62 protein-coding genes and 3 pseudogenes (1 of these 65 running past the window's edge) are annotated in these 54,788 nt (G+C 52.4%); 40 read left to right on the top strand and 25 right to left on the bottom strand.

The window, feature by feature from the left end; genetic code table 11:
* On the bottom strand, window positions 1-851 hold the 5' portion of the coding sequence (locus tag E0L35_RS21810; RefSeq protein ID WP_138801417.1) for an aldo/keto reductase. 133 nt of this gene lie to the left of the window's left edge; only the first 851 of its 984 coding nucleotides appear in the window; it begins with the start codon at window positions 849-851; its stop codon lies off the left edge, out of view.
* A gap of 106 nt (window positions 852-957) precedes the next feature.
* Between E0L35_RS21810 and E0L35_RS21805 the strand changes: the two genes are divergently transcribed.
* Together E0L35_RS21805 and E0L35_RS21800 are read left to right on the top strand one after the other, a co-directional pair.
* Complete coding sequence (locus E0L35_RS21805) at window positions 958-1,899, top strand: LysR family transcriptional regulator (protein WP_022522592.1); 942 nt, start codon at window positions 958-960, stop codon at window positions 1,897-1,899.
* Between the two features lie 41 nt (window positions 1,900-1,940).
* Window positions 1,941-2,540: a class I SAM-dependent methyltransferase gene (locus E0L35_RS21800; RefSeq protein WP_009287594.1), complete on the top strand. Its 600-nt coding sequence runs from the start codon at window positions 1,941-1,943 to the stop codon at window positions 2,538-2,540.
* A 28-nt stretch (window positions 2,541-2,568) separates the two neighbouring features.
* On the opposite strand, the gene E0L35_RS21795 is transcribed toward E0L35_RS21800, so the two are convergent.
* From E0L35_RS21795 to E0L35_RS21785, 3 genes are all read right to left on the bottom strand, one after another.
* A complete protein-coding gene (locus E0L35_RS21795; RefSeq protein ID WP_022522593.1) occupies window positions 2,569-2,841 on the bottom strand; it encodes a Txe/YoeB family addiction module toxin in 273 nt (90 codons plus the stop codon).
* Window positions 2,822-3,094 carry a type II toxin-antitoxin system Phd/YefM family antitoxin gene (locus tag E0L35_RS21790; protein WP_035584465.1) on the bottom strand — a complete coding sequence of 91 codons (273 nt, stop codon included), beginning with the start codon at window positions 3,092-3,094 and terminating at the stop codon, window positions 2,822-2,824. Before E0L35_RS21790 ends, E0L35_RS21795 begins: the two co-directional genes overlap by 20 nt.
* 183 nt (window positions 3,095-3,277) lie before the next feature.
* Window positions 3,278-4,048, bottom strand: coding sequence for an NAD(P)H-dependent oxidoreductase (locus E0L35_RS21785; RefSeq protein WP_022522595.1), 771 nt, complete (start codon window positions 4,046-4,048; stop codon window positions 3,278-3,280).
* 104 nt (window positions 4,049-4,152) lie between these two features.
* Here E0L35_RS21785 and E0L35_RS21780 point away from each other — a divergent pair, with 104 nt between their 5' ends.
* On the top strand, window positions 4,153-5,043 hold the full coding sequence (locus E0L35_RS21780; protein WP_138801416.1) for a LysR family transcriptional regulator: 891 nt from the start codon (window positions 4,153-4,155) through the stop codon (window positions 5,041-5,043).
* 7 nt (window positions 5,044-5,050) lie between these two features.
* On the opposite strand, the gene E0L35_RS21775 is transcribed toward E0L35_RS21780, so the two are convergent.
* The gene (locus tag E0L35_RS21775; protein ID WP_022522597.1) at window positions 5,051-5,689 is read right to left on the bottom strand and encodes a TetR/AcrR family transcriptional regulator; all 639 of its coding nucleotides are present in this window, start codon (window positions 5,687-5,689) and stop codon (window positions 5,051-5,053) included.
* Window positions 5,690-5,763: 74 nt separating this feature from the next.
* Between E0L35_RS21775 and E0L35_RS21770 the strand changes: the two genes are divergently transcribed.
* On the top strand, window positions 5,764-6,987 hold the full coding sequence (locus tag E0L35_RS21770) for a serine hydrolase domain-containing protein (protein ID WP_082116870.1): 1,224 nt from the start codon (window positions 5,764-5,766) through the stop codon (window positions 6,985-6,987).
* A gap of 62 nt (window positions 6,988-7,049) precedes the next feature.
* Here the strand turns inward: E0L35_RS21770 and E0L35_RS21765 are convergent, their stop codons facing one another.
* Window positions 7,050-7,952, bottom strand: a complete 903-nt coding sequence (locus E0L35_RS21765) for a LysR family transcriptional regulator (RefSeq protein ID WP_022522601.1) — start codon at window positions 7,950-7,952, stop codon at window positions 7,050-7,052.
* 146 nt (window positions 7,953-8,098) lie between these two features.
* Here E0L35_RS21765 and trpB point away from each other — a divergent pair, with 146 nt between their 5' ends.
* The 7 genes and pseudogenes from trpB (at window position 8,099) to E0L35_RS21730 (ending at window position 12,970) form a co-directional block, all read left to right on the top strand.
* Window positions 8,099-9,328: a tryptophan synthase subunit beta gene (trpB, locus tag E0L35_RS21760; protein WP_022522602.1), complete on the top strand. Its 1,230-nt coding sequence runs from the start codon at window positions 8,099-8,101 to the stop codon at window positions 9,326-9,328.
* 20 nt (window positions 9,329-9,348) lie between these two features.
* Window positions 9,349-10,188, top strand: coding sequence for a tryptophan synthase subunit alpha (gene trpA / locus E0L35_RS21755; protein ID WP_022522603.1), 840 nt, complete (start codon window positions 9,349-9,351; stop codon window positions 10,186-10,188).
* A 173-nt stretch (window positions 10,189-10,361) separates the two neighbouring features.
* A pseudogene (locus tag E0L35_RS21750) lies at window positions 10,362-10,933 on the top strand (LysE family translocator).
* Between the two features lie 117 nt (window positions 10,934-11,050).
* A complete protein-coding gene (locus tag E0L35_RS21745) occupies window positions 11,051-11,395 on the top strand; it encodes a hypothetical protein (protein ID WP_138801415.1) in 345 nt (114 codons plus the stop codon).
* A gap of 56 nt (window positions 11,396-11,451) precedes the next feature.
* The gene (locus E0L35_RS21740) at window positions 11,452-11,688 is read left to right on the top strand and encodes a helix-hairpin-helix domain-containing protein (protein WP_138801414.1); all 237 of its coding nucleotides are present in this window, start codon (window positions 11,452-11,454) and stop codon (window positions 11,686-11,688) included.
* Window positions 11,689-11,809: 121 nt separating this feature from the next.
* Window positions 11,810-12,058 carry an addiction module protein gene (locus E0L35_RS21735; RefSeq protein WP_027965502.1) on the top strand — a complete coding sequence of 83 codons (249 nt, stop codon included), beginning with the start codon at window positions 11,810-11,812 and terminating at the stop codon, window positions 12,056-12,058.
* Window positions 12,059-12,178: 120 nt separating this feature from the next.
* Window positions 12,179-12,970: a carbon-nitrogen hydrolase family protein gene (locus E0L35_RS21730; protein WP_027960088.1), complete on the top strand. Its 792-nt coding sequence runs from the start codon at window positions 12,179-12,181 to the stop codon at window positions 12,968-12,970.
* Window positions 12,971-12,980: 10 nt separating this feature from the next.
* On the opposite strand, the gene E0L35_RS21725 is transcribed toward E0L35_RS21730, so the two are convergent.
* Both E0L35_RS21725 and E0L35_RS21720 read right to left on the bottom strand, forming a co-directional pair.
* On the bottom strand, window positions 12,981-13,328 hold the full coding sequence (locus E0L35_RS21725) for an antibiotic biosynthesis monooxygenase (protein ID WP_138801413.1): 348 nt from the start codon (window positions 13,326-13,328) through the stop codon (window positions 12,981-12,983).
* Window positions 13,325-13,672 carry an NIPSNAP family protein gene (locus E0L35_RS21720; protein WP_041158224.1) on the bottom strand — a complete coding sequence of 116 codons (348 nt, stop codon included), beginning with the start codon at window positions 13,670-13,672 and terminating at the stop codon, window positions 13,325-13,327. The genes E0L35_RS21725 and E0L35_RS21720 overlap by 4 nt, the downstream gene beginning before the upstream one ends.
* A 75-nt stretch (window positions 13,673-13,747) precedes the next feature.
* On the opposite strand from E0L35_RS21720, the gene E0L35_RS21715 reads away from it, so the two are divergent.
* Entirely contained in the window at window positions 13,748-14,473 is a 726-nt protein-coding gene (locus tag E0L35_RS21715; RefSeq protein WP_138801412.1) for a winged helix-turn-helix domain-containing protein, read from the top strand.
* 24 nt (window positions 14,474-14,497) lie between these two features.
* On the top strand, window positions 14,498-14,818 hold the full coding sequence (locus tag E0L35_RS21710; RefSeq protein ID WP_138801411.1) for a DUF945 domain-containing protein: 321 nt from the start codon (window positions 14,498-14,500) through the stop codon (window positions 14,816-14,818).
* On the opposite strand, the gene E0L35_RS21705 is transcribed toward E0L35_RS21710, so the two are convergent.
* From E0L35_RS21705 to E0L35_RS21695, 3 genes are all read right to left on the bottom strand, one after another.
* Window positions 14,802-15,413, bottom strand: coding sequence for a LysE family transporter (locus E0L35_RS21705; protein ID WP_138801410.1), 612 nt, complete (start codon window positions 15,411-15,413; stop codon window positions 14,802-14,804). The two genes, E0L35_RS21710 and E0L35_RS21705, sit on opposite strands and share 17 nt — an antisense overlap.
* 78 nt (window positions 15,414-15,491) lie before the next feature.
* On the bottom strand, window positions 15,492-16,322 hold the full coding sequence (locus E0L35_RS21700) for an AraC family transcriptional regulator (protein WP_022522615.1): 831 nt from the start codon (window positions 16,320-16,322) through the stop codon (window positions 15,492-15,494).
* A gap of 175 nt (window positions 16,323-16,497) precedes the next feature.
* Entirely contained in the window at window positions 16,498-17,331 is an 834-nt protein-coding gene (locus tag E0L35_RS21695) for an oxidoreductase (protein ID WP_138801409.1), read from the bottom strand.
* Between the two features lie 113 nt (window positions 17,332-17,444).
* Between E0L35_RS21695 and E0L35_RS21690 the strand changes: the two genes are divergently transcribed.
* Together E0L35_RS21690 and E0L35_RS21685 are read left to right on the top strand one after the other, a co-directional pair.
* Window positions 17,445-18,401, top strand: a complete 957-nt coding sequence (locus E0L35_RS21690; RefSeq protein WP_249362174.1) for an AraC family transcriptional regulator — start codon at window positions 17,445-17,447, stop codon at window positions 18,399-18,401.
* A gap of 331 nt (window positions 18,402-18,732) precedes the next feature.
* On the top strand, window positions 18,733-19,191 hold the full coding sequence (locus tag E0L35_RS21685) for a hypothetical protein (RefSeq protein ID WP_138801408.1): 459 nt from the start codon (window positions 18,733-18,735) through the stop codon (window positions 19,189-19,191).
* A 24-nt stretch (window positions 19,192-19,215) separates the two neighbouring features.
* On the opposite strand, the gene E0L35_RS21680 is transcribed toward E0L35_RS21685, so the two are convergent.
* Both E0L35_RS21680 and E0L35_RS21675 read right to left on the bottom strand, forming a co-directional pair.
* Window positions 19,216-19,989 carry an SDR family oxidoreductase gene (locus E0L35_RS21680; RefSeq protein WP_138801407.1) on the bottom strand — a complete coding sequence of 258 codons (774 nt, stop codon included), beginning with the start codon at window positions 19,987-19,989 and terminating at the stop codon, window positions 19,216-19,218.
* Entirely contained in the window at window positions 19,989-20,315 is a 327-nt protein-coding gene (locus tag E0L35_RS21675; protein ID WP_138801406.1) for a nuclear transport factor 2 family protein, read from the bottom strand. Before E0L35_RS21675 ends, E0L35_RS21680 begins: the two co-directional genes overlap by 1 nt.
* A gap of 92 nt (window positions 20,316-20,407) precedes the next feature.
* Between E0L35_RS21675 and E0L35_RS21670 the strand changes: the two genes are divergently transcribed.
* From E0L35_RS21670 to E0L35_RS21655, 4 genes are all read left to right on the top strand, one after another.
* Window positions 20,408-20,782 carry a helix-turn-helix domain-containing protein gene (locus E0L35_RS21670; RefSeq protein ID WP_138801405.1) on the top strand — a complete coding sequence of 125 codons (375 nt, stop codon included), beginning with the start codon at window positions 20,408-20,410 and terminating at the stop codon, window positions 20,780-20,782.
* On the top strand, window positions 20,766-21,224 hold the full coding sequence (locus E0L35_RS21665; protein ID WP_249362173.1) for a GNAT family N-acetyltransferase: 459 nt from the start codon (window positions 20,766-20,768) through the stop codon (window positions 21,222-21,224). The genes E0L35_RS21670 and E0L35_RS21665 overlap by 17 nt, the downstream gene beginning before the upstream one ends.
* A 243-nt stretch (window positions 21,225-21,467) precedes the next feature.
* Window positions 21,468-23,144 carry a methyl-accepting chemotaxis protein gene (locus tag E0L35_RS21660; protein WP_138801404.1) on the top strand — a complete coding sequence of 559 codons (1,677 nt, stop codon included), beginning with the start codon at window positions 21,468-21,470 and terminating at the stop codon, window positions 23,142-23,144.
* A gap of 308 nt (window positions 23,145-23,452) precedes the next feature.
* Entirely contained in the window at window positions 23,453-25,072 is a 1,620-nt protein-coding gene (locus tag E0L35_RS21655; protein WP_138801403.1) for an ABC-F family ATP-binding cassette domain-containing protein, read from the top strand.
* On the opposite strand, the gene E0L35_RS21650 is transcribed toward E0L35_RS21655, so the two are convergent.
* Window positions 25,060-25,449, bottom strand: a complete 390-nt coding sequence (locus tag E0L35_RS21650) for an ester cyclase (RefSeq protein WP_138801402.1) — start codon at window positions 25,447-25,449, stop codon at window positions 25,060-25,062. The two genes, E0L35_RS21655 and E0L35_RS21650, sit on opposite strands and share 13 nt — an antisense overlap.
* Window positions 25,450-25,548: 99 nt before the next feature.
* On the opposite strand from E0L35_RS21650, the gene E0L35_RS21645 reads away from it, so the two are divergent.
* The 5 genes from E0L35_RS21645 to E0L35_RS21625 all read left to right on the top strand — a co-directional run bounded on the left by E0L35_RS21645 (window position 25,549) and on the right by E0L35_RS21625 (window position 28,533).
* The gene (locus tag E0L35_RS21645) at window positions 25,549-25,884 is read left to right on the top strand and encodes a zinc ribbon domain-containing protein YjdM (RefSeq protein WP_138801401.1); all 336 of its coding nucleotides are present in this window, start codon (window positions 25,549-25,551) and stop codon (window positions 25,882-25,884) included.
* Between the two features lie 17 nt (window positions 25,885-25,901).
* Entirely contained in the window at window positions 25,902-27,137 is a 1,236-nt protein-coding gene (locus E0L35_RS21640; RefSeq protein WP_138801400.1) for an MFS transporter, read from the top strand.
* Window positions 27,118-27,813 (top strand): haloacid dehalogenase type II, encoded by a 696-nt coding sequence (locus tag E0L35_RS21635; RefSeq protein WP_138801399.1) that lies wholly within the window; start codon window positions 27,118-27,120, stop codon window positions 27,811-27,813. Before E0L35_RS21640 ends, E0L35_RS21635 begins: the two co-directional genes overlap by 20 nt.
* Before the next feature lie 247 nt (window positions 27,814-28,060).
* The gene (locus tag E0L35_RS21630; RefSeq protein WP_008959973.1) at window positions 28,061-28,249 is read left to right on the top strand and encodes a hypothetical protein; all 189 of its coding nucleotides are present in this window, start codon (window positions 28,061-28,063) and stop codon (window positions 28,247-28,249) included.
* Entirely contained in the window at window positions 28,246-28,533 is a 288-nt protein-coding gene (locus E0L35_RS21625) for a type II toxin-antitoxin system RelE/ParE family toxin (RefSeq protein ID WP_008959972.1), read from the top strand. The genes E0L35_RS21630 and E0L35_RS21625 overlap by 4 nt, the downstream gene beginning before the upstream one ends.
* A 331-nt stretch (window positions 28,534-28,864) precedes the next feature.
* Here the strand turns inward: E0L35_RS21625 and gstA are convergent, their stop codons facing one another.
* Window positions 28,865-29,470: a glutathione transferase GstA gene (gene gstA / locus E0L35_RS21615; protein WP_138801398.1), complete on the bottom strand. Its 606-nt coding sequence runs from the start codon at window positions 29,468-29,470 to the stop codon at window positions 28,865-28,867.
* A gap of 121 nt (window positions 29,471-29,591) precedes the next feature.
* On the opposite strand from gstA, the gene E0L35_RS21610 reads away from it, so the two are divergent.
* Window positions 29,592-30,476, top strand: coding sequence for a LysR family transcriptional regulator (locus E0L35_RS21610; protein WP_138801397.1), 885 nt, complete (start codon window positions 29,592-29,594; stop codon window positions 30,474-30,476).
* 10 nt (window positions 30,477-30,486) lie between these two features.
* On the opposite strand, the gene E0L35_RS21605 is transcribed toward E0L35_RS21610, so the two are convergent.
* Entirely contained in the window at window positions 30,487-31,380 is an 894-nt protein-coding gene (locus E0L35_RS21605) for a LysR family transcriptional regulator (protein WP_138801396.1), read from the bottom strand.
* Window positions 31,381-31,525: 145 nt separating this feature from the next.
* On the opposite strand from E0L35_RS21605, the gene E0L35_RS21600 reads away from it, so the two are divergent.
* Both E0L35_RS21600 and E0L35_RS21595 read left to right on the top strand, forming a co-directional pair.
* Entirely contained in the window at window positions 31,526-32,779 is a 1,254-nt protein-coding gene (locus tag E0L35_RS21600; protein ID WP_249362172.1) for a YbfB/YjiJ family MFS transporter, read from the top strand.
* A complete protein-coding gene (locus tag E0L35_RS21595; RefSeq protein WP_138801394.1) occupies window positions 32,779-33,381 on the top strand; it encodes a glutathione S-transferase N-terminal domain-containing protein in 603 nt (200 codons plus the stop codon). The genes E0L35_RS21600 and E0L35_RS21595 overlap by 1 nt, the downstream gene beginning before the upstream one ends.
* A 36-nt stretch (window positions 33,382-33,417) precedes the next feature.
* Here E0L35_RS21595 and E0L35_RS21590 read toward each other — a convergent pair whose 3' ends face one another.
* Both E0L35_RS21590 and ltaE read right to left on the bottom strand, forming a co-directional pair.
* Window positions 33,418-33,639, bottom strand: coding sequence for a hypothetical protein (locus E0L35_RS21590; protein ID WP_138801393.1), 222 nt, complete (start codon window positions 33,637-33,639; stop codon window positions 33,418-33,420).
* A gap of 198 nt (window positions 33,640-33,837) precedes the next feature.
* A complete protein-coding gene (ltaE, locus tag E0L35_RS21585; RefSeq protein WP_138801392.1) occupies window positions 33,838-34,845 on the bottom strand; it encodes a low-specificity L-threonine aldolase in 1,008 nt (335 codons plus the stop codon).
* A gap of 132 nt (window positions 34,846-34,977) precedes the next feature.
* Here ltaE and E0L35_RS21580 point away from each other — a divergent pair, with 132 nt between their 5' ends.
* The 3 genes from E0L35_RS21580 (at window position 34,978) to mmuM (ending at window position 38,761) form a co-directional block, all read left to right on the top strand.
* A complete protein-coding gene (locus E0L35_RS21580; RefSeq protein ID WP_138801391.1) occupies window positions 34,978-35,847 on the top strand; it encodes a LysR substrate-binding domain-containing protein in 870 nt (289 codons plus the stop codon).
* Window positions 35,848-36,353: 506 nt separating this feature from the next.
* Window positions 36,354-37,796, top strand: coding sequence for an amino acid permease (locus tag E0L35_RS21570; protein ID WP_138801389.1), 1,443 nt, complete (start codon window positions 36,354-36,356; stop codon window positions 37,794-37,796).
* Window positions 37,793-38,761 carry a homocysteine S-methyltransferase gene (gene mmuM / locus E0L35_RS21565; protein WP_138801388.1) on the top strand — a complete coding sequence of 323 codons (969 nt, stop codon included), beginning with the start codon at window positions 37,793-37,795 and terminating at the stop codon, window positions 38,759-38,761. Before E0L35_RS21570 ends, mmuM begins: the two co-directional genes overlap by 4 nt.
* 3 nt (window positions 38,762-38,764) lie before the next feature.
* Here mmuM and E0L35_RS21560 read toward each other — a convergent pair whose 3' ends face one another.
* Together E0L35_RS21560 and E0L35_RS21555 are read right to left on the bottom strand one after the other, a co-directional pair.
* Window positions 38,765-39,757, bottom strand: a complete 993-nt coding sequence (locus tag E0L35_RS21560; protein WP_138801387.1) for an Rpn family recombination-promoting nuclease/putative transposase — start codon at window positions 39,755-39,757, stop codon at window positions 38,765-38,767.
* A gap of 145 nt (window positions 39,758-39,902) precedes the next feature.
* Entirely contained in the window at window positions 39,903-40,793 is an 891-nt protein-coding gene (locus E0L35_RS21555) for a LysR family transcriptional regulator (protein ID WP_138801386.1), read from the bottom strand.
* Between the two features lie 143 nt (window positions 40,794-40,936).
* Here E0L35_RS21555 and E0L35_RS21550 point away from each other — a divergent pair, with 143 nt between their 5' ends.
* From E0L35_RS21550 to E0L35_RS21530, 5 genes are all read left to right on the top strand, one after another.
* Window positions 40,937-41,803 (top strand): SDR family NAD(P)-dependent oxidoreductase, encoded by an 867-nt coding sequence (locus E0L35_RS21550; protein ID WP_138801385.1) that lies wholly within the window; start codon window positions 40,937-40,939, stop codon window positions 41,801-41,803.
* 242 nt (window positions 41,804-42,045) lie between these two features.
* Entirely contained in the window at window positions 42,046-43,095 is a 1,050-nt protein-coding gene (locus E0L35_RS21545) for a DUF2235 domain-containing protein (protein ID WP_138801384.1), read from the top strand.
* A gap of 68 nt (window positions 43,096-43,163) precedes the next feature.
* Window positions 43,164-43,568, top strand: a complete 405-nt coding sequence (locus tag E0L35_RS26730; RefSeq protein ID WP_236557315.1) for a nitrilase-related carbon-nitrogen hydrolase — start codon at window positions 43,164-43,166, stop codon at window positions 43,566-43,568.
* A gap of 135 nt (window positions 43,569-43,703) precedes the next feature.
* Complete coding sequence (locus E0L35_RS21535) at window positions 43,704-44,114, top strand: hypothetical protein (protein ID WP_138801383.1); 411 nt, start codon at window positions 43,704-43,706, stop codon at window positions 44,112-44,114.
* A gap of 643 nt (window positions 44,115-44,757) precedes the next feature.
* On the top strand, window positions 44,758-45,219 hold the full coding sequence (locus E0L35_RS21530; RefSeq protein ID WP_138801382.1) for a hypothetical protein: 462 nt from the start codon (window positions 44,758-44,760) through the stop codon (window positions 45,217-45,219).
* A 323-nt stretch (window positions 45,220-45,542) separates the two neighbouring features.
* Here the strand turns inward: E0L35_RS21530 and E0L35_RS21525 are convergent, their stop codons facing one another.
* From E0L35_RS21525 to E0L35_RS21515, 3 genes are all read right to left on the bottom strand, one after another.
* Complete coding sequence (locus E0L35_RS21525; protein WP_138801381.1) at window positions 45,543-45,755, bottom strand: helix-turn-helix transcriptional regulator; 213 nt, start codon at window positions 45,753-45,755, stop codon at window positions 45,543-45,545.
* Window positions 45,752-46,123 (bottom strand): hypothetical protein, encoded by a 372-nt coding sequence (locus E0L35_RS21520; protein WP_138801380.1) that lies wholly within the window; start codon window positions 46,121-46,123, stop codon window positions 45,752-45,754. The genes E0L35_RS21525 and E0L35_RS21520 overlap by 4 nt, the downstream gene beginning before the upstream one ends.
* Window positions 46,124-46,534: 411 nt before the next feature.
* Window positions 46,535-47,455, bottom strand: a complete 921-nt coding sequence (locus E0L35_RS21515; protein ID WP_138801379.1) for a LysR family transcriptional regulator — start codon at window positions 47,453-47,455, stop codon at window positions 46,535-46,537.
* Between the two features lie 135 nt (window positions 47,456-47,590).
* On the opposite strand from E0L35_RS21515, the gene E0L35_RS21510 reads away from it, so the two are divergent.
* The 3 genes from E0L35_RS21510 (at window position 47,591) to E0L35_RS21500 (ending at window position 52,269) form a co-directional block, all read left to right on the top strand.
* Window positions 47,591-48,472, top strand: a complete 882-nt coding sequence (locus E0L35_RS21510; protein WP_138801378.1) for a DMT family transporter — start codon at window positions 47,591-47,593, stop codon at window positions 48,470-48,472.
* Window positions 48,473-49,125: 653 nt separating this feature from the next.
* Window positions 49,126-51,324, top strand: a complete 2,199-nt coding sequence (locus E0L35_RS21505; RefSeq protein ID WP_138801377.1) for an AAA family ATPase — start codon at window positions 49,126-49,128, stop codon at window positions 51,322-51,324.
* A gap of 123 nt (window positions 51,325-51,447) precedes the next feature.
* The gene (locus E0L35_RS21500; protein WP_138801376.1) at window positions 51,448-52,269 is read left to right on the top strand and encodes a hypothetical protein; all 822 of its coding nucleotides are present in this window, start codon (window positions 51,448-51,450) and stop codon (window positions 52,267-52,269) included.
* Between the two features lie 46 nt (window positions 52,270-52,315).
* On the opposite strand, the pseudogene E0L35_RS26725 reads toward E0L35_RS21500, so the two are convergent.
* Window positions 52,316-52,519, bottom strand: a pseudogene (locus E0L35_RS26725) (hypothetical protein); the annotation flags it as partial.
* Between the two features lie 377 nt (window positions 52,520-52,896).
* Here E0L35_RS26725 and E0L35_RS21490 point away from each other — a divergent pair.
* Complete coding sequence (locus E0L35_RS21490; protein ID WP_138801375.1) at window positions 52,897-53,379, top strand: hypothetical protein; 483 nt, start codon at window positions 52,897-52,899, stop codon at window positions 53,377-53,379.
* Window positions 53,380-53,414: 35 nt separating this feature from the next.
* Here the strand turns inward: E0L35_RS21490 and E0L35_RS21485 are convergent.
* Window positions 53,415-53,657, bottom strand: a pseudogene (locus E0L35_RS21485) (ATP-binding domain-containing protein); the annotation flags it as partial.
* A gap of 500 nt (window positions 53,658-54,157) precedes the next feature.
* On the opposite strand from E0L35_RS21485, the gene E0L35_RS21475 reads away from it, so the two are divergent.
* Window positions 54,158-54,481, top strand: a complete 324-nt coding sequence (locus E0L35_RS21475) for a DUF427 domain-containing protein (protein WP_138801373.1) — start codon at window positions 54,158-54,160, stop codon at window positions 54,479-54,481.
* Window positions 54,482-54,788: the final 307 nt, after the last annotated feature.

The raw sequence follows: 54,788 nt of genomic DNA, 5'->3' as shown, positions 1-54,788 counted from the left end.
AGGTAGCGCAACCGTTTGGTGCCCGGAATCGGTACGATGTTGTCGCCTTTGGATAGCAGCCAGGCCAGCGAGAGCTGCGCAGGGGTGCAGCCTTTGAGTGCTGCCATGTCACCAATCACCTCCGCGATTCGGCGGTTAGAGTCCATGGCCTGTTCAGAGAAGCGCGGCAGGTTAGAACGAAAATCGTCTTCGCCGAAATCAGCGTTTTCTTGAAACCTTCCCGTTAAAAAACCTCGGCCGAGAGGAGAGTAGGGCACGAAGCCGATGCCGAGCTCCTTGCAGGTGGGCAGTACCGCTTGCTCCACGTCCCGTGTCCAGAGCGAGTATTCGGTTTGAACCGCCGTCACCGGGTGCACGGCGTGTGCGCGGCGCAGGGTCTCGTCGCTAACCTCGCAGAGGCCAATGTGGGCAATTTTTCCCTCTTTAACCAGTTGTGCCAAGCCCTCCATGGTCTCTTCGATAGGGGTTTCCGGGTTAACGCGGTGAACGTAGTAGAGATCGATCTGTTCGATGCCCAGCCGCTTTAGCGACGCCTCGCAAGCTTGGCGGGCATAATGGGCGCTGCTATCCAGGCTACGCTGATACTCACCAGGGTTGCGAACAATGCCGAATTTGGTGGCGATACGTACGTTTGGCTTATGGCTGGCAAGAAAACGGCCAATCAGCTCCTCGTTATGGTGTGGCCCGTACATATCCGCCGTGTCAAAAAAGTCGATTCCCAGCTCCACCGCCTGAGCCAACACCCGAAGCGACTCGCTATCGTCTCGGGGGCCGTAGAACTCGCTCATTCCCATGCAGCCTAAGCCAATGGCAGAGAGGGTCAGGTCGGTGCCGAGTGTACGTTTTTGCATGCTATATCTCCTGTAATGACTTACGAAACTATTGCCCATCAAGAGAGCGTGAGCCGTTTTCGAGCGCTTGTTGAAACGCGCAATAACAGCGTGGCACTATCCAATAATGAAAAAAATGAACGAGTTCGGTAAACCATTTTCCAGTTATGAAAACCAGATGCCCCGCGGGTGGGTCTGGGATGACACACGCGCCTTTCTGGCGGTGGCCCGCCAAGGCACTTTGAGCGGCGCGGCAGCGGAACTCCACCTGGGTATCGCGACGCTCTCCCGGCGTATCGAGCGGCTGGAAAAAGCCTTGAAGCTGCCGTTGTTTGTTCGTCAGCAGTCGGGCTATCAGCTTACTGAAGAAGGGGCCGGGCTAATCGAAAAAGCCGAAGCGCTGGAAGCCGCCGCAGCGGCCTTCTCTAGCGAGGGCGCACTCGCTACGCAGCTGAGCGGCAGGGTGCGCTTGGCCACCGCTGAAAACCTGGCCACGTCGTTGATTCTGCCCGCATTGCCACAATTTTATGCTCAGTACCCCGGCATCACACTTGAGCTGGTGACCGATATCACCACCGTCAATCTGCACCGTCGCGACGCTGATTTGGCGCTCAGAATGGTCAAGCCCGAGCGGGGTAATGTCACCCTTCGCCGACTCGGCTCGCTGGGGTTTGGGCTTTATGCTAGCCCCGGTTATGTGGCCCAGCGTGAGGTTCATCATGACGCGGGCAATTACGACAGCGACGCCTTTATTACCTGGGGAGAAATGCAAGCGCACCTGCCTGCCGCCCAATGGGTTGAGCGGGTTCTGCAAGGGCAGGAACCGGCGTTAACCACCACCTCGCTGGCGACCCAGCTAGCGGCGGCGAAAGCGGGGCTGGGGATAGCGGTGTTGCCGCATTTTCTGGCGTTGGAGGCTGGACTGGTGTGTGTCGCTGCGGATATTGGCGTGGATCAGCCCATCTATCTCGTTATTCAGACGGATCTCACCCAATCAGGCCGTACCCGGGCCGTGGCGGACTTTCTGACTGAGCTGGTGGCCAGTAACCGCAAGCGCTTGAGTGGGTGATATAGTCACTAAGTCTTCACTTTTTATCCGACAGGCCATCCATGACACCCACTGATATTGGCAGCGCCTACGATCAGATCACCCACCTCTGGCAAAGCGACAAATTCAATCTCGCTAACGGGATAGAGGCGCACAAAAGGGCGCTTTCGTTTGTGAAGGGCCGAGGAAAGGCACTCGATATCGGTTGTGGGTGTACCGGCCGCTTTATCGACTTCTTGCAACAAGAAGGCTTTACGCCTGAAGGCGTGGATATTTCCGATGAAATGCTGCGCCTCGCTAAGCAGAAGCACCCTGACGTGACCTTTCACCACCAGGATATTTGCCAGTGGCAGCCGCTGGAAAAATACGACTTTATCACCGCCTGGGACAGCATTTGGCATATTCCGCTAGTGCAGCAGGAAAGTGTGATGACCAAACTTATCGGAAGCCTGAATAAGGGTGGGGTACTGATCTTCTCTTTCGGCGGTACCGACGAACCTGGTGAGCATACCGATAGTTTTATGGGGCCCGAGGTCTACTACTCTACGCTTGGCACAAACGGCTTCGTATCCTTATTGATGAAGTTAGGCGCGGTGTGCAGACATCTGGAGTACGATCAGCACCCGGAGTTGCATACTTATTTGATAGTGCAGAAAAGGTAGCGTCGTGCTTTTCATCAATTAACTATTATCAGGACTGATCGTAATGTCCGCCGATGGCAAAAATATAAATAGCTTTGTCATCGAACCGGTAGATCAGCCGATCTCTTTGTGAAATGCGCCTTGACCACAAGCCAGAAAGATTGTGTCTGAGTGGCTCGGGTTTTCCGATACCAGCCGTTGGATCGTCAGAGCGGAGCATTTCTTTTAAGAGTTTGCAGAGCGCTTTATGCAGCTTCTTATCTGTTTCACGCATTTTTTCATAGGCTTCCCACGTACGGCCCTCAAATACCAGTGATCTCATTCATCTGCTCATTATCAGGTTGGTATCCTTGACCACGACTATGGGTATCTAGAGAAGCCGCAATTTGTTGCATGAGGTCTCGGTTCTGAAGCACATGCAGTGTTTCTTGCTCTCTTTCCCAGTCCTCAGCGCTAATCACCACAAACGCCTCTCCGGCACGACGGGTTACCTTTAAGGGTTCGTGCTGGCTAATCACTTGTTCTACTACGCTTTTCAGGTTGTCTCTGAATTTGTTAACACTGATAATATCCATAACGTCACCATAATGTACGGAAATTCCGTACAACTATATCTCACTAGCTCCGACAAGGCCAAGCGCAGCGATAGCTTTATCGCTGCGCTTGGCCTAGATTTCCTGAATTCATAGTTGCACGTGCTGGTAATATTGTGCAGCTAATAATACTTTGTCTGCATGATGTTGCTGTCTAAAAATCTGCTAATGGTCGATGTGAATGGTCAGTCCCTCTTTCCCCATAGCAATATGGTCAGCGAGTATATTTTGCTGATACTCCCCACCATTTTGCCGCCGGAATGGAATAGAGGATTCATTAAAAAGATTTTCGAGGCGTAGACGCCAAGCGGCTAGCTCCTTCGCTACGCTGACTTTCGAAAGTTTGCCGGTGCCATACACGGCATGGGTTGGCAGTACATCCATACCTGGGAAAAACAGGGCGCCGTGGGTGATGGGGAATAGCAATTCCTCCAAGGGGCCATTAATACCTCGGGGTGAATAGTCCTCCGCTGGGCCACCCACCATTACCGACAGTAATGCCCGTTTGCCTTTGAGAATACCGTCTCCATAGCGATAACGATTGCCTTCATCTTTGTATCCGTAAGCAAATCCATAGGCGTACACCCGGTCTATCCAGCCTTTGAGAATGGCGGGCATACCAAACCACCACAAGGGAAAGTGGAATATGACGGCGTCGGCGGCAAGCAGCTTGTCCTGCTCTGCGGCGACATCCTGCGTCTGCTGGTGAGTGGCATAGGCGTGCTGCGACTCTTGAATAAAGCCTAGCCGGTCATTATTTATACGGTTGGGGAAATCGTGCTCATCAAACGTCGCTTTCCAACCCATGCCATATAGGTCTGACTGCAGCACGGTTTGGCCTTGTCGCTCCAGTATTTGTACCGTTTCAGTTACGAACCGGCGGGTCAATGATGTGGGTTCTGGGTGCGCATACACAATCAATATGGTCTTGGACACTCTAATGCTCCTACAGGCGAATTTACTTGGTGGATACGCTAGAGATTGTGGGCAAGAATAAGCTATCAATGAAATTAATAGTTTTATGATCTACTATATAAAATATGGATAATAAAAGGCTGGATCTTAATTTGTTGGCGACCTTAGAGGCTTTGCTTGAAGAGCAAAATGTCACGAGAGCCGCCGCACGCCTGCATCTTAGTCAGCCTGCCGTCAGCGCTCAGCTGAGCCGCCTTAGGGATATGTTCAACGACCCGCTGCTCATTCCGGCTCACCGCGGGATGATGCCTACCACCAAAGCGTTGGAGTTACTTACCCCACTACGTATTGCACTGGATCAGGTGCGAGAGACGCTGATAACGCACCAGCACTTTGAACCTGCCCAAGCGTCGCTGACCATTACGATTGCATGCACCGATTACCTTCAAGCGGTCATTGGTTTGGCGGTCATGAACGAATTAAGGCGTCAAGCACCTGGCATTAGAATCGCCATACGTAGTCTGGAGCCACCCAGGCTGGAAGCTCAAATGGCACGGGGTGAAGTGGATCTTGCACTCATGACACCCGAAGAGGCGCCCAAGGTTTTACGAATCAGGCCGCTGTATGATGAGAACTATGTGCTGGTTGGATGCTGGAATCACTCACAGCTAAGTGAGGAAATGACGATTGAAAAGTATGTCCAGCTCGAGCACGTAATCGTTTCGCTCAGCGGAGGCGATTTTTCCACTCAGGTGGATCAGGTCTTACAAACATTGGGCTATAGGCGCAATGTTGTTCTGTCTACATCTTCATTCCTGTTCGTCCCAGAGATTGTTGCGCACTCACGTTTTGTGGCACTGGTGCCACGGCGTTTAGTTGCCCAGCGTTCCGACCTTAAAGTTGTTGAATCCCCCATTAAATCACTGGGATTCAAAGTCGGTATGGTGTGGCATGAGCGCAATCATGGTCACAGCGCACATCGTTGGGTGCGTGAGCAAATAGCACACGTACTCTAATCTTAGCTTAAGTAGTCACAGGCAACGTCCGAAAACGACCTATCTGGTCGATCACCAATTCAACCACCGCCTTAAGATCCTTTTCGGTGGCGCCATCGCGTGCTTGCACGGACATCCCTTGGATGATTGCCCCGACAAAGCGGGCGAGTGCCGCAACATTCGTATCGACACTTAACTGTCCCTGCGAAATTCCTTGTTCAATCCTATCCCGCAAGGCATTCATCGTTGCTGCGCGCTCTTGCGCCACCATATCGGCAATAGCGTCATTGTCGCGGGCGCAGGTCAAAACAGCCGTCGAGATCATACAGCCACGGGGCCTATCCGGGCGGCAGAACTGCTTGGCTGCTTCCATCAACAGTTGCTCGAAGGCAGCCACCACATCTTCTTCTTGCAGGGCGGCAACCGCAAACGCACCAACCTCAGATTGATACCAGTCCAGTGCTTCTCGATAGAGGTCTGCCTTTGAAGTGAAAGCTGCATATAGACTCTGCGGTGTGATGCCCATAGCGGCTGTCAGCTCAGCGATTGAAGCACCTTCATAACCGAATTGCCAAAATGTCTTCCCCGCGATGGCTAAGGCCGCACTGCGGTCGAAAGCCCGTGGACGGCCACGCGAGCGTGGTGGATTACTAGTGGTGTTTTTCACAATGATCACTCTTGAAATAAATTGGGTTTACGTTAATTATGGAGTGGTCGCTCCTTATTATAGGTATTCCCATCATGAATAGGTATTTGATCGGTCTTGCAGGCATCATGCTGGCTACGTCGGCATCGGCCAGCGATGCCCTTACAGGGCAGTTGGATGCCGTCATCAATCGAGCTATTGCGGAAAATAGAATCGTTGGGACGGTCGTGTTAGTGGCTCAAAATGGCGAGATCGTCTATCGCCGCGCGGCGGGTCAGTCGGATCGTGAAGTGGGGGTTCCCATGCATGAAGACGCCGTGTTTCGATTAGCCTCTATCACTAAACCCATCGTATCAGCGACGCTAATGCGGCTCGTTGAAGAGGGCAAACTAACGCTAGATGACCCTGTGACAAGGTGGTTACCGACGTTTCGACCTCAACGTGAAGATGGCAGTGAGCCGGTTATTACGTTACGCCAGCTTTTGACGCATACATCGGGCCTAAGCTACCGCTTTATGGAACCGACAGGCAGTGAGTATGACCGTCTCAATATTTCGGATGGTCTTGATCAGCCAGGGCTTAGCCTCAATGAAAATCTGCGTAGGCTCGAACAGGCGCCTCTTGTCTTTCCTCCTGGCGAGGGATGGCGCTATTCGCTAGGGCTTGATGTGTTGGGCGCCGTTATTGCTGAGGCTTCGGGCAAGACGCTTCCTCAGGCGGTGCAGGAGGCCGTTGTTGGGCCCCTTCAATTGGCAGACACAGCCTTTGTGGCCTCCGATCCCTCTCGGTTGGTGACGCCCTATGCAGATGGAGATCCCGAGCCGGTTCGTATGACGGATGGCATGGCTGTGCCTATTTGGCAGAGCGCCGCACATTTTGCACCCAGTCGGGCAACGAATGCTGATTCTTACCCCTCAGGCGGGGCTGGCATGGTTGGAACTGCGGCTGATGTTTTACGTTTTCTAGAAGTTATTCGCAGTGGAGGAGAGCCAATCCTAGCGCCCGATACGGTATCAGCAATGATGCAGAATCAGGTCAGTGCTCAGGCGGAAACGCAAGGGCCTGGCTGGGGGTTCGGTTATGGCTGGGCGGTGCTGAATGATCCTGATGCGGCGGGTACACCGCAGTCAAAAGGCACTATTCAGTGGGGAGGCGCCTATGGCCATAGCTGGTTTGTTGACCCGGTGAAAAAGCTCACTGTTGTCGCGTTAACCAACACAGCATTCGAAGGGATGTCGGGAGCCTTTCCGACGGAAATACGAGATGCGGTCTATGAAGGGGCTGACTGGGCTTCTGAAACGGATGACACCGCACATTGATAGGCTTTAATGCGTTAAAGCTTTCACCTATTGCGCAAAAAAACGCTGATAGAGGAGCCATATTAGCAGCGGTCAGCCTCCAACTCCCGCTTAAGCCACTCCGCCAGCGGCTCGCTGCGGCGGCTATCGGCTTGGCTGGGCAACCACAGGCAAAGGCGCGCAGGGGTTTGGATACTTCCCCAAGGGGCCACCAGCCTGCCACTCCTCAGGTCGTCTTCCACCAATAGACTTGGCGCGATGGCGATACCCAGGCCTGCCACTGCCGCTTCCATCAAGTAGTAAAGGTGATCGAACCTCTGGCCTCTGCTGAGCGCCGCCTCAAGCTGTTCCAGCGCCAGCCCTTTGGCGGTGGCCCACTGCGGCCATGCCTGGGGGCGGGAAGATGTATATAAAAGCTTATTGGCAAGCAGCGATCCGGGCTTAGTTGGATCGCACTGGGCCGCCAACTGCGGGCTTGCCACCGCACATATCTGCTCTTCCATCAGCTCGAATACCTCAACACCTGTGGGCCAGGGCGGCGCGGCAAATGCTAGGGTGGCGCTGGCATCCGTTTGTGTGCCCGGCTGCTCTCTTTCACTCACCACCACCTGCAATTTCAGCTGGGGCAGCTCGCGGTGCAGACGATCCAGGCGGGGAATCAGCCAGCGGGCCAAAAGGCTGCCAGGACAAGCCAGGGTGAAAGGAGCCTCTTCAACATCACGCTTGAGCGCTGCGCAACTATCCTTCAAGCGTGAGAACGCTTCACCCACACCACTCTGCAGTCGCTCCCCGTGCGAGGTCAGTACAATACCTCGGCCCGCTTTGGCAAAAAGTGCTACTCCAAAATGGTCATCCAGGCTCTTTAGCTGGCGGCTGACAGCACCGTGAGTCACGCTTAGCTCATCGGCAGCGGCGGTCACGCTACCCAAACGGGCAGTGGCTTCAAAGGCGCGCAGAGCGCTAAGCGGCGGCATGCTGTGTTGCATGAGACATCCTGCTGATAGTTGACTTAAGATCACATGTTGCTGACATCTTATCGATTTTTATCTCCACCCGCTTGCGCTATTTTCACTGCATTGTTTTCACTGAACTGTTTTTACTGAACAGTTCGATAACGCATTCAGAGGTCGCGATGAATCAACCTGTAGACGTATCCAAGAGCCTGCCCGATGCCAACGGGCTATTTGGCAGCTTCGGTGGCCGCTTTGTCGCCGAAACGCTGATGCCACTGATTCTAGAGCTGCAAGACGAGTACACCATCGCTAAGAACGACCCCGAATTCCAGCGCCAGTTGGCTTATTTTCAGGGTGATTATGTGGGGCGGCCAAGCCCGCTCTACTTTGCCGAGCGGCTGACCGAGTACTTTGGCGGGGCGAGTATTTACTTGAAGCGCGAAGAGCTGAATCACACCGGCGCGCACAAGATCAACAACTGCATCGGTCAGGTATTGTTGGCCAAGCAGATGGGCAAAAAGCGCATCATCGCGGAAACCGGTGCAGGCATGCACGGCGTTGCCACCGCTACCGTTGCGGCGCGCTTTGGCTTGCCTTGTGTCATTTACATGGGCGCAACCGATATCGAACGTCAGCAGCCCAACGTATTCCGCATGAAGCTGCTGGGCGCGGAAGTCATCCCCGTTACCTCGGGCACAGGCACGCTAAAAGATGCCATGAACGAAGCGTTGCGCGACTGGGTAACGAATGTCGACGACACCTTCTACATCATTGGCACCGTAGCGGGGCCACACCCATACCCGGCCATGGTACGTGATTTTCAGGCCGTGATCGGTCATGAAACCCGTGCGCAAATGCTGGAAAAGAAAGGGCGCCTGCCGGATTCGCTAGTGGCCTGCATTGGCGGCGGTTCAAACGCCATGGGGATGTTTCACCCGTTCCTCGATGACCTTGATGTGAAGATGATTGGCGTAGAAGCGGGTGGCAAGGGCGTTAAAAGCGGCCTGCATGCAGCCAGCCTGAACGGCGGCACCCCCGGCGTGCTGCACGGCAACCGCACTTACTTGCTGCAAAACGAAGATGGCCAGATTATCGACGCTCACTCGATTTCCGCCGGGCTGGATTACCCCGGTATCGGGCCGGAGCACGCATGGTTGCACGAGCAGGGGCGGGTCGAGTACGTCTCTGCCACGGACGACGAAGCGTTGGAAGCCTTCCAGGTCTGCTGCCGCCAGGAGGGCATTATTCCAGCCCTGGAGACCGCCCATGCCCTGGCCGAAGTGGCCAAGCGCGCCCCCGGCCTGCCCCGCGAGCACTTAATGGTGGTCAACCTCAGCGGCCGTGGTGACAAGGACATGATGAGCGTGGCCCATCACCTTGGTGAAAAATTCGGGGTTAAACAGCTATGAGCGCAACACAGGAGAACGTCATGACCCATACCTCTCGTCTTGAACACTGCTTTGCCGCTCTCAAGCAGCAAAACCGCCCGGCGCTGGTCAGCTATCTCACCGCTGGCGATCCGGATGCCGAGACCTCCCGCCGCCTGTTGCACGGGTTGCCAAAAGCGGGGGTGGATATCATCGAACTCGGCATGCCGTTCAGTGACCCGATGGCCGATGGCCCCGCCATCCAGAAAGCCGCGCTGCGCGCCTTGAATAACGGCCAGACACAAGCCAAAACGCTGGAAATGGTGCGCCGCTTCCGTGAAGAAGACAGCACCACGCCCATTGTGCTGATGGGCTACTACAACCCCATTTACTGTTACGGCGTCGAGCGTTTCTTGACTGATGCCGCCAAGGCCGGGGTCGATGGCCTGATCGTGGTAGATCTGCCGCCCGAGCACGATGAGGAACTTTGCCAGCCAGCGGCGCAACACAACATCGATTTTATTCGCCTGGCCACGCCGACCACCGATGCCAAACGCCTGCCCAAGGTGCTGGCGAATGCCTCCGGGTTTATCTACTACGTTTCCGTTGCCGGTGTCACTGGTGGAAGTGCACCCACGCCAGAACGGTTGGAAGGCGCAGTAGCCGGGCTTCGTGAACATACGGAGCTGCCCATCGCCGTTGGTTTTGGCATCCGTACCGCCGAACAAGCCGCCACCATTGGCCGCTTCAGCGATGCAGTCGTCGTCGGCTCAGCACTGGTTGACTGTATCGAAAATGCCAACACGCCTGATGAAGCCGTTGAGCGTGTGCATGGTCTGGTAAGTGAACTGGCGGAAAGCGTCAGGGCGTGCCGGGAGGTGATTGAGCCGCAAGTTTGCTGATATGGGCACATGGGCTTCGTCCCTCACCGATTAACGCTGTTGTTGGGAAATGTATCGCCTCTGTTTGGTATCAAAGATTGAGCCAAGCCTTCGTGAGCAGCTAATCTAAGCACTTGGGCATATAGTCTAATGCTAATGAAGTACTTTGCTGCGAGCCTAGAGAGGCGATTTTCATGAATCTAACCACGCTGCTGTTGTTTATTCCTGCCTGCTTCGCCCTCAATATGGCGCCAGGGCAGCTTGTCTTGCAGGTATTGGGCGGCTGGCAGCCTTTGTTGGCATGATTACGCTTGCTGCAACCGGCTTGGCTACGCTGCTTTACACCTCTGAAAAGATTTTCCTGGTCATCAAGGTAGTTGGTGGCCTCTATCTGTTATGGCTGGCGTATCAATTATGGGGTGCCGACAGCACTGAAAGTGTTGACGGAGACACCCAGCCCAAGAGCCTATTTGAGCTGGCGCGACAAGAGTTCCTGCTTGCCGCCGGTAACCCAAAAGCCATCCTGATTTTTACCGCATTCCTACCGCAGTTTGTGGAGCCCAGCGGCCATGTAGGGCAGCAGTTTATAGTGCTAGGTGCGCTGTTTTTGCTGCTGGAATGGGTAGCGATTGCCGGTTACGCCTATGCAGGCAGCTTTTTAAGCCACTGGTTTTCACGCCCCGCCATGCGTCGTTTATTCAACCGCGGCTGCGCAGGCTTATTGGCCAGCGCAGGAGTAGGGCTGCTATTGGCTAAGAAAGAATGAGCAAGCTCTAACATGGGAGACACGCATTGAACCAAGCCGTTAACCATGGGCACTGGCTCAACGCAGATGATTATCTAATGCTAAGGGAAAGGAATGACTACAAGGTTGATAATAAAGATGATGACGGCGGTTTTTGCGCTGATCGGGTTCATAAGCGTACTGCTCCTATGTATTGGCTTCATCATGGATTTTCGATCCTTCGATCAGACCCAGGGCGGTTACGAACCCCCTTACACTGACTTCACCGGCCAGCCGATACGCTGGCAAGAGCTTGATACCACGACAGTGGGCATGGTTCATCGCGGTTATGTGGTAGACGTTCTGATCAATTGCCGCTCGGGTATGATGACGTTTGATGTGTTTGGCATGGAGATCCCGTGGCGTAGCTTTTCTGAACGCGCCTTAGTGGTGCATAAACCTCGGGATGCCTGCGAAGATCGGGGGTTCTCACCGAGGTTTTAAGAGAAAACTCTCAGCAGATGACGAAACTGATTAACTAAGTAGTGAGGTAGAAACAAGTGGCCTTTTCGGATCCAGAAAGAGACGCTCTGTTGAGAGTGAAGGGCGTTGGCCCTACCGTCATTAAGCGTTTTGAACAGATCGGTATTGATTCATTTAGCGAACTTGCCACCCGCCAGATCGATGAAATAGCCGATTTGGTTGCATCTATGCTGCACACGACTTGCTGGAAAAATAGCCCGCAATCGAAGTCAGCCATTGCTGCCGCCATTGCGAGAGCCCAGCAAGGGCTATAAAAACAGCAGCAGTGGGAGGCAGCTTTAGCTCGTGACCTTCCCAGGCTGTCTATAGACGTTGGGATAGCGAAAAGACAATAGGTGATATACCTTCAACTTGATGCATTAATAAGGTAGCGCTATGAACATTCAAGAGCTTGTTAGTGAAGCAGAGTCATTACCCGTTGAAGAGCGCGTAAGAGTAGTCGATGCGCTGCTGCGTAGCCTCAATTCTCCAGAATCAAGTATCGACAAGCAGTGGGTCGATGTTGCCCAAAGTCGTTTAGACGACATTCGGGCGCGTAAAGTAGCTACTGTTTCAAGTGAGCAAGAGTTTGCTAATTTGCGCGCTAGAATGCATTTACATTGTGAGCCAAATTACGGGAAGTAATCAGCTATAAGTTAGGTTTCCACTTCCGCAATGACGGATTAATAAAAATAGCCTTTTTGCCGCTAACTAAATATTTTGTGGCTGAAGTGAACAAAATATTTAAAGGCGAGGCGTGTTGAAATGAAACCCAGAGGCACACGCGGCACCACTATCGCACTCGCTCAACTACCCGTAGTAAAAGGTGCAGTGGCCGAGAACCTTGAAATGCACCTTGCCTATATTCAGAACGCCGCCGTGCGAGGGGCCGATCTAGTAGTGTTCCCTGAGCTTTCGCTGACCGGCTATGAGCTTGAGCTATTAGAGCAGCTAGCGTTGCTGAAAGATTCAGAGGTGTTCGACACACTTTCCACAGCCGCTGTTGCCCATAATATCGTCGTGATAGCAGGCTGTCCGCTCATTAGTGAAGGCAGAAAGCCGCAGATAGGGGCAGTTATCTGCTTCCCGAGCGGCGAGCGAGCATTCTACGCAAAGCAGTACCTGCACGAAGGGGAAGCGGTTTACTGTTCGACTGGTAACGAAAGTTATCTATGTACGGTTAACGGTACTCGAATAGCCTTGGCCATTTGTGCAGACTTCGCCAATCCCTCCCATGCAGAAGCGGCATCCGCCCAGCAAGCGGAGGTATATATTGCCAGCGCGCTGATATCTGAAGCAGGGTACGAGGTCGATGCGCAGCTACTCGCTGCCATGGCGAAACGCCACCAGTTCCCGGTGCTACTTGCTAACCACATTTCCAACACAGGTGGCTGGCAAACCTGCGGCAAAAGCGGCGCCTGGAAGGTAGATGGTGAACTCGCGATCACTGCTGACGGCACTGAAGCCTGCATTGTGATTTGCGCTATAAACGGAGGCGCACTCGACGCCTCGCTAGTGACCAATTTACCTATCGAGAACAGCTGCCCAGTAGGCTAGCCCGCCCGCTTTATGATGGGTGTGCGTCAAGCGAATCCTTCGGTGCCTCGCGGCGGTCATTCATTCCGTAGTCCCGGATGACGGAAGCGACGCGGAGCCGGTAGTCGGCAAAGATATCCTGCCGGCCTGCTTTCTGGACGGAACGGTGAGGTTCGAACGTGCGCCACTGCTTCACGGCTTCTTCGTCCCGCCAGAAGGAGAGCGACAGGATCTTTCCAGGATGTGTGAGGCTCTCGAAGCGCTCAATCGAGATAAAACCGTCGACGCCTTCCAGGTGTTGGCTCAGTCCGCAGGCAGCGTCCAGGTAGTCCTGTTTCCGTTCTGAATGCGGTAGCACTTCAAATATCACGGCGATCATAAAACACTCCACGGATAGACAGATTCAACGCCCAGTGTGCCGTCCACCACCTCAACGAAGCTGCGCTCCTCCTTGAGAATAAACTTCTTCTCTTGAGCCATGGTGAAGTTCGCGTGCCCGCCTTCGTCAGACTTCAGCCGGGCACGGTAGGCCTCATAGGCAGCCAGGCTATCGAATGCGATTAGCCCCCAGGCAACATTGTTAGTGCCCTCGTAGGGAAGAAAATAACCGATAAGGTGGCCACCGCACCGGGGTATGATTTGCCCCCAGTTCTCGGCGTACGCCTTGAAAGCGTCGCGTTGGAAAGGATCGATCTCGTAGCGGATAAAGCAGGTAATGCTCATAGGGGTATCTCCTTTGAACGGTAGCTAGGACGATACCGCGTTGTCGGCCCCTGGTGGTTCGACTAGAATCGAACCATGAGTGAAGGCCCTAACATTGTGCGCGTTGCAGCGCTTATCGGCGATAACGCTCGGGCGGAGGTTCTCTCCGCCCTGATGTCTGGTCGTGCGCTGACGGCGACCGAACTGGCGGACACGGCCGGTGTTACCAAGCAGACCATCAGTTTTCATCTTGGCAAGCTACTGGATGCAGGGCTGATCACGGTGGAGCAGCAGGGTCGTCACCGCTATTTCCGGCTGATGGGTCCGGAGGTGGCCAGTCTCCTGGAGTCGCTGATGGGCCTCGCTTGCCGCAGTGAGGGGAACCGCCTTGTTACAGGGCCACGCGATCCCGCCCTGCGCAAGGCTCGTATCTGTTACGACCACCTTGCCGGGGAGTTGGGTGTTTCAGTGTATGAACAGATGCTGCGAACGGATATCCTTCATCAGCACCCAGGAGGGCTACAGCTCACTGAGCAGGGAAGGGTGTGGTTTAATCAATTTGGCATCGATACAGACGCGCTTGCTTCTTCAAAACGCTCATTTTGTAGGGAGTGTCTCGATTGGAGCGAGCGCAGGCATCATCTAGCGGGCGCGCTCGGCAGTGCACTGCTTACCCGAATTCAGGCGCTTGGCTGGGCGAGGCGAGAAAAAAACTCTCGCGTTATCGTCTTCAGCGCCCAAGGGGAGAAGTTGCTGTGGGCAATGCTCGCACCGCAGAGCACGCCACCGGTTTCAGCCCGACAAGCCGCTGTAACCCTCTAAGATTCTATAAAACTGAGAGAAATAATGGGAAAGCTCTTTTCACTGGTTGTATTGTTAGCGCTTGGCTATGCCGGTATTTACTTCTATTACGGCGTTGTCGTTGAACGGGAAGTTCAGCAGCAGTTGGATGACCGTGGCCTCACCGCAGTTAGCGTGGATAACATTGAGTATGGTGTGCTGGCGCCCATTAACACGACTGCGAATATTGAAGTGAGCGTCACTTATCGCGGCTCTCAGGCGACGCTGGATTTGATAGTGCAGGGCCATCCCTTATTCTCTGACGAAGTAAGTGTCGAATTCGACGGCTTACAAGCCCTGCGACTGGGGATCAATTTCGGGCAGTAAGTGGTACCCACACATGCTCAACACCAATCGAAAGCGCCACGGCCACCAGCAAAGCTGCCATCAGCCAATTAAAGCCCTTAACGACGCCTGGTTTTTTAATACGGCTGCCCACCACGCTGCCAATCACGATATAGCTGCCGGGGGCGCCGGCGGCTAACATCGACAGCCCTAATGCCCAAAACATCAAGCTAAGCCCATGAATGTCAGCGGCAGGAAACTGCAGTGTGGTAATAGGCAGGGTGGCCACAATGGCTTTAGGATTAAGCAGCTGCATGACCAGCCCATCACGATAACTGACTAGCCGTGGGGCGTTGTCTGGCTCGCCTATATCAACACTTGAACGGGCAATTTTGCTCGCGAGATAAACGATATAGCCGCAGCCCAAGGCACTCATCACGATGAGTGCTTCATCATCGATCCATGCAGCACCCACCCAACCCAATACCAATAAGTACGCCAGCATCGCAGTACCCACGCCAAGGCAAAACCCAATCGACTGCCTGGCTTGCCCATTGATGCCAATATTCAAGCCAAGCAGATTCACAGGCCCAGGCGAATACATAGCGCCTAGGGCATAGGCGACAATTCCTAACATGGTTAAACCTCTATGCTGGTATTTAGGTGTAAGGGTCTGTCGAAAAGTCGGCGAGCGCAGGCAGTTTTCGTGCAGAGCCTAGCGTGCGATATCACGCTGGTACTGATGGGGCGTCATGCCATAAATTCGCTTAAAGCGGCGATTGAAATGGCTGAGATCGGCAAACCCATAGCGCAAAGCGACCTCTGTTAGAGAAGCGCCTAGGTCTAGCGCCGAACGGGCCGCATTGATTCGGCAATTAATCACATACTGATGCGGCGTAATGCCGTAATGCTGACGAAACAGGCGTAAGAAGTGGTACTTGGAGATATGCGCCGCTTGGCTGATGTCATCCAGGGAGATATCCGTATCCAAGTGGGCGTGAATATAATCTTTCGCCAGGCCCAGCAGCGCATCGGGGCGGGTGAGCACCTGGTTGGGCTGAGAAATTCCGCCGAGTTGCACAGTACGCTCGATTACCTGATAAAGCGCATTCTCCTGATCGATACAGCTACCAGAGTGAGAAGTGACTAAGCGCGCCAGTTCCAAAATGGCATTGCGTAGCCGAATGTCCTGAACAAGAGTGTTATTTGAGCGAAAGTCCGCCGTGCGCTCGTGGCCTAGAGCATCAGCAAACAGGGCATTAACCTGCTCGGGATGCGCATATACCATCAGGTAATCCAGTGAGCGATCTCCGCCCGGTTGGCCGTCGTGAACTTCCTCAGGGTTGAACAAAATTACGTTGCCCGGTGGGCTACGATGAAACTGCCCGCCGCTGAAGAAATCCTGACGTCCCGCCAGCGTAACGCCGAAGGCATACTCCTCGTGGGCATGGCGGTCGTAGCTGAAATCCTCAATAGCAGCGTGAAGTACCGTCAGCGTTGGCACGTGCTGGCTCTTGATGAATTGAAACCGGCTTGCGTTACTCATGCCGCCCCCTCCTGATTAGTCACACCACCTAGCTTATGCCAACCCCGCACCCGGATGCTTGTACATAATTGCTAATCGGCTGCGGGGGAAGGAGGCGAGATAACCGACAACGATGCATTGGCATCTATTGCGCTATCGAAAGGTAGCCATGCGAAGGGATTTAGCAGTTGAACCTTCAGCCATCGGTCGAGCGCGTGAGTGTCTCCCATTCACTGATTTCGTCGGCAAGCGCCGACAATTTGCCGCGCACCAGCGCTAGTGCATCGCTTCCCAGCAGCAGATGCTCCGGCGGCGTGTCGCTGGCTATTGCGTCCAGCATTGCGCAAGCTGCCTTTGCCGGATCGCCAAGTTGCTGACCGCTTTTCTCGACGCGGGCATTACGAATCGGATCAAACAGCGCATCGTATTCGGAGATCGAGCGCGGCGAGCGGGACATCGAGCGACCAGCCCAGTCGGTACGAAACGAGCCGGGTGCCACGGCAGTGACATGAACATTGAACGATTTCACTTCCTTGCCAAGCACCTCCGAAATACCTTCCAGTGCAAATTTACTACCACAGTAATAAGCGATGCCTGGCATCGTGATGAAACCACCCATAGATGTGATGTTGAGGATATGTCCGCGCCGACGTGAGCGCATGTATGGCAACACAGCCTTTGTGACGGCAACAGCTCCGAATACGTTCACGTCAAACTGCCGACGCATTTCGGCCAATGAGGACTCCTCCAGGATACCTTCATGGCCGTAACCGGCGTTGTTGACGAGAACATCGATCTCTCCGACGTTTGCCTCTATCTCGGCCACGACCCCGTCGATGGCATCGAAGTCGGTCACATCGAGCACACGGCCCACTGCTTTCTCCGGATTGAGTGCCTCAAATGCCTGCCTGGCCCGTTCGCTGCGTACCGTGCCGACCACCTGATGGCCGGTAGCAAGTGCTTCCTGAGCCAGCGCCCGGCCAAAGCCGCTACTGACGCCCGTGATGAGTATAAGTTTGCTGGTAGACATGCAAATAGCTCCTGTGTATCAGTGGAGGATGCACATTACCCCTTTGTATTGCCTGCTTTCAGGCATAAAATTCTTATATTATTGCCTATTCTGATAATTCCAGTCGGTATCGCGTGAAAAAGACACTTTCCACTCCGCAGACGGCTGAACAGCGGCACATGGTGACGCTGCTTCAGGCGCTGGCGCCGGAAGAAGGATACAACCTCACGGCCCTGCCCGACGTGCGCATCCTGCGTTCGGATCGTCCCTTGTCTCGTACTCCCGTGCTGTACGACCCCGGTATCGTGATTGTTTGCCAGGGGAGAAAGCGGGGTTATTTCGGCCATCAGGTTTATCTTTACGACGAGCAGCACTATCTGGCGGTTGCTGTGCCGGTGCCCTTCACGATGGAAACCGAGGCGACGCCAGAACACCCACTGCTAGCCATATATATGCATCTGGACTTTCAGCTCGCCGCGGAGCTGATGATCCAGATCGACCGCCATCAGTCTCCTACCCAGAAAAACGTGGCCCAAAGCCTAATGTCCAGTCCCATGGATGCTGCGTTGCGGGTGTCCGTGACATGTTTTCTCGAAACGATGAGTCAGCCGCTTGAGGCGGAGATTCTCGGCCCCGCGCTGGTGAGAGAACTGTATTTTCGCGTGCTCACCGGTGCGCAGGGCAATGCCATGCGTGCGGCGCTGGCAATGCAGGGGCAGTTCGGGAAAATCGGCAAGGCGTTACGCCACATCCACGCGACCTACGCTCAGCCGCTTAACCTGTCGCAACTGGCTAGCGAGGCTGGTATGAGCGTTCCGACGTTTCTTAATCACTTCAAAGCCATTACGCACACTTCACCCATGCAGTACGTTAAATCCACGCGACTGCATCAAGCACGACTGCTGATGGTTCGTCAGAGCATGACGGCAGAGGCCGCTTGCCACGCCGTCGGCTACCTGAGTGCTTCGCAATTCAATCGGGAGTTCAAACGGCTTTTCGGATTGACGCCAGCTGCCGAAACGAAGCGAATGCGGGAGAACTTCGCGCTACCGCCTGCTTTCACCAAGTCGGATTACGTCTCGTCGCATTGAGGTTGACTTGAGTTTAGTCACAACGCCGCCATGCGCAGGCTAATGAGTTGCGCTCCCAACGCAAATAGCACCGTTAGTGCTGGCTCTTGATGAATTGAAACCGGCTTGCGTTATTCATGCCGCCCCTCCTGATTAGTCACGCCACCTAGCTTATGCCATCGCTACCTCTCAATGCTTGTACATAATTGCTAATCGGCTGTGAGAATAAGCGCTCAGTGTCAGGTTAGTGACCAGGTAGATTATGATGGGGGGAGCTAACCTCGCGAGCCTTTGCGGTTGTGCAAAACCGGCGTGATAACCTTGGTGCTATATGTAAAAAGAAGGAGAAGACGTGCATCAGTTAGCGGCTCAATGGATAGTGGGGGTACTGAGAGATAGAAGTATCCCTTTTCAAATCTGCGGAGGGCTCGCAGCAAAGGGGTATGGCTCTGAACGAGCGTTGAACGATATTGATCTGTTCGTACCCAGCGAGCATTTTTTGACGATGGTGCAGGCTGGCCAAGCGAACATATCCAAACCCGCTACGCACTACTGCGAGGAGGGCTGGGATTTAACCTATGTCCAGTTCAAGTATGAAGGCATCAAGGTGGAGGTTGGCAACGCCGACGGCGCGCAAATTTTTGATGCAGCCAGCCAGGCCTGGGTGCCACTAAATATAGCGTTTGACCGCTATGAAACTGCCAGTTTACTGGGCCTGGAGCTCCCCTTGATGTTGAAGGAAGACTTGATTCGTTATAAGTCTGTGCTCTCAAGACCCGTCGATATCGACGATATTCGCGCCATAAGATAGGCAAGCGCCATTTCACCGCCATCCTCAAGCGACGGGCACGGTGCCGCCATCAATCACGTACTCCGTGCCCGTAATAGTGGCTGCCAGCGGTGATGCCAGAAACGCAATCAGGTTGGCCACTTCTGCAGGCTTCGAAGGACGGCCAATCGGGATGCCACCCAGCGATTCCATGATGATCTGCTTGCCGCCTGCGTAATCGGTGCCGGCCTGTTGGGCGATTCGCTCGGCCAGCGCAACGGCGGCTTCCGTCTCGATCCAGCCCGGCGACACCCGAACCACACGCACCCCTTTGGGTGACACTTCCTTGGACAAGCTCTTGCTATAGGTGGAGAGCGCCGACTTGGCAGCCGCATAAGCCGTGGTCGACTCGGGCAGAGGGAGTTCACGCTGAATGGAGGTCACGTGGATAATCACCCCATCGCCTTGGGCCAGCATGCCGGGCAGCAGGGCGCGATCCAGCCGCACGGCGGGAAACAGGTTGATGTCGAGTTCGCGCTGCCACTCCTCCTCGCCCAGTGCCGCGAAGCCGCCGCCGGGGGCGGATGAACCGCCCAGCACATGCACGATAATATCCACGCCGCCCAATCGCTCATTGACCGCATCGGCCACGTTGGCACAGCCTTCGGCCGTCGTCAGGTCAGCGGTGACAAACAGCGCATCGGGTAGGTCAGCGGGGCGAGTACGGGCGGCGGTCAGTACCTGCGCGCCTTCCTCTCGAAAGAGTGCCACCGCGGCCGCGCCAACCCCTTTGCTGCCGCCGGTGATCAATACACGTCGCCCGTTCAAGTTCAGGTTCATTAGTGGATCTCCAATGACTGGATTTGCGACTCGGCAAGCTCAAACTGGTGGTCAAGTTGCACCGGACTGCCGGGGAAGTTGCCGGTCACGGTGGCGGTCACCACCATCTTGTTGCCTTGTTGGGAAACACTGACCGGCTCGACGCTATACTCAATCTTGTCACGGGTGGCGTGCATCCAAGCTTGAATAGCGGTGTGGCCGCGGTGCGTCTCGCCTTCGTCAAACACACGGGCATCGTGGGTAAAGCATTCCGCAATATGGCTAACATCCGCCCCGTTGCTGATACGGAAATAAGTGCTGATCGCGTCTGGTAGTGACAAACTCATGATGGTCATCTCTCGCAAGGGTTAATATGCGAGAATCTTCTGCCTAGACTGACGCGTTATCAAGAACGCACAAAAAGGTAAGTGGCTCACTCATGAGAAAGATTTATACGCCCGCTACCGCCGCAGGCGATGTGGAAAATGTATTAAAAATGCTGGATGGGCGCTGGAAGCTCATTATTCTCTTTCATCTCTTCGATGGAAAAGTGCAGCGCTACTCCGATTTCGAAAAGCTCATCCCCGATATCTCCCAGAAAATGCTCGCCCAACAGCTGCGCCAACTGGAAGCGGATGGCATCGTGGCGCGCAAAATCTATCCCCAGGTGCCGCCGAAAGTTGAGTACCGCCTTACCGAATGGGGGCAAACGCTCTGCCCGGCGCTGGATGCCTTATTGAAATGGGCAGAGCAGAAGGATCACTTCAACAACCCTGACGAGAAGAACGAACAAAACGATGCCGCCACCCAATGAGAACCGCCTGATGCACTACCGCACCATGACCATCAACGACTATGAAGCCGCCATTGCTCTGTGGAGCGAAAGTGAAGGCGTGCGGCTGCGCGATGCCGATTCACGGGAAGGTATCGAAAAATACCTGCTGCGTAATCCTGGCCTAAGCTTTGTGGCAGAAGTAGAAGGAGAGCTGGTGGGAACGATCATGGCGGGCCACGATGGCAAGCGCGGCTATGTTCAGCACTTATCGGTAGCGAATTCTCACCGTCGGTTAGGCATTGCAACACGGCTGGTCAGCCTCTGCATGGAAGCGCTGAAGAGGGAAGGCATCCAAAAATCACACCTGATGATCCTTCCCGAGAACGAAGCAGCCCAGACGTTTTGGGCAAGCCAAGGCTGGGTCTATCGGTCTGATATTCTGCTCTATTCATTTGTGAGTGGAGATAACCAAAACGTTTAGTTTTAGTAGCGCTTTATACGTTATGGGGTTGGGTTGACGCACGTGAGACTACACCGGGTCGGTTGGCATGGGGTCGCACAAGATATTGGCGATTTTTAAGATAAATACTCAATGTTTCTGAACGTGAGCCGATAATGCTAAACGGTGACTAGCAGGATACGTTCTGTATGAACACTTGCAGTTACCGAGATGGCTTCCACCTGCCCAATGCAGAGCGCTGCGGGCTTTCACGAGATCCTTCCCATGCTACTTCTAAATCGAAGCGTTAAACTGCGGCTTGCCGTGAGTTTAGGCGCGTGCATCCTGATGTTAATCGTCGTCGGTACTTTAGGTCTCTATAGCCTCAGTAAAACGAACAATGCACTCAACCGAACCTATGAAGAAAACGTGCTCACACTGGGTATTTTTAGTCAGGTTAATGAAGGCTTATTAAGCAACCGAGTGAAACTGACAGCCGGACAGAGTGACCGCAATCCGGCATCCGCCATCGCCACACAGCAAGAGATCGCGGAGAACGATGCCCTCATCGACGCTGCTTGGAACGATTACTTCCCTGAACGCGTTTCCAACGATGATGAGCGTGCAGTAGCCGAAGAGTTCATCACCTCACTTGCCAGTTTGCGCGTCGGTATCGACGAGATGAACGCGGCAATGATCGACAATGAGTTCGACATCGCAAGAGATATCGCTTCCTCCACACTAGACGTCGTTTATCCCACCGTGCTCGCTGCAATCCACGACCTTATCGACCGTAACAGCGCCCAAGCGGCTGCCAATAATCAACAGGCCTCAAGCGACTATGCTTGGACACGTAATTTCGTCATAAGCGTGATGTTAGCGGCGATCATCTTCAGCATTCTGCTCGCAATATGGTTGATTCGCGGCATCATGACCCCGCTGAGCAAGGCGCAAGAACTCGCCAACGCCATGGCACAAGGAAACCTTGATAACAACATCGACATTACCTGCAAGGATGAGTTTGGTGTAATGCTCACGGCATTAAAGAGCATGGAGACCAAGTTCTCACAGGTGGTGATGTCCGTTCGTAATAACGCCGAGTCAGTGAATGTAGCCGCCGACGAAATCGTGCTAGGTACTGACGACCTGAGTCGCCGTACTCAGGAGCAGGCCGCAAATATCGAAGAGACCGCGGCATCGATGGACGAAATCACTTCGACCGTGCGTCAGAATGCAGACAACGCTTCCGAAGCAGACAAGCTCGTGCACGAGGTCAGTCAACAAGCCAACGCCGGGGGCGAGATTGCCGCTAAAGCCATCACCGCGATGGAGGGCATCAACGCCTCGAGCCGCAAGATTGCGGGTATCGTGGGCTTGATCGATGAAATCGCCTTCCAGACGAATTTGCTGGCGCTGAACGCTTCAGTGGAAGCCGCCCGCGCGGGCGAGCAAGGCCGTGGCTTTGCAGTGGTGGCCAACGAGGTACGCAACCTGGCAGGGCGCAGTGCTGATGCCGCGAAAGACATCAAGAAACTCGTCGAGGACAGTATCGGCCAAGTCGATACCGGCTCAAACCTGGTCAATCAAGCAGGCAAGTCGCTCGAAGGTATCGTTCATGGCGTTAAGCGTGTTTCGGTGTTGATGGGTGAGATTGCCACCGCCAGCCGAGAGCAGGCCCAGGGGATCGATCAGGTCAATACCGCCGTCTCGCAAATGGACAGTGTCACCCAGCAGAATGCGAGCTTGGTGGAAGAATCCAGTGCAGCAGGGCGTTCACTGCAAAGCCAGGCAGAGGCGTTGATGAACGAGGTGTCGTTCTTTAGAGGAGCGACCACTGGTCAAAAACAACGCGCGCTACCCGCTACGCCAAGACCGCGCGAGAACCAGCCTCGGGTCAGTAAACGCTTACCGACTCATGTTCTCGGTAGTAAAAAAGAGACCGAAGAATGGGCATCTTTCTAAACGCCTGAAGCAACCATGAAGCGCCCCGCCAGGGCGCTTTTTTGTGAGCCGAAAGCCTCCGCAAGAAAATTCTGAGCCTACCGATCTGATATTTTCTTTACTCGTTTGTTAATGGGGATAATTCAAATATCTAGACCAGGACTGTCATAACCTTGTTGGTTCGCCGTCATTATTTGTATGATGGTACGTCTTTCCACGTTAAGCAGAGGTAGTTGTCCAATGAGCCATTGATGCCCGCCGTTGCAATAACGGCCAGTCTCCATTAGCCCCTAAAGCAGGGGGAGTACTTGGCATCGCTGGAATCAACTATGACCACTACCCATCTCACCTTAAAAGGTGTCTCCTACGTTTTGCAGGATGGCAGACCGCTTTTCACCGACCTTCACGAGCAGTTCGACACACGCCCCACGGGGCTGGTGGGTCGCAATGGTGTGGGTAAAACAGTTTTAGCCCAAATTCTCGCGGGTCTGTTGCAACCAACCGCTGGCTATTGTCACTGCCCCAATAGCGTGCATTACCTTGCCCAGCAAGTGGCCCAGTCGAAGGGGGCTTCTGTCGCCGATCTCGCAGGCATTCGAACAACCCTGGACGCATTGGCGTGCATTGAAGCTGGCAGCACCGCACCAGAGGATTTTGAAGCAGTCGATGACCGCTGGGATATGCCCCAGCGGTTTCGCCATGAACTTGAACGCAACGGTTTGGGCTATCTTGAAGCCACAACACCGGCCAACACACTGAGCGGTGGGGAAGCCATGCGGGTTGCCTTAATGGGCGCCATGCTCTCGAATGCTGATTTCCTGATTCTTGATGAGCCAAGCAACCATCTCGACCGACCCAACCGCCAAGCACTCATTGAACAACTGCAACGCTGGCCGCGTGGGCTGATTGTGGTAAGTCATGACCGGCAATTGCTGGAGGCCATGGAGCGTATCGTAGAACTGTCCCCCTCAGGGCTGCACAGTTATGGCGGTAACTACACCTTCTATGCAGAGGCGAAAGCACACGAGCAGCAAAATGCGATTGACCAACTCAATAGACACAAGCTAGAGCGCCAACGCCAAGAAAGGGCGATGCGTAAGCAGCGTGAACGCCAGGAGAAACGGCAGGCCCGCGGAAATCGGCAGGGCAAGGAAGCCAACCAGGCCAAGATACTGCTGGATGGTCAGAAAGAGCGCAGCGAGAACTCCACCGGCGCATTGCGCCAAAAGCAGGCAGCCAGCCGTGATCAGCTTAACCAGCGCGTGCGGGAAGCGGCAAAGCAGGTTGAAAACGAAGCGCACATCACCCTGCATGGGATACCCGTTAATCAGGCCACAAAGCGCAGTTTGGCAGAATTGGAGAGGGTAGAGCTACCGTTCGTCATGGGAGCCACTCGTCACATTAGCTTACTGCTGAGAGGGCAACAGCGCATAGGGGTTGTCGGCCCTAACGGCTGCGGTAAATCCACGCTACTTCGTGTGCTTGCAGGTCAAATTGAGCCATTATCCGGAACCTGCAAAGTAACCTCTAAAAGCGTCTATCTCGACCAGCGACTAGCGAATCTTGAGCCGGATAAAACCGTGCTCGAACAGTTGCAAATGGCTAACCGCTCAACGACGGAAGGCGAGTTGCGTATGCTACTGGCCCAACTAGGCCTGGACGCGCAGAAGATCACCACACCCAGCGGACTATTAAGCGGAGGTGAACGTCTGAAAGGTGCACTGGCCTGTCTCCTCTACGCCGACTCACCACCGCAACTATTGCTGCTGGATGAGCCAAATAACCACCTCGACCTGCCATCGGCACAAGCGCTGGAAACGCTGTTGCGCAGTTACCAAGGCGCGTTAGTGGTGGTATCCCATGATGATGCGTTTCTGGAAAACCTCGCCCTGACAGACCGCCTGCTGGCAACCGAACAAGGGTGGCATTTGGAGCCTCAATCCAGCTGAGCTTCTATTGCGGTCTTGTCGATCACCGACCAGACTTCCTGAATCTTATTATCACGGAAGAGGTAGAACGCGTTCTCGCAAAACGTCACTTTTTTGCCGTCCACCGCAAGGCCGAGGAAGCTACCTTTGGGTGTGACATCGAATCGCAACCTGCACGCGACATGGGGTGAATCAATGGCCAAAAGCTCAATGTTGAAGTGAAGATCAGGTATCTGCTCATAATCGGCTTCCAGCATGGCGCGATAACCATCAAGCCCTAGGCGCCTGCTGTTATGGTGGACATCGTCATGCACGAACTGGTCAAGGTTCGTCCAATCCTGATTATTGAGGCAGGTGATGTAATCACGGTAGGTTGCTTCCAGGTCACGTTTGTTCATCCTGGTTCTCCTTTCATGGGCTGGCGTGAAGGCATTCGCCAAGGGTACACAGGCTCATTATCATAAGCAGCCTAAACCAAGCCACAAAAGTCATCATTCATGTCGTGCCCACCTTGCCCCAATTGCCAATCCGAATTCGTCTATCAGGATCAAAGCCTGTTCATCTGCCCCGAGTGCGCCCACGAATGGAACCCTTCTGAGACTGAGGTGGAAGACAACGTGACGGTAAAAGATGCCCATGGCACGCTGTTAGCGGAAGGCGATAAGGTAACGATGATCAAAGACCTCAAGGTCAAAGGCAGCTCACTGGTACTCAAGGTGGGCACCAAAGCCGTTATCAAGCGGCTCTTGGATAGCAAGGATCACCAACTGGACTGCAAGGTCGACGGCGTCGGCGACATGATGGTGACCGCCCATTTTGTGAAGAAGGCCTGACTAAAATCTGAACTTACATGACAACCGTGCCGCCGATGACTGCTAGCCGACATTACCGCTGGATCATTTTGCTGATAGCCACCCTGGCTCAAGCAGCGGCATGCTTTTTCGTTCAAGGCATCGGCGCCATAAGCGTTTATATACAGGCAGATATGGCGCTCTCTGCATTTCAGATTGGGACGCTGGTCTCTGCTGCTCAACTGGTGCCTTTAGTCGGGCTGTTAGTTGCCGGGGAGTTGCTAGACAGATTCAGTGAGCGTTTGGTGGTGGGAGTGGGAACCCTCGTTGTGGGCATTGCGCTTAGCGCTGCCGTGCTGGCGGAGAGTTACTGGGCCATGCTGCTGTTTTTGGTCATCGTAGGGGCAGGCTACAGTACCGCCCAACCCGGCGGTAGCAAATCGGTAGCCGCTTGGTTTGATAAATCCCAGCGCGGCTTTGCCATGGGGATTCGTCAGGCGGGATTGCCGCTGGGTGGTGCGCTGGCGGCGATTATACTGCCAACAGTTGCGATCACCTGGGGGTGGCGCGCCTCTTTTCTGGTGGGTGGGCTGATTGCGATCTTCGGGGCGTTGGTCTTTATGCTCTTTTACCGTGCCCCGGGTGGCGTGGTGCCGGTTGCAAGAGCCTCTGAAGGTAGCGTAAAAAAAGTCGTCTTATCGCGACTGGCGATGATTCGTGAACCGGCCATGAAACAGATCATGGCGTCCGGTATTAGTTTGATCTCGGTTCAGTACGGCATTTTGATTTTTACCGTGCTCTATCTGCATAGTCGTTTGCAGATGGAGGTACTGCAGGCGGCGACGTTGCTATTCGTAGCCCAGGGGGCTGGGATAGCCGGGCGTATTTTGTTGGCGGCCTGGAGCGACCGATGTCGCTCGCGCTATTTTCCGGTAATGGTGTGCATGGTGGCGGTAATAGTAGGGCTGCTGGTATTGGTTTGGCTGCCGCTACACTCAACGCTCATGCTGAGCGGTTTGATGGCCTGGCTGGGCTTTTTTGGTTTTGGTTGGTACGGCCCTTGGGTAGCTTATGTGGCTGAGTCTGCACCTGCTGATAAAACCGGTTTTGTACTGGGATTGGCTATGGCGATTAACCAACTGGCGATTGTATCGATACCACCACTCCTTGGGTGGCTGTTAGATATAAGTGACAGTTTTATGCTCGGCTGGAGTCTGCTGATCGCCATGACGTTATTGGGGCTATTAATGACCATCCAGCGGCAAGGAGAAAATAATGAAAGCCATCGTGTTTGACGTATTTGGCACTATTGTTGATTGGCGCTCCAGTTTGATTCACCAGTTCAATGAGCTAGAGAAAGAGTTGGGGATTGAACTGCCTAGTGAAGTGCTGGCTGATCAATGGCGTCAGCTTTATGCGCCTTCCATGGACAGGGTACGCAGAGGGGAAATCCCCTGGACGGTATTAGATGATCTGCATCGAGAAAGCTTAGTCAAACTACTCAATCAACATGGGATTGCGCTAGACGAAGCGACCATTGATCGCGTCAATTACTTTTGGCACCAATTAGAGCCCTGGTCCGATGTCCCACATGGCCTACAGCGCTTGAAAGAGCACACCATCATCGCAACGCTGACCAATGGTAATGTCTCATTAATGGTCGATGTTGCCCGTCACGCCAAGCTACCGTGGGATATGATTTTTTGCGCCGAGTTATTCGAGCACTACAAACCTGATTCGGAGGTTTATTTAGGAGCTTGCCGTCTGCTACGCCTACCGCCTGAAGAGGTAATGCTGTGTGCGGCGCATAATGCTGACCTGCGTGCTGCCCGTGCATTAGGAATGAAAACAGCGTTTATACCCCGACGCACAGAATATGGCCCTCAACAGAGCAAAGATTTAGAAGCAGAGGAAGCATGGGATTTTGTGGCTGAAGACCTCGTCGCGTTGAGCGAGCGGCTAATAGAGTGAGCCAACAATAAGTAGCGTAAGCGCAGGGCAGGGGTTAGTACTATTAAGGCCCTGCATCCACCATTGCATCACGAAACGTTTCAGCGAAGCTTGCCAGGGCGGGTATCCAGGTTTCCGATTCGGAGGCGACAAAATTGGTATCGACCTTGGCGATGTATTTGCAGAGAATGGCATAAACCGCAACACTCTCGGTAACCTAGGGTATCCTCCAGCAGCATTTTCTACGTACCTAAAAAAGGTAGTCACCATGTCAGCTACGATGAGCAAAGACGACGCGCACAAGCTAATTGAGCAACTTCCCGTGAATGCCACGTGGGAAGACCTTATGCATGAGATCTACGTTCGGGAGACCATCGAAAAGGGCATGGCAGATAGCCAAGCGGGTAACATTACGAGTGTGGCGGATATTCGCAAGAAATACGGCTTGCCTGAATGAATGTGTTTTGGACAGCAACAGCAGAAGCCCATTTGGACGCGATTTATGCTTATATCGCGCAGGACTCAGAAGCTTATGCGTTGAGCACCGTTGATAAAATCACCCGAAGGTCACAACAGATTGGTGATTTCCCCGCTTCAGGACGTAAGGTGCCGGAGTACGATATCGCTCAAATAAGGGAAGTCTTGTGTGGCGCTTACCGCATTATTTACTACATCAAACCAGATCAAATTGACGTTCTCGCCGTTTTACACGCATCTATGAACCGACTGAAAAGCGAATAGGGCAACGTTATAGCGTAGTGTCGACGCCCACCTCACGACGCAGTCAACTGAGGCTCACCGACCACCACCGCATCACGCAACGTCTCAGCGAAGCTTGCCAGGGCGGGTGTCCAGGACTCTGGTTCGCAAAATAGGTAGCGATCATGGCGATGGACGTGGACAACTCCAGGGTGGGAATCCCACCCCGGTGTTGGTGGGCTGCGACTGTCCTATACCAATGGATATGATTAGACTGTTCAGTCGTGGCACTTTCAAGGAATAGGCCATCATAAGTTCAGCGAGATACTGGTGCTTGTTGGCCGTGATGCAAATTATCGCCACTCCCAGTTTTTCACCTCTGCCATTCTGCCTTCTGAGCAGCCTGAACCGACGGTCGTTCACCCACACGTGATACATAATTTGTCAGCGTCGGCCAATGACCCAGGTCAATGTCGAAAAACCGACACCAACCTAACACTGTGAATAGATAGGCATCCGCGACAGAAAAGTTTTTGCCCATCAGGTAAGCGTTGTACTCAAGAACACTGTCGAGATAGTCAAAGCGCTTGAAGGACTTATCGTGAAACACACGCTTGGCCTCTTCGGCCAGGCTGGTGTTAAACAGTGGCGCTAATCCAGCGTGAATCTCGCTATTAATGAAAGCCAGCCACTCTTGAAGACGAACTCTCCCCCAGCTTCCTAGTGGTGGAGCAAGGTTCGCTTCCGGCGATAGATCAGCTAGGTACTGGAGTATGGCAGGCCCCTCGGTCAGGATCTGCCCATCCTTTAGCTCCAAAGCCGCTACATAGCCCTTGGGATTGATGGTGAGGAAGTCTCGGCCATCCTCTGTTGTTTTTGTTTGGTTGTCGACACGCACTAACGTGAAAGGCAGCGCCAATTCACGCAGGACAATATGAGGCGATAACGAACAGGTATCGGGGGCGTAATACAGCTTCATGGGATTCCTTTATAGTGATAAAAAAGAGATTAGCTACCGCTAACAATTCAAAAGTGTGCAGATCCTTTTAATCACCGTAAAATTAATATCTCACGAGTTAGCCATTAGCTGAGCTACTGACATGATGAATCTCTCCCATTGGCGCTTGATTGTCGCCATCGCGGACACTGGCACTATCACACGAGGTGCCGAGCGTGTTGGCATGACTCAATCCGGCGCCAGCCAGGCGCTCGCACAAATGGAGGAAACGCTGGGGGCACCGCTATTTGCCCGTTCGCGACGAGACGTCAGCATGACGGCCTTTGGAGATGCGGTTGTCGAGCACGCGCGTGGTATGTTGGCGAGCCTCAACGCGATTGGTGGTTTGGCCGATGAGCAGAAAGGTATAGGGAGTGGCCGTCTTCGATTAGCTAGTTTCCCGTCTGTAATCTCGACTCGTCTCCCTGCACTGCTCGGCTCCTTTCGACAGCGCCATCCCGGTATCGACATCGTCGCTCTGGAAGGTACCGATGAAGAAGTCGAGACATGGTTAGCTAGTGGCGCCATCGACCTTGGCGTGGTGCTGAATCCTACGCCGGAACGCCAAGCCTTGATACTCGGCTGCGATGCTTGGGTAGCCGTGGTGCCAACGGCTCACCCCATGGCGCGCCGTGCATCCGCACGAGGTGTCGACTTTGCAGAACTCGCTACCCAGCCGTTCATTCTCGCAACGGGGGGCTGCGCGGTGAATGCCCAGCATTTGGCTCAAGAGAGGGGAGTAGCGTTGAGCAATATCCGTGTGACGGTACGTGACTGGGTCAGTGCCTGTGTACTGGTTCGTGAAGGAATGGGAGTCGCCATCGTGCCGGAATCAACACTACCCGAAGATAAGCGTGGTTTACGCGTGTTATCGCTGACACAGCCGATTTATCGAAGGTTTGGGCTCGTCCCTGCAACGGCCACACCGGTCTTGAAACTTGTCGAGACTTTCTGGCAACACGTAGCAAATCACAAAACGCCACCATAGGATACCCACTTCACGACACAGTAAGCTGAGGCTCATCCACCACCACCGCATCACGCAACGTCTCAGCGAAGCTTGCCAGGGCGGGTGTCCAGGACTCTGGTTCGGGGGCGACAAAATAGGTATCGACATTGGCGATGGACGTGGGCAGTTCCAGCGTATGAATCCCGAACCGGTGCTGGTGGGCTTCAACCGTCCCACGGGGTAGCACCGTGTAACCCATCCCGGCAGCAACGCAGCCAAGCATCGCGTCCAGGGAGCCGAACTCAAAAATCCGGCCTGCATTGACGCTGTAGGAAGCCAGCAACAGCTCAATACGCTGGCGGTAGCTGCACCCCTGGCGAAACGCCAAGAAAGCAGACGTCAGCAGTTCTTGTGAAGAGGGCATTCTCGTCATAGGTGTTGAGCCGACTAAGACAAGCTGCTCGCTAAATGCTTTGAGCAAGTGGTAGCGGCCATGTTCAAGCCGACCGGCCACGAAGACACAGTCCACCTGCCCGTTAAGCAACAACTCGACCAGCTCAGCCGTGGGCCCGGTCTTTATCTGGATATCAACGTCAGGCTGCGCTGCGTGGTACGCCGCCAGTATCGGCGGAAGGCGCAACGCCGTCGTGGTCTCCATGGCGCCTATACGCAGCCGCCCACACGCCTTCTCCTGGCCTTTGAACAGCGATACCGCTTCGTCGTGGGCTGTCAGCATGCGCTCGGCGTACTCCACCAGCGCCGATCCGGCACTCGTAGGGCGAACGCGTCCTGCACGGTGAATCAGCTGTACGCCTAACTCTTCCTCAAGTTTCTTGATGTGGGCCGTCACATTGGATTGCACCGTGTGCAGTTGCTTAGCCGCCGTCACGAAGCTGCCGGTTTCGGCTACGGCCATGAATAGTCGCAGTGATTTCAATTGCACGCGCCGTCTCCCTGTCAGGTTATCTTTAAACAAGATAGTAGCTATCAAAACTAATCGTTTCTAGAAATAGTTCCTTACGCGTAGTCTGACTGTGCACTAACGCGCTGCCCACCTTGCCCGAAAGGCGGCACGAAAAGGACACCACATGATGAATCGATCACTCACTACTCACGATCTGCCTGCCCTGATGACAGGTATAATGGCGACCCTGGCGGGAATTGGCATTGCGCGCTTCGCCTATACGCCGCTATTGCCTGCGATTATTCAAGAGGGTTGGTTTACCGCGAGCCAAGGCGCCTACCTGGGGGCCGCCAACCTGCTGGGGTATTTTATCGGTGCACTCGCAGCTCACTCGCTGAGTGAGCGCTTTTCTCCTCGCTTGGTGATGGCCGCAAGCTTTGCGGGTATCGCGCTAAGCTTTGTGCTCTGCGCCGGGGCAGGTGGTTTCCTCTGGTTCTTCTTCTGGCGGTTGGTCTCGGGGTTTGCCGGGGCCATCTTAATGGTCGTTGGTCCCTCGCTGGCGTTGGCGGCCACACCACCTGAAAGGCGAACGCGTGTCGGTGCCATGGTGTTTACCGGTATTGGCTTTGGGGCACTGCTTTCGGCCTTCATCGTACCGTTACTCCTTGGGTTAAGCCTGACAGTCACCTGGGGCACGCTGGGGCTGCTCTGTATTGCCGCTGGCCTTTTGTGCGACTATTTTTTGCAACAACAGGGAGTAGCGCACTTAACCTCACCCATAACGGCTAGCTCGGTGGGTAATAGCTCCACAGGGTATGCGGGTGTAAAGGTCGTTGTGCTGCTTGTCATTGGCGCTTATGCCCTGGATGCAATTGGCTTTGTGCCCCATACCGTGTTCTGGGTGGACTATCTCGCCAGGGAAAACGCTCTGGGTAACCAAGCGGCTTCCCTGCAGTGGGGAATCTTCGGGTTGGGCGCCTTGTGTGGGCCGTTCATGGTAGGCGCACTGGCGCAGCGAGTGGGCTGGCAGGGGGGCTTGATGATCGCCTTTGCGGCGAAGGCCGCTGCCGTCTTGCTACCGGTGTTCTCGCTCGCACTGCTCAGCCAGTCGGTTTCCTCCTTCATGGTAGGGGCGATGATCCCCGGTATTGTTGCACTCACCTCTGGCCGCCTTGCTGAGTTGGTAGGGCCAACCGCCCACAAGAAGATCTGGGGGCAAGCCACCGCCGCCTTTGCAGCCGCCCAGGCAGTGGCGGGCTATGCCATGTCCGCGCTTTATGGCGCTTGGGGCAGCTACACGCCACTGTTTGCCATCAGCGGCCTCATCCTAGTCGCTGGCTTTTTGCTGGTGCTGCTTAGCCGTGGCGTACAGCAGCGTCACTCGCATCTTTCTGCCCAGCAACCTACACAGCAATCTTCAAACCAAGGGAGGCAATAATGGAACTCTACCTAAACGCAACCTCGCCCTATGCGCGCCTAGTACGCATCGTATTACTGGAAAAAGGCTTGATGGACGCCGTGACGCTAAAGTGGTGCGACCCCTGGGCAGATGATGTAGATCTGTTAAAAGCCAACCCCGCCGGGCGTATTCCCGTGCTGGTAACGGAGGAGGGCACCACGCTTAGCGAATCAATGCTGATTGCCGTTTACCTGGATAGCGTTAGCCCCAACAAGCCGATGATTCCCACGGCTGGTTTAGGTGAGGTGCTGCACCTGGCGGGGTTGGGTCAAAACCTGATGGATGCCGCGTTCAATACCGTGATTGCCAGAAAGCATTACGGCAATGGAATTGATGATAGCGAGCTGGGGCAGAGGCGTTCGCGGGCCATTCAGCGGCTATTAAAGCAGCTGGACGGTGAGCTTGGCGAAAAACTGCAGGCCTCAACTATCAATCTGGGTCACATCGCCACTGCAGTGGCGATGGATTATCTCGCCTTCAGGCTGCCAGAGGTGAGTTGGAAAAAAGACTACCCGCAGCTTCTGGCATGGCACGCTAGCGTTACTGCGCGAGAGAGCTTTCAGCAGACGGCTTTCTGTTAGGACTTTCTATTAGGAGAAGTGGGGGAGGAAGCGAGCTCAGTGCTGGATCTCAGCCCGCAACTTTTCCACTTCTTCAACCGGCAGTTCTTCAATATCCGCGATCATCTGATCATCCATTTCGGTGCGAGCAATCAGTTTACGTGCAGCACTGCGCTTGCTTTCCAATACGCGATGCACTGCTTCTTGACGACCTTTCTCAATGCCAAGTTTCTCGCCTTTCTCAATACCCAGTCGTTCAATCGTGTTGATGTAGGGCATGTGCTTCTCCTCCTGTATGGCGTAGACCGCTCATGAATTTCCCTCGTATCAATGCGTTACGCTACGGCATTGCAAAAGTAATATGCCTAAGAATAAATAGCGTGTCATCGATAATCAACTATTGGCTCATGAGAGAGAGGAGATACCCATATCAGGGCTGGGTATTATTTTAGACGGGGCTGCAAATGAATTTACGTATTACTGGTGACTAAAGTAGTCCCGCATTACCGCTAGCACTGTATCAATATCCTCATCGCTAATATCACGGTGTACGACAAAGCGGGTCGAGTAGAGCAGTTCAATCTGTATGCCGTGCTTCTTTAGCCATGCGGCAAGCGGCTTTACATGCTCTTGGGGGATACGAGCAAACACCATATTAGTGGCTTGTGAGTCAATCTCGACGCCGGGAAATGCTGCTAACCCTTCCGCCAAACGTGCAGCACGAAGATGATCCTGGAGAAGATAAACCACGTTATGGTCAAGTGCGTAATGGCAAGCGGCGGCGATAATGCCTGATTGGCGCAACCCGCCACCGACAACTTTTCGCCAGCGTCGTGCTCGGTCAATAAATACCTTAGAGCCCATCAATGCGGAACCCATCGGCGCGCCTAGCCCTTTAGAAAAGCACAGTGAAACGCTATCAAATGGTAAACAGAGCCTTTCAAGCGATGTATCGGAAGCCACCATAGCATTGAACAAGCGTGCACCGTCTAAATGGGTGGCTAAGCCATGCGCGCGGGCTAGCTCGGTGGCTTGCTGTATGTAATGTGGTGACAATATTTTGCCGCCAATAGTGTTTTCTAATGCCAGCAATCGAGTGCGAGCAAAATGAAAGTCATCCGCTTTGACAGCAGCGGAGATTTTATCTAGAGGAAGGCTTCCGTCAGCGGCGTTTTCGATAGGTTGAGGTTGTATGCTGCCTAACACGGCGGCACCGCCCCCTTCATAGCGATAAGTGTGCGCGGATTGGCCCACGATGTACTCATCGCCTCGCTCACAGTGGGTCATTAAACCTACTAAGTTGCTCTGGGTGCCACTAGGGAAAAGTAGTGCCGCTTCTTTGCCTGTTTGTTCGGCTAGCGCGTCTTGAAAGGCGTGTACCGTTGGATCGTCTCCCCATACATCATCACCCAATGGAGCTGTCATCATCGCCTCTAACATGGCGGGAGATGGTTTTGTCACTGTATCGCTACGCAAATCGATCATCGATATTTTCCTACCATTAAAAGTCAACGTTTTCTAACAGATAACCGTTAGTTGAAGACTTAACTGTAAGCGCTTGCACGCTATATAAAAGCGATTTATCGTGAAGCAAATCTGATAGATTTCATCGAGTATATGAAACTTCCATCTCTTGCATCATTCCGCTTTTTTGAAGCGGCCGCGCAGACAGGCAGCTTTGTAAAAGCCGCCGAGACCTTGCATGTCACACACGGTGCAGTCAGTCGCCAGGTACGGCTTTTAGAAGATGCTTTGGGGGTCGAGTTATTTGAACGGCGTAACAGAGCCATTTTCCTCAATGCCGCAGGCCGCTCATTACATGAGGTTACTCATTCCGTTTTCGAGCAACTCGAGGGTGCTGTTTATCGATTACAGCATACTGCCCAGAATGAAGTGCTGACGTTATCTTGCGAACCAACCATTGCCATGAAATGGCTGATCCCAAGATTACCGGCATTTCATGAAGCTAATCCCGACATCAATCTTCATCTAGTTGCTGCAGGTGGCCCAATCGACTTTGCACGAAGCGGTGTTGACTTAGCGCTTAGACGCGATGACTTTCACTGGGAACCTGACATTTATGCAGAGAAAGTATGTGAGGAGTGGGTAGGGCCAGTAAGTCGAGTTAAAAAGAGTATTAATGACAATTTTGAAGGTGAGCGTTTGCTACATGCTGGTACTCGCCCTAATGCCTGGCCAACCTGGGAAAAGCTTTCCAATATATCGACCAAAGGAAGCGGCCGAGTTGAGTATGAACACTTCTATCTATGTATACAGGCTGCTGTTTCTGGTTTAGGTATCGCTATGGCATCTTTCTTAATGGTTCAGGACGAATTGGAAAGCGGGCAACTCCACGCACCTTATGGTTTTCTGTTGGATGGCTCAGCCTACTATCTCTTATCACCTGAGCCGCTAGGCATGAATAATAAATGCGCGCGTTTCGAAAGTTGGTTAAAACAGGAAATGGCCGACTGCCTGCAGAAGTAACCAGGCTTAATGATTAGAAGCCTGAATCCAGGAATACTGATTGCTTCAACGCTATCTTCTAGCTCCTAACCGTTTGGCTCCCAGCGAACGATGAGACTCGCTTGGGATTCACTCGTGCCCAGTGTTTATCTTCGATACGCAGTTTAGAGCTATCCTCCACCAAGCTATTGAGCTGCTCCAGATTCACTTCCGCCCCAAGCTGCTGCAGGTGACGCTTAATCCAACGTGTAATGACCTTACCATTGATCTCAATGTCCATAATTTACCAAGACGCATGCACCTCAGCGTCTGGTTTTCTCTTCACCGTGCGATAGCCTTGGCTAGCCATTATCTAAATTGACACTTCCTGCGCTTATCACTCATTTCAGACTGCATATTCAAAATAAGAATATTAAAAATCTTTTTTATTCTTTTTGGCAAATTAAGGATGCACTAAAATGGTGCCCTTTCTGAGCCAGGCCACTGGGCGCCTGCTGCTGTGTTAGGCCAAAGATAGGGATATCACCATGAGTGAGCCAGCAAGTGATCAAGAGGGTGCGCACTTCAAGCGCAGTATGCAGACGCGCCATTTGGTGATGCTCTCACTGGGAGGCGTGATTGGCACCGGGTTGTTTTTGAGTTCCGGTTATACCGTGCAGCAGGCCGGGCCTATTGGAGCGGTGTTGGCCTATCTGGTGGGTGGCATCGTTGCCTGGCTGGTGATGATGTGCCTGGGCGAGCTGGCGGTGCATATGCCCAATTCAGGCGCCTTCAGCGCCCATGCCAGCCGCTATATCGGCCCCGGCACAGGCTATATGGTGGCCTGGATGTACTGGCTCACCTGGACGGTGGCGCTAGGGTCTGAGTTCACCGCGGCGGCGGTCTTTATGGGGCGCTGGTTTCCCGATATCCCCGGCTGGTACTGGAGCGGCTTGTTTGCGGCGATTGTTTTTGGCGTTAATGCGTTTACCTCACGCTTCTTTGCCGAGTCTGAGTTCTGGCTTTCACTGATCAAAGTGATCGCGGTGGTGGTGTTTGTGCTGGTGGGCGCCGTGGCGATTATTGGCTGGGTACCGCTGCATGATGCCACTGGCGCTGAGGTCGCCTCACCGGGGCTATCGGCCCTATGGGGAGAGGGCGCCATGCCGCCCAACCTGATGGCCATTGGTACCGCCTTACTGGCAGTGATGTTTGCCTTTTCCGGCACCGAGCTGATTGGCATTGCCGCCGGAGAAACGGTGGATCCGGCCCGCAATGTGCCCAAGGCCATCCGCGCGACCCTGTGGCGGTTAATCCTGTTTTTCGTCGGCACCATCGTCGTGATTGCGGCGCTGTTACCTCAGGATCAGGCCGGGCTCAGTCAAAGTCCCTTTGTGGCCGTATTCCAACGCCTTGGCGTGCCGGGCGCAGCCGATATCATGAATTTCGTGATCATCACCGCGCTGCTATCGGCGGCCAATTCCGGGCTTTATGCCTCGTCGCGTATGCTATGGACGCTCGCTGACCAGGGCACCTTGCCCAAGTCGCTTGGCCGCCTCAACAAGCGTGGCATTCCGATGAATGCCCTGCTACTCAGCATGGTCGGCGGCCTGGGCGCGCTGTTCTCCAGCGTGTATGCCCCTGAAACCGTCTATTTGGTGCTCGTCTCGATTTCCGGATTGGCCGTGGTGGTGGTCTGGATGGCGATTGCGCTTAGCCAGTTTAACTTCCGGCGCCACTACCTCCGTGAAGGCGGGCTACTGAAGGATCTGGTTTATCGCACCCCGTTCTACCCCTGGGTGCCGATTATTGCTTTTGCAGCCTGTCTGGCCGCGTGCATTGGCATTGCCTTCGACCCGCATCAACGCGTTGCGCTCTATTTCGGTGTGCCTTTCATTGGCCTGTGCTACCTGGTGCACTATGTGCGCCACCGTTCGGCCTCCCAACGTTCTGAACACTCGCCCAACGCCGTTGAGGAAAACACCGTATGAATGAGTCGAACCCGATCAAAGCCCTGTTGGCCGACATGCCCTTTATGGTTATCGACGGCGCCATGGCCACCGAGCTGGAAGCGCTAGGCTGTGACCTCAATGACGCCCTCTGGTCGGCGCGTTTGTTGGCACAGGCCCCGGAGAAGATTCGTCAGGTGCATCAGGCTTACTTTGAAGCCGGTGCCGATTGTGCAATTACCGCCAGCTATCAGGCCACCGTGCCGGGTTTTATGCAGGCGGGGATGACGGCAGAAGAGGCTCGGGCGTTGATTCAGTTATCGGTCACGCTGGCGCAGCAGGCGAGGGATGCGGTCTGGCAGCCCGGTCAAACCGACCGCCCCAAACCGTTGGTAGCCGCATCCGTTGGCCCTTATGGCGCGTATCTGGCGGACGGCAGTGAATACCGAGGAGGCTATGACCTGGATCGCGCCGGGCTGGTTGAGTTTCACCGCGAGCGGTTTGAACTCTTACTGGCGGCGGGGGCGGATCTACTGGCTGCTGAAACCTTGCCTTCATTGGAAGAAGCGCTGGCGATCACCGATTTGCTGGCCGAGCATCCGGGCGCGCAGGCCTGGATCACTTTCTCGGCGAAGGATGGCCAACACCTCAGCGACGGCACGCCGATCGAGGAGTGTGCAGCTGCCCTGGCCAACTGCTCTGGTGTAGCGGCGATCGGTGTGAACTGTACGGCCTTGGCCCACATTGAATCGCTGATTCAGGCGATCCGGCGTCAGTGCGATCTGCCTATATTGGTCTACCCCAACTCTGGGGAAGTCTACAACGCAGTGACCAAAACCTGGCACCCCGCCCAATGCGATCATACCGCTGCGGATATTTACGGTCTGGTACAAGGGGGTGAGCACTGGCTGGCAGCAGGCGCATCAGGCATTGGCGGATGCTGCCGGACTACACCAGAGGATATTCAGGCGCTGGCTGAGTGGCGGCGGTCACGCCAGATTGTTTAGGCCTTAATGCCGAGTCTCTGCCCGTAACTTTTCTACCTCTTCGACGGGCAGTTCTTCGATATCCGCGATCATCTGATCATCCATTTCCGTGCGAGCGATCAGCTTACGTGCTGCGTTGCGTTTGCCTTCTAAAGCACGCTGTTCAGCTTCCTGTCGTCCTTCTTGCCGTCCTTCTTGCCGTCCTTCCTGACGCCCTTGTTGGCGCTCTTTTTGCACCAGATTTTCTAAGTTTTCTGCCAACATATCTTTATCCTCCACCAAACTGTTGAGCTGCTCCAGATTCACCTCTGCCCCAAGCCGTTGCAGGTGACGCTTGATCCAACGTGTAATGACCTTATCAATGCGCTCTTTGTTCGGATCCGCTTGAATGATGGCCACAATACGATCAACGGCTCGCTGCAAGGTTTCCCAACTCTCCCCTGCGTTTTCGACGCTGAACACGCCGCTTAACGGTGTCTGAACCAAGCCTAGCTGTTTATCAGTGTAGCGCCCTTCATCGACCAGGTAATAGCGTAGGTGGGGCTGATAAATCTGTAGAAAGTCGGGCGGTTCCGGGGTGATCATCTCGAAGATGTCTAACGGAGTCGTCCAGCGCTCCGAGCCGTTATACAATACCACCGGAAACACGGGCGGCAAGCCTTGGCCGGGCGTGATTATTTTCTGTTTGAGTAGTTCGCTATAGAAACAGGCGGCGTAGTGCAGCAGCCGAATGGGCATGGTGCGATCCACCGAGGACTGAAACTCCAGCAGTATGTAGAGAAACACTCGTTGTGTGAAGCCTTCCCAGGCCACTTCAACCGACCACACCACATCCTCAATCTTCTCCTCAAACAGCGGCGTAATGTAGTTGCCGCTGTGGCTCTTCAGTGTGGAGAAATCCATCAGCTTAGCAATCTCACCAGGCGCAAAGCCTTCGATCAACTGCTGCACAAACTCGGGGTAGCTAAACAGCTCCTTGTAGCCGGTATCGTGGTGGTTGTGGATGGTGTCTGCCATGCACGCTCCTTGTTCAATGTGTTAGCGGGATAGCATCGCAAAAAACAGCATTTCTAAGAATAAATAGCGGTGTACAGACAAGCAACTATTGGCACTGAGCTTCGCCCATCCTGCTCACTTTAACGTTGCATTCCGTTGAGTCCCTTTACTCAACCGAACGAATAAAGGCTTTAACGGAAGGAGAGAAGTGGCGGTAACCCAACACGAGATCGAAGTGAGCTTCAGAACCCGGTAACGAACGATAGCTGATTCGGTCTCTCTGAAAGCCCCCCATGCTTTCGGGAACAATAGATACGCCGCCTCCGACTGCTACCAGGGACAGCACGGCATGCATCCCGTATGCTTCTTGCGTCACCCTGGGTACAAAGCCTGCATTGGCGCAAAGTCGGATAACCTGCAGGTGAAAGCCGCGCCCCTCCACCATCGGCCATAGAATGAACGGTTCGTCAGAGAGGTCCGCAAGCGTTAACGTTGGCCGCCTGCAGAGCGGATGATCTTTCGGTAAGGCCATGCACAAGCGGTCACCATCGAAGTGTGTCTGCTCGATATCTTCAGCATTCGCAAGCGGTGGGATCAAAACGCCCACGTCCAGTGTGCCGTCGCGCAACGCGCCAATCTGTGCAGCAGTCGTTGCCTCACGTAGCTCAAGACGAACCTCAGGATGGCTTGTCCGAAATTTACGAATGACATCAGGTAGTCGCCCATAAAGTGAACTTCCCACATAGCCTAAGCGCACCAAGCCTGTTCTGCCTGCTGCGACATCCTGTGTTGCGGTAATGGCTTGTTCTGCTCGTCGAAGCGTTTCGTATGCTTCATCAAGGAATTTCTTTCCCGCAGGGGTTAAGCCAAGAACACGGTTGCCACGCTCAATAAGGGTGACATTGATATCACCCTCCAGTTTGCGGATCGCGCTGGTAAGAGGGGGCTGCGACATATTCAATCGCGCAGCAGCACGGTGAAAGTGTAACTCTTCCGCCACAGCCACAAATTGCTCCATTGCACGCAAGGTGATACGAGCTTTGGTGTCTGACGTCATGCGGCAACTCCGAATATGCCATTAGTAATTCAATACTCTTATGATATTTAAAATATATCAAATAACTATGTTATTAGTATTTTATGTATTGTATTGCCCATTTCATACTTTCACTCGTGTTCTCAGGAAGAACGGAGTGTGAAATGGTGAATTTTGAAGGGCAGGTGGTACTTATCACTGGATCAGGTCGCGGGCTTGGTTTTTCGTATGCTCAATGCGTTGCACGACTTGGTGCAACAGTTCTAATCCAGGATAACGGTGCCGGTTCTGATGGTAATGGCGCGGATCCACAGGTTGCGGAGCGTGCAGCAGAGCAACTTCGGTTGGAAGGTCTGGATGCACGAGCAGTATCAGCAGATATTGCAACGCGTGAAGGCTGCCATGCGCTAGTACGCAGTGCTCTGACAATCAACGGACGGTTGGATGCTCTGATTCATAATGCAGGGTGGGTAGCCTATGAAAACATTGACGCTATAGAGGAAAGCGCCTTTGACCAAATGATGGCCATCGCCGCAAAGGCACCTCTTTGGTTCGCACAGGCGGCGTGGCCTGCGATGAAAGCAGCAGGCTATGGCCGCATCGTCATGACCACTTCTTGTCGAGCGCTCTACCCACAGTATGTTCAGAACGGGCTCGCTTCCTACGTGGCTGCCAAGATGGCGGTGGTGGGAATCATGAATGTGCTTGCAGCTGAAGGCAAAAAGGATGGGATTATCGTTAATGCGGTTTCGCCCGTTGCCAAAACACGCATGTGGGGCATAGAGGGTGAACCCGATGAATTGCGTCCTACCGATGTCGCGACAGGCGTGGCGTATCTTGCCTCTTCGCAATGCGACGAAAGCGGCTGGATACTGCGTGCCGCAAACGGGCAATTTCATGCCACTAGGGCGATGGAAGCCGAGGGTGTGGACTATCCGCGTGACCTGCGTGCGGTACGTGTCTCAACAGCGGACGAGGTAGCGGCAAATTGGCCGCTGATCGCCGTTCCTAGCGTGGAGCCTCGCTCATGAACGAGGTGGCCGTGGTACTTGCAAGCTAAGCTGTGCTAGAGCGAGATAGAAAGAGCGCCTGCATCGGGGGTGCTGCTTCGAATTGGCTATCGACAGGTGACGGAAAGCATTTTCGACTACAGTTAGTTACATACTCTTGAGGCCGCAGGTGATGCTATGCCTAAGAATACATAGCGCATCCGCTGCACTCAGTCAGCGGTAATGAGCACTGTTCAAGAGTGCGCATCATCCTGGGGAACACAATGACAAAACAAAAACTGATTCTGCTATTTGATGGGACCTGGAACGACCCTGAAGACCAAACCAATGTTTATCGTATTACCCGGCTGATCCATGATGACGATGATGGTATCAGGCAGCGGTTCTATTACGACCCCGGAGTAGGGACATCCAAGTTTCAGCGCTTTACCGGCGGAGCCTTCGGTTACGGGCTGAGCAAAAACCTTCGGGAAGACTATGATTGGCTGGCAAGGCGTTACAGTGAAGGCGATGAGATATGGATATTCGGGTTCAGCCGCGGTGCCTACACCGCCAGAAGCTTGGTGGGGCTGATTCGTAAATGCGGGCTAGTGCATGTCGTCACGCCAGGGTTGCTCGATAAGGCCGAAAGTATTTATCGAAACCGCGATTTGCACCCCGATTCTGACGTGTGCAAAGGGTTCAAGGAGAGCTTCAGCCGCCAGCCCAGGATTCATTTCATTGGTGTGTGGGATACCGTTGGCGCGCTGGGCGTGCCCGGAACCAACCTGTTCAAAAGCAAATACGATTGGCACGATACCGAGCTTTCCAGCATTGTCGATCGTGCCTATCAAGCAGTCGCGCTGGACGAACACAGAGCGACCTACAACGTATCGCTCTGGACAAGCAAGGATGGCAAGCAGAAAACGGGCAATCGCGACGTAGAGCAGTGCTGGTTTATCGGCGCCCACGCCAATGTAGGCGGCGGGTATGGCGCTGACGACACACTGGCCGATTTATCGCTGAGCTGGATGTTAGCCAAGGCGCAAAAGGCAGGCTTAAAAGTGGCACCCTACGAAGTTGCTGAGGATGCCTGGAAGACAGCACCCAAAGATTCGTTTTCTGATTTCCTGAAGGGGTTCTACGCCAGATACAAACGCCTTGGAAAGACAACTGACGGCCGATTTTACCGACAATATTCGGAAGTGATGCCAGAGCAGTGTGCGGTGAATATTTCAGTCGATGAGAGTGTTTGGAAGCGCTGGGCTGATACAACGTGTGAGTACCGGCCACGTACCTTAACCGATGCCCGCCTTTCCCCACCGGAGGAGTAGATCGGGCGGGCACTTTTGATTGGCATAGGCGGCCTTCACGCCAGCACCCAACCAGCTAAGCGATAATTATGATCACCACTTTAGCCGACCCCATCACCATTGCCCTTGCTCAACTGCCCGTTAGCAAAGCAGCGGTAGATGAAAACCTGCAAATGCATGTGGCCTATATAGAACGCGCCGCCGCGTTAGGAGCGCATGTCGTTGCCTTTCCCGAGCTCTCGCATGAGATCGCTCGAAAATTCCTTGAGGAACTGCGGAAGAAAGCGGCAGCTAGTGATGATGGTTCCGTTTACGGTGAGCGAGACAGAGCGCTTCAGGATATAGAATTCTTGCTTAGCAATCCGTCAACGGATGGCGTAAGGCGCCTGTTGTCGCCAACAGCTAACCTTCAAGAATTATCGTTGCAGAATGGCTGGGGTGACGAGTTCAACGAGCTGGCATCTAAACTAGAGTCAGTGCTGGGGATTTGCTAAGGTGTTGGGCTTCGATCACCGTATAAAGCTCAACAAATCAATCAAGTACGTTCCGGGCCTGACGGCCCTGCACCGGACAGCCTTGTCGCCGCTTCGCTCTGCCAAGGCTGCCGCTTATTTTCAGCGTTAGGACGTATGAAACAAGTTCTAAAAGTCTTACTGGCAATCCTGCTGGCGCCGATAGTTCTCTACCTTTCAATAGCCGGGTGGTCATATCTCAAGGGGCAAAGTCTGCTGCCTGAAACTGAAAACCTTGAGACAGTTTATCTATTTCGGTTTCAAGACGATCGCGAGGTGGTGATTCGTGACCCGTTCGGTCAGATACGGAGATCGTGGGGCGCGAGCGCAGACTCGATCGTGGAAAACGGTGGCGTTCGCACTGTAGTTTTCACTGCGCCAGCCATACTAAAATCGTCGGTTGATTCAATTGAGCCCCAAGAGACAACCGTTCGAGTCAAAGGGTACATGGGCGTCTCCACTGACGACCTGTCCTTTACTGTTGACGAAAATGGCGTCATCAGCAGTGATAACTGGCATGGGGGATAGAATGCCTAACCATTTAGTCAACGGGACGCCACCTGCATTGCGCTCCGTTGAACTCTATTGCCAGTAACATTATGAATTTCAAGGACTTTAAATGAAAACTAAATTTCTAGCATTAGTGAGTGGAATTATATTTATCGCTAGCTATGCATTTTTCCTCAAGATTGCTGGGCCCGTATATACGCCAGACCAAGATGTTAATTATCTAATTGAGATAGCTTACTCTCTCGTCACGGTAGGTTTACTCTCTGCTTTTATATCCGCACTAATTTAGGCTTTTAAAAGATCAAATTATTTACAGTGTTTACTTGTTTCTGTGTGTATTACATGTGGTATTGGTATAGCCCTCTTACAGTTCATGACATTTCTAATTGTGAAAACGTCAGAGTACTATTCATAACAAGACAAGCGATCAGGACTTATTTTGCTGTCGCTTCGCTCCAAAAAACGCAAAATAAGCCTCTGGAGGCTGTAGCAAAATCCCACTGATAGCTAATCGGGCACATTCAAAAAATTGGGCGATAAGAGAGGATTACCAGGATGGCTCAGTCAGATGACAGGCTGAGCCAAAAAAAGGACGACAGGCGATAGACGTGACCCGAAATCGGGTTTTTATGTAGCCTCGTTAGGTGTAGGAGATACTGAGATGTTTGAGTTACTCATAGCGGGAGTTTCCATATTTGGTGGGGGGAGTTGGAGCTGCACCCATGAATATGAGTACCCTCAGCAAAGTGTAAGAGAAACATTTGTAAGCAATATTCAATACGCTGAAGATCTTTCATATGTTGCTTCAAACAAAATAATTTATAGCCATCTAGATGATGAAGAGGTGTTTGCTCAGTTCTCCTACGAAGAAGAGGGTGTGGCCAAAGTCCAGGGTAACCAGTTTTACCTGGACGGGCGTGCGTTCAATGTAGTAAAGGATTTCGACAAAATCGGACATTTCAAAGATGGATATACTAACAAGGTTACGGAATTTCTTAATGCGCCGCTGAGCTCTGAAGAGAAGACCCTGACTGTAATCTCAAGAAGTAGCACCAACATGGTAGTTGAACATGAGCAGTCCGGGACAATTACGCAGTGCTGGGCTCTAAAAAGTGAGTCGTAAAGCAACTAACCATTCCGCGTCACGCGGACACTATCTTGGCTGGGACGGCTTAAGCGTAGCTTTAAGACCGCTCCTGGCCGAATACCGCAGCTAGCGAACCTGAGCGGTCTTTCACTATGGCCGGGAAACGGTTGATGGCCGCAATTAAGAGCCGACCTGAAAAGATCCTTTGACGGTCTTCAAAACTTACTAATTGAGGGGGGATACCTCACGGCGCCGTACCTACTCGCACTGATGGAGACATAATACATATCGAAACCATTATGCCGCATGCATGGAAATAACGATACTAGGCCTTAGCACCCCTAATATGAATCAACAGACTACTTCGGATCGGCCGAGTGATCCTCATCATCAAAAATTTTCTCGATGGGCAAACCGAATGCGCGAGAAATTTGAAAAGCAAGTGTCAAACTTGGGTCGTACCTGCCATTTTCAATCGAATTAATCGTCTGACGAGAGACACCCAAGACCGTAGCCAAACCTTGCTGCGACCAATCATGCTGAGCTCGCAGCTCTTTAAGCTTGTTTTTCATTGATATCGTTTCTTAGCGATCATTAAACCAACAATCCACATCATCGCCATTACGGGCCAAACCCATAACCATGGTAGATGAGGCGCGCCGATGTTTTCCATGAACCCATAGCTAAACGTCAACAGAGCGGAGGCTGCGAAGGCGAACCCCAGAGCTTCGAACTGAATGCGCAGTTGCATCTCATCTAGCCGTCGCAACTGCCGAACTACCGCCCAACACATAAAGGCCGCAGGGATAACTGGGGAAAGGGTGATGGCCGCACGAACTACAAAACCGGCATCCTGAAATTGTGTCAGAGCGATCAATGATGCCACCAGCACAACCATGTAACACGCTAACGCAGCGCCCATCTCGTAAAGGTATTTCATCTATGCAGCCTCAAGTGTAAAGCAGGCTTTACGTTAGCTAATTTCAGACTGATAGTAAAGCTCGCTTTACATAATTTGACCGTCGCACGATGCGCTTTTGGAAGCACAGCCCTGAAAATGGCTACGGTAGCTTGAATTATATTTTGGGGGCCAACGAGAAATGGAAGAGGATTATCCATGGATAATTGGTACCACTCAGCGCGGGCGACACATGCTGTCACTGAAGGCACTATAAAAGGGGCTCGAAAGATCTTTTCGCGATGTGTTTCCTTCATTCGTCCCTCGTCTCAACACACCACCGCTCCCGCCCCGCAAATAACAGTATACTTAAGAAAAAATAGCGGGCCTTCAGCAAGCAAGTTTGTCGGGTTGGCGTCAACCGACACCCATATCAGGGCGATGTAGCAGCGGCTAGGGGAGGGCTGGCGCCTGTGACTTCATCGCCGAGGAAAGCGTAAGGAAGTCCGCGAGTTGCTGGGTGGCACGCTTTTGTGACGCCTGCACCATCACGAGTTCAACCATAGGCAGCTCCGGAAATCCCTCCCGCTTGCCTAGAATAATGTGGTCTTCAGCAAGCGCACTGGCGGGCAGCACGCCAATGCCGAGACCAGCCGACACAGCGGCACGAATATTGTCATAAGAGGCACTGACATAGGCGCTATAGCCGTGCTTCCCGGGCTGATCAAATGCGGCGAGCGCTGCGCTACGGTAGCAACAGCCATCAGGAAAGATAACAAGTGGTATATCAGACATACGGTCAAAATCATGCCGTTGCGTGGTCACCCAATGGAGAGGTTCTCGCCGCAGCAGTTGACACTGCCAGCGCGGGTCGCTTGGCGTGAAGTTTCCCACATACTTAAAGATGACGAGATCAAGGCCGTTGTTGTCGAGCTGGTGGAGCAGTTGCGAGGAGAGCGCAGAGACAACTTCCAGGCGCAGATTGCGGTTTAGCTCGGCGCACCGGGAAATGGCTCCATGTAGATCCACCACCTTGAAATCATCGGGAACACCAATCAGCAGGCGTCCGGCGATTTCCGGTTGTTGCATGGCACTCACCGCCTCAGATGTGCGGGAAAGTATCTCATTGGCGGCGGGAAGAAACCGCTCGCCGTCTGCCGTCAAGCCAAGGATGTGACCTTGACGACGCTCAAGTAACTTACAGCCGAGTATTTCCTCCAGCCGTTTCAGACTTTGCGTGACCGCAGACTGGCTGCGGTACAACTGAAGACCTGCCTGCTGAAAACCATTGCCTTCGGCCAACAGTACGAAAGCGCGCAGGTGTTCCAGCGTGACTCGCCTATCGCCCAAGGGGGAAGGTTGGCAATTAAACACACTATCTCTCCGTACTTAATATTAATTCAACTAATTATGGCTGTTTGATAATTAATTTCCACTGCACGTAACTCTCATGCACCATCAGTCTAAAGGTGATGGTGCAAAAGCAAGCTGGCGCTTTTAGGGGGCTGCATGAACAATTTCGTATTAACTGGTTTGGTGGTCATTTTCAGTATCGTTTGGAGTTCGGCTTTTATAGCCGGTGCCATTGCACTGACTGATTTCGACCCCTTTATGCTGCTCACCATCCGGTTTTTATTGAGTGCGTTACTGATGCTGCCCATTTGCCTTAGCTGCGGCGGCTTCCGGTTATCAACTCATGGCGATCGCATCGCTATTAGGCGCGGATTGCTGCTTGGCGTTCTTAACAACGCTCTTTACCTGGGGCTGAGCTTTGCCGCATTGCAGACGGTTCGCCCCCAGGTCGTTATTGTTATTGTCAGTTGCGCACCGCTGGCAACCAGTTTGCTATCAGCATGGTGGGGCGTAGAACCTCTTTCCCCAATGAAGTTACTCGGCGCGGCGCTGGGATTAGTGGGCGTGGTGGTCATCTCAGGCGTGGCTAGCGGGGTGCAGGTCGATATTTGGGGAGTGCTTATGGCAACTGGGGGCATGTTCGCCTTTGCCAGTGGCACCGTGTTCTTCCGCGGCCAAGGCGCAGGCCTTCCCGTCTTGCAGGCCAATTTCTGGCAATCCATTGCTGGCGCTGTTGCTCTTCTTCCCATGGCAATGGTGTTCGGGCAGCCGCTTGCCGTGCCTTCTACCGCTACGATGATAGCGATTGCACATCTGGTACTTGTCGTCACTATCGGTGGGATGAGTCTCTGGCTAGTGCTGATTCGCATCAGCGGCGCCTCGACGGCATCGAGCTATCACCTTCTTAATCCGTTCTTCGGCGTACTACTCGCTTATCTAATACTTGGGGAGCCGTTGCGCATGGTGGATTTCATTGGGGCTGGGCTGATTGTATTCGGCCTGCTCCTTACCACCCAGGCAGTGGGAGCAGTAAGGTAGAGTTAACTACCAACACGGAATCCTGCGTAGTGCTCCATCACGCCAGCCAAAGACAGAGGACGGGCGGGTATAGCGAAATAAGCAATAGTGGCATAAACATGATCCAGGTCATCCCCGTAGCCTAAAGTTTAAAGAACCAAACATGGGTTTCAACGGACTTAGCTGCTAGTCTGAAATGACTAGAGCGAAAAATCGCCGCAGGGACAACATATATGCAAAATGCCTCACTCATTGAGCCTCATTCCGTTATTCGGCGTTTGCAGGTGCATGTTGATGGCAAGCTGTTTGCCGACTCCATCTACATCCTTGGACTCCGTTAATGTGGCTGCTCCCCAAGGCACTACTTTCCCGCGAAGACTTGCGGATGGGCTTTCTCACCACTACGTCCTGTTTAAAGGCAGCTTTATATATTCCCGCTGAGTAATATACACAATATTGCTTGGAGCTACGAGCAGCTGATTAATGGTATTGAAGTGATAGTAGGTAGGATGGCGTTTGCTGAGGAAATAATAGGGATGCGGGCTTGGTGATTAATCCTTGACGAAACAACTAGTATTATTGAAACAGCAAAACACGCCGATACATGCATCCAGGTTGCTAAATTTTTTGTAATCACTGTTACCTGGGAAAATACTGAGATCTAGGTAGTCATAATGATTAAGGCAATTACAATACGAAACGTAGCAAGTTACGACTCCCTGGGAGTGTTTGTTAATGATCTTAATAAGATTAATTTTATCTACGGCTCTAATGGTAGTGGAAAGACAACTATTTCCAATTTTCTTTCAGATAATACTGCGGCGCGTTTTTCTGGCTCACAAGTATTATGGCAGCACGATATTAAAGCTAAGACTTTAGTGTATAACAAGGCGTTTAGAGAAAACAATTTTGGTAAAGGAACAATTGAAGGTGTATTTACCCTTGGTGAGGCTACTAAAGAGGAGATAGAGCTAATTGACGAAAAGAAAAAAGAGTTAGAAGAAATTAAGATAGTTGGCATTCAAAAGAAAGAAACATTAGAAAAACAAGAGGCGGATAAGAAGGAAGAGGAAGACGCATTTAGGGAAAGTGCATGGTCGAATGTGTATAAAATTCATGAGAAAAATTTCAAGGAAGCATTCAAAGGGTTTATGCAAAAAGATAAATTTAAGAGTAAGTTGCTGGATGAATATAAAAACAACAAGCAACCTGTTCTTGAGTTAAGTGTTTTAGTAAATAAATCAGAAACTATATTTGGTGAGATACCGCAACGATTAGCATTTTTGCCGAGCATAGATTTTTCTCGCTTAATCTCAATTGAGGAAGATCATATTTGGAATACAAAAATCATAGGAAAAGCTGACGTTGACATAGCTCACCTCATTCAGCGCTTAAATATCAATGACTGGGTCAATCAAGGCAGACTACTATTGCAGGAAGATGAAATCTGCCCACTCTGCCAGCAGCCTACGATAACTAAAGATTTTAGAAGTCAGTTGGAAAGCTATTTTGATGATGAGTTTACAAAATCCACTGCAAAAATAAAGAGTCTCTGTAACGAATACAAAACTATAAAAGAAAGCCTTAGTCATAGTTTTGACCAAGTAGAGGAGTCAGAGAAAAATAATAAGGAAACAAAGCTTGATGTTGATCTGTTTTCGTCGGAAGTGAAGGCTCTGTTAGCTCAGTTGTCAACTAATGTAGAGAGGGTGTTAAGTAAAGAAAAGGAGCCCAGTAGAAGTGTAGAAGTTATTGCTACTCAGGAGCTAGCGAGTAAGATTACAACCATCATTCGCGAAGCCAATGATATTATTCAAGTGCATAATAATATAGTAGATAATTACCAGTCTGAAAAGCGGGGATTGATTGATTCAATTTGGAGTTATGTGGTTGAAGAATATAGGGGAGAATTAAAAAAACATGAAGATAAAGTTAGTGGACTGTCAAAGGGAATAGTGAATCTAAATCAGCAGTACCATGGGAAGCGAAAGGAATACCAAACCCTTGATGCTGAGATAAAAAAGTTAAGTGATAATGTAACGAGCATTGAGCCAACAATTCATAAAATAAATGCGACTCTTAGGCAGTTTGGTTTTTTGAATTTTGAGATAGTTCCATCTGAAGATATTAAAAATCATTATCAATTGCAGCGTGAGAATGGAGAGTTGGCAGAAAGTTCTCTGAGCGAGGGCGAGATCACTTTCATCACTTTTTTGTATTTTATGCAGCTTGCTGTAGGTTCAATTAAAAGAGATGATATTGAAGATGAAAGAATTTTGGTAGTAGATGATCCAATATCAAGTTTGGATAGCACCGTACTATTTGTGGTTAGTACGCTGCTTAAGGGTGTCATAAAGAATATAAAAAGCGGTGAAGGTAACATCAGGCAATTAATTGTGCTAACCCACAATGTGTATTTTCACAAAGAAGCTTCATTCGTTAATGGTAGAGAGGAAAGAAATAATAGCACAAGCTATTGGATACTTAGAAAAGCAGATCACTATACAAAAATACAGTCTTTTGGTAATGAAAACCCGATACAGACATCTTATGAACTTTTATGGAAAGAGTTGAAGCATAGAGAGCACAACTCTGGTGTAACTGTTCAAAATACCATGAGAAGAATTATAGAGAATTATTTCAAAATACTCGGAAAATATGGAGATGATGACTTAATACAGCAGTTTTCGAGTAAAGAGGATCAAGAGATATGTAGGTCGTTGATTAGCTGGATTAATGATGGTTCTCATAGTATTACGGATGACCTTTATATAGAGCTACAAGCCGATTCTATAGATAAGTATTTAAAGGTGTTTAAAGATATATTTATTCTTACTAATCATGAAGAGCATTATAAGATGATGATGGTTTAGAGGGGTGAAAGCAATCAGAAATGCAGTTTAAAAAAGCATACACGTATTCTGCTAAAAGTGGTATAGCCTGCGTTGCGCTTTAGTCACACCCATTTTCAGCGTTAGGGCTGTAAGGATCATTTTATGACGGATGAAACTAGCTTGGAAGGTGAAGTTCCAAAAGGTAAAAGAGTCGCGAAATATTCACGTGGGGCGCTACAGGCAATCGGAGGTTCTATTCCCTTTGCCGGTGGTATGTTCTCAGCTATAGCAGGCGCATGGTCCGAAGCGGAACAGGACAGGGTAAATCGGTTTTTTGAGCACTGGGTTCGAATGCTTCAGGATGAGCTGAAGGAAAAGGAGGAGACCATTATTGAGATTATGGCTCGCCTTGATCTTCAGGATGAATCAATCGCAGAACGGGTTGAAAGTAGGGAATATCAATCGCTAGTAAAGAAGACATTCCGTGAATGGGCTGGCGCCGAAAGCGAAGAGAAACGCGTTTATATCCGTAATATTCTGTCGAATGCGGCAGCCACTACAGTTTCCAGCGATGACGTCGTGCGCATGTACATTGACTGGATCAGTCAATATTCGGAAATGCACTTCCAAGTTATTGGGGCAATTTATAACAGCGGTGGCATAACCCGCGGTGAAATTTGGCGAAAAATTGGTAAGGGAGCTGCACGCGAAGATTCAGCTGACGCAGATCTTTACAAGCTGCTTTTTCGTGATTTGAGTACGGGCAGCATCATCCGGCAGCACCGAGAAGTAGATCGGTTCGGTAATTTTGTACCAAAGCCTTCACAGCGAAGGCCCAAGGGAAGTGGCCCAAAACCGGCAGTATCGGCATTTGACGAAAACGAAGGTTATGAACTCACCGGGCTAGGTCAACAATTTGTTCATTATGCAATGAGCGAGCTACCGCCTAAAATCGAATTCCAGGCCGAGGGTGAAGAGCCCTAACAAAGCTAGGCACGACTAGAGCTTTTCTGTTGCGGCTTGGTCTCTACTAAAAAGTTGCGCGTGATGGCGGTGTTATATCCTCCAACCCACTCACCCTCATAACCTCCCTAGTCACCGCATCATTCAATATCCCGCATTTAGCTTCGATCACCATCAGCCAGTCGCGGGCGTGGGTGATGCCGGTGTAGACCAGCTCGCGGGTGAGAATCGGGTTGGGCGTTTGCGGTAGCAGCAGGGCGGTGTAAAGAAACGTAATTGATTGGATAAAAGTCAGCTAATATAAGCTTTAAGGGAGCTTGCAATGTATTTGAATCAAGCTTAAATTTTCTATTGCAATTCATTCCAGTCTTTGATAAAGATAAAAAAGTGCTGTCCAGTCAGCCTGCCGCCCGCATAGGCAAAGTAGCTCTTTTGTAGCGAAAACATCTGGATTTATTCTTGTACTATCTTCAGTCGGTCATAGTTTGGCCAAAGCGGGCTATGCCAATATTGACCATAGACTCGAGGATGGTTAAATGGGACTCCAATCTAAAACATGTACTCCCCACCATGAAGCGCTTCGTTTTATAAAAAAAACTAGAGCGGAAACTTAAACGTAAAGCACGTAGAATTCAGTCAACAAGAAACTTGTCTTATACTGATGCGGTTGCTCACGCTTGTGATGATTTTGGTTTAAAGAATCACTATCAATTTAAAATTCTCTGCAAAACATTGAGACAGCGTGCCGATTTTTTTGCTCATCAAGAAGAGCGCATTAGGTGTGCAAGTGTTGAGAAACCGATAGAAGTTAAATTTTACTATATTTTTTCTGCTGATTTGGATTTTGATGACCTTGAGTTTTCCCCAAAAGAAACCGCTTTATCGCCCCAAAGGTTTAGAACGCTGATGAGCACTTGGGTTGGTTGGGCTGATGAAGAAAGAACGGTGGAGTTTAGAATAGCCGATTTCGTTGACCCTGAAAAAGCGATTAGAAAGTACAGAGACTCTTTAAACGGCACTCTCTATGTTATCAACAATGAAGAGGATCTTTTTCTTTGGTTATTGGCTTGGGGTGGAATAGCTATTGTTAGAGAGGATTTGGTTGTAAATCATGAATATCTAGCCCGATGACACAGGCAGGGCTGTGTTATGGGCTGACCCATCACCTACACCCACCCACTGACCCTCATAAACTCCCTAGTCACCGCCTCATTCAACACCCCGCGTTTGGCTTCCACCACCGTGAGCCATTCGCGGGCGCGGGTAATGCCGGTGTACACCAGCTCGCGGGTTAGGATAGGGTTCAGCGTGGGGGGTAGCAGTAGGGCGGTGTGTAAGAACTCCGAGCCTTGGGATTTGTGTACCGTCATCGCAAACACGGTTTCTACCGCGTGTAGGCGGGAAGGCAGCGCCGGTTTTCCCGTGATCTTTCTGGCAACCCATTGCTGGCGCAGTCGCACCTTATAGCAACGGTGTTTGAGCAGCCGCTTGCCGTGCCTCCTACCGCTACGATGATAGCGATTACACATTTGGTACTTGTCGTCACTATCGGCGGAATGAGCCTCAGGCTTGTGCTGATTCGAATTAGCGGCGCTTCGACGGCATCGAGTTATCACCTTCTTAATCCGTTCTTTGGCGTACTACTCGCTTATCTAATACTAGGGGAGCCGTTGCGCATGGCGGATTTCATTGGGGCTGGGCTGATTGTTACCGGCTTAATTCTTACTACTCAGGCAAGAGCGAGAGCACGGCAGCGTTAGGGCAGTCGTAGTGAATTAGAGAGCAGTGGCAAAAACATGATACAGGTCATGGCCGTAGCCTAAAGTGTGATGAGGAGAGCATGGGATTCAACGAGTTTTGCTGCTAGGCTCATTTTACTAGAGCTAAAAAAGCCGCAGGGAACAACCGAATGCCACAGGCACCTCGCATCGAGCTTCACCCCGTTAGCCAACGCGTGCAGGTGCATGTGGGTGGCAAGTTGCTTGCCGACTCCAGCCAAGCCTTCGAACTCCGCGAAACTGGCTACCCACCACGCCACTACTTCCCAGGTGAAGACGTGCGGATGGACTTGCTTACCACCTCAGAAACGACGACCCACTGCCCGTTTAAAGGCAACACAGTGTATTTCTCGCTAGGCGAAAATAAAGATATTGCCTGGAGCTATGAACAGCCGATTGAAGGGATGGAAGCGATAGCGGGTAGGATTGCGTTTGGTGAGGAAGAGGACGAATGACGTATTTCGACCCTGAGCGGACATGCCAGGAAATGCAGTAGGCGCGCGAATTTTGGATATATAGCCTAATTAAAATCAATGTATTTAAAAATCATAGACTTAGAAGAACCTAGCAGGCTGCATTTACCGGGGAAAAGTGCAAGCACGTTCATTCAATCATAGAGCGCGCCGTCTAATACACTGTTGAACTAAACCGCTTCGCGGTAGCTGTCGACGAACCACGTTTTTCGCCTCATCGGGCCACACTGTTGATTGACCCACGTGGGTCATACAACAGGAGTGACGACGATGACTGCCTTGCGACAGA

Origin of the sequence: Halomonas sp. ATBC28, assembly GCF_005937175.1 — a bacterium.
GTDB lineage: Bacteria > Pseudomonadota > Gammaproteobacteria > Pseudomonadales > Halomonadaceae > Vreelandella > Vreelandella titanicae.
This window is presented reverse-complemented; position numbering and strand designations above follow the sequence as displayed.

Bases quoted from the DNA above. Each gene is read 5' to 3' on its own strand.
- E0L35_RS21505 (WP_138801377.1), top strand. From the start codon at position 49,126: ATGATTAAGGCAATTACAATACGAAACGTAGCAAGTTACGACTCCCTG.
- E0L35_RS21765 (WP_022522601.1), bottom strand. From the start codon at position 7,952: ATGCAACACAGCATGCCGCCGCTTAGCGCTCTGCGCGCCTTTGAAGCC.
- E0L35_RS21695 (WP_138801409.1), bottom strand. From the start codon at position 17,331: ATGTCTACCAGCAAACTTATACTCATCACGGGCGTCAGTAGCGGCTTT.
- E0L35_RS21520 (WP_138801380.1), bottom strand. From the start codon at position 46,123: ATGAAATACCTTTACGAGATGGGCGCTGCGTTAGCGTGTTACATGGTT.
- E0L35_RS21730 (WP_027960088.1), top strand. From the start codon at position 12,179: ATGAAACCCAGAGGCACACGCGGCACCACTATCGCACTCGCTCAACTA.
- E0L35_RS21725 (WP_138801413.1), bottom strand. From the start codon at position 13,328: ATGATCGCCGTGATATTTGAAGTGCTACCGCATTCAGAACGGAAACAG.
- E0L35_RS21555 (WP_138801386.1), bottom strand. From the start codon at position 40,793: ATGACGTCAGACACCAAAGCTCGTATCACCTTGCGTGCAATGGAGCAA.
- E0L35_RS21710 (WP_138801411.1), top strand. From the start codon at position 14,498: ATGGGAAAGCTCTTTTCACTGGTTGTATTGTTAGCGCTTGGCTATGCC.
- trpA (WP_022522603.1), top strand. From the start codon at position 9,349: ATGACCCATACCTCTCGTCTTGAACACTGCTTTGCCGCTCTCAAGCAG.
- E0L35_RS21550 (WP_138801385.1), top strand. From the start codon at position 40,937: ATGGTGAATTTTGAAGGGCAGGTGGTACTTATCACTGGATCAGGTCGC.
- E0L35_RS21570 (WP_138801389.1), top strand. From the start codon at position 36,354: ATGAGTGAGCCAGCAAGTGATCAAGAGGGTGCGCACTTCAAGCGCAGT.
- E0L35_RS21590 (WP_138801393.1), bottom strand. From the start codon at position 33,639: ATGCCCTACATCAACACGATTGAACGACTGGGTATTGAGAAAGGCGAG.
- E0L35_RS21645 (WP_138801401.1), top strand. From the start codon at position 25,549: ATGTCGTGCCCACCTTGCCCCAATTGCCAATCCGAATTCGTCTATCAG.
- E0L35_RS21660 (WP_138801404.1), top strand. From the start codon at position 21,468: ATGCTACTTCTAAATCGAAGCGTTAAACTGCGGCTTGCCGTGAGTTTA.
- E0L35_RS21790 (WP_035584465.1), bottom strand. From the start codon at position 3,094: ATGGATATTATCAGTGTTAACAAATTCAGAGACAACCTGAAAAGCGTA.
- E0L35_RS21530 (WP_138801382.1), top strand. From the start codon at position 44,758: ATGTTTGAGTTACTCATAGCGGGAGTTTCCATATTTGGTGGGGGGAGT.
- E0L35_RS21795 (WP_022522593.1), bottom strand. From the start codon at position 2,841: ATGAGATCACTGGTATTTGAGGGCCGTACGTGGGAAGCCTATGAAAAA.
- ltaE (WP_138801392.1), bottom strand. From the start codon at position 34,845: ATGATCGATTTGCGTAGCGATACAGTGACAAAACCATCTCCCGCCATG.
- gstA (WP_138801398.1), bottom strand. From the start codon at position 29,470: ATGAAGCTGTATTACGCCCCCGATACCTGTTCGTTATCGCCTCATATT.
- trpB (WP_022522602.1), top strand. From the start codon at position 8,099: ATGAATCAACCTGTAGACGTATCCAAGAGCCTGCCCGATGCCAACGGG.
- E0L35_RS21635 (WP_138801399.1), top strand. From the start codon at position 27,118: ATGAAAGCCATCGTGTTTGACGTATTTGGCACTATTGTTGATTGGCGC.
- E0L35_RS21800 (WP_009287594.1), top strand. From the start codon at position 1,941: ATGACACCCACTGATATTGGCAGCGCCTACGATCAGATCACCCACCTC.
- E0L35_RS26730 (WP_236557315.1), top strand. From the start codon at position 43,164: ATGATCACCACTTTAGCCGACCCCATCACCATTGCCCTTGCTCAACTG.
- E0L35_RS21770 (WP_082116870.1), top strand. From the start codon at position 5,764: ATGAATAGGTATTTGATCGGTCTTGCAGGCATCATGCTGGCTACGTCG.
- E0L35_RS21705 (WP_138801410.1), bottom strand. From the start codon at position 15,413: ATGTTAGGAATTGTCGCCTATGCCCTAGGCGCTATGTATTCGCCTGGG.
- E0L35_RS21535 (WP_138801383.1), top strand. From the start codon at position 43,704: ATGAAACAAGTTCTAAAAGTCTTACTGGCAATCCTGCTGGCGCCGATA.
- E0L35_RS21510 (WP_138801378.1), top strand. From the start codon at position 47,591: ATGAACAATTTCGTATTAACTGGTTTGGTGGTCATTTTCAGTATCGTT.
- E0L35_RS21580 (WP_138801391.1), top strand. From the start codon at position 34,978: ATGAAACTTCCATCTCTTGCATCATTCCGCTTTTTTGAAGCGGCCGCG.
- E0L35_RS21610 (WP_138801397.1), top strand. From the start codon at position 29,592: ATGATGAATCTCTCCCATTGGCGCTTGATTGTCGCCATCGCGGACACT.
- E0L35_RS21500 (WP_138801376.1), top strand. From the start codon at position 51,448: ATGACGGATGAAACTAGCTTGGAAGGTGAAGTTCCAAAAGGTAAAAGA.
- E0L35_RS21475 (WP_138801373.1), top strand. From the start codon at position 54,158: ATGCCACAGGCACCTCGCATCGAGCTTCACCCCGTTAGCCAACGCGTG.
- E0L35_RS21745 (WP_138801415.1), top strand. From the start codon at position 11,051: ATGATGACGGCGGTTTTTGCGCTGATCGGGTTCATAAGCGTACTGCTC.
- E0L35_RS21780 (WP_138801416.1), top strand. From the start codon at position 4,153: ATGGATAATAAAAGGCTGGATCTTAATTTGTTGGCGACCTTAGAGGCT.
- mmuM (WP_138801388.1), top strand. From the start codon at position 37,793: ATGAATGAGTCGAACCCGATCAAAGCCCTGTTGGCCGACATGCCCTTT.
- E0L35_RS21600 (WP_249362172.1), top strand. From the start codon at position 31,526: ATGATGAATCGATCACTCACTACTCACGATCTGCCTGCCCTGATGACA.
- E0L35_RS21625 (WP_008959972.1), top strand. From the start codon at position 28,246: ATGAATGTGTTTTGGACAGCAACAGCAGAAGCCCATTTGGACGCGATT.
- E0L35_RS21640 (WP_138801400.1), top strand. From the start codon at position 25,902: ATGACAACCGTGCCGCCGATGACTGCTAGCCGACATTACCGCTGGATC.
- E0L35_RS21700 (WP_022522615.1), bottom strand. From the start codon at position 16,322: ATGAGTAACGCAAGCCGGTTTCAATTCATCAAGAGCCAGCACGTGCCA.
- E0L35_RS21805 (WP_022522592.1), top strand. From the start codon at position 958: ATGAAAAAAATGAACGAGTTCGGTAAACCATTTTCCAGTTATGAAAAC.
- E0L35_RS21670 (WP_138801405.1), top strand. From the start codon at position 20,408: ATGAGAAAGATTTATACGCCCGCTACCGCCGCAGGCGATGTGGAAAAT.
- E0L35_RS21720 (WP_041158224.1), bottom strand. From the start codon at position 13,672: ATGAGCATTACCTGCTTTATCCGCTACGAGATCGATCCTTTCCAACGC.
- E0L35_RS21650 (WP_138801402.1), bottom strand. From the start codon at position 25,449: ATGAACAAACGTGACCTGGAAGCAACCTACCGTGATTACATCACCTGC.
- E0L35_RS21545 (WP_138801384.1), top strand. From the start codon at position 42,046: ATGACAAAACAAAAACTGATTCTGCTATTTGATGGGACCTGGAACGAC.
- E0L35_RS21680 (WP_138801407.1), bottom strand. From the start codon at position 19,989: ATGAACCTGAACTTGAACGGGCGACGTGTATTGATCACCGGCGGCAGC.
- E0L35_RS21630 (WP_008959973.1), top strand. From the start codon at position 28,061: ATGTCAGCTACGATGAGCAAAGACGACGCGCACAAGCTAATTGAGCAA.
- E0L35_RS21675 (WP_138801406.1), bottom strand. From the start codon at position 20,315: ATGAGTTTGTCACTACCAGACGCGATCAGCACTTATTTCCGTATCAGC.
- E0L35_RS21595 (WP_138801394.1), top strand. From the start codon at position 32,779: ATGGAACTCTACCTAAACGCAACCTCGCCCTATGCGCGCCTAGTACGC.
- E0L35_RS21560 (WP_138801387.1), bottom strand. From the start codon at position 39,757: ATGGCAGACACCATCCACAACCACCACGATACCGGCTACAAGGAGCTG.
- E0L35_RS21665 (WP_249362173.1), top strand. From the start codon at position 20,766: ATGCCGCCACCCAATGAGAACCGCCTGATGCACTACCGCACCATGACC.
- E0L35_RS21525 (WP_138801381.1), bottom strand. From the start codon at position 45,755: ATGAAAAACAAGCTTAAAGAGCTGCGAGCTCAGCATGATTGGTCGCAG.
- E0L35_RS21655 (WP_138801403.1), top strand. From the start codon at position 23,453: ATGACCACTACCCATCTCACCTTAAAAGGTGTCTCCTACGTTTTGCAG.
- E0L35_RS21735 (WP_027965502.1), top strand. From the start codon at position 11,810: ATGAACATTCAAGAGCTTGTTAGTGAAGCAGAGTCATTACCCGTTGAA.
- E0L35_RS21715 (WP_138801412.1), top strand. From the start codon at position 13,748: ATGAGTGAAGGCCCTAACATTGTGCGCGTTGCAGCGCTTATCGGCGAT.